This window comes from Alcanivorax sp. 24, from assembly GCF_004360225.1.
GTDB classification, from domain to species: Bacteria; Pseudomonadota; Gammaproteobacteria; order Pseudomonadales; family Alcanivoracaceae; genus Alloalcanivorax; species Alloalcanivorax xiamenensis.
This window is the reverse complement of the sequence record NZ_SNUA01000002.1, coordinates 172485-228275: the sequence shown is the minus strand read 5'-3', so window position 1 is coordinate 228275 and position 55791 is coordinate 172485. Positions and strand designations below refer to the sequence as shown.

Annotated in this window: 56 protein-coding genes and 3 pseudogenes (1 of these 59 cut by a window edge); 20 read left to right on the top strand and 39 right to left on the bottom strand. The window is 57.7% G+C overall.

Annotation, left to right across the window (positions count from 1 at the left end; all coding sequences use genetic code 11):
• From E0L37_RS03605 to E0L37_RS03575, 7 genes are all read right to left on the bottom strand, one after another.
• Positions 1-588: the 5' portion of a glutathione S-transferase family protein gene (locus E0L37_RS03605; RefSeq protein ID WP_133490428.1), read on the bottom strand. Its footprint begins 30 nt before the window's first position; only the first 588 of its 618 coding nucleotides appear in the window; the start codon lies at positions 586-588; the stop codon falls past the left edge of the window.
• Positions 589-610: 22 nt separating this feature from the next.
• Positions 611-1243, bottom strand: a complete 633-nt coding sequence (locus tag E0L37_RS03600) for a LysE family translocator (protein ID WP_133490427.1) — start codon at positions 1241-1243, stop codon at positions 611-613.
• A gap of 23 nt (positions 1244-1266) precedes the next feature.
• Complete coding sequence (locus tag E0L37_RS03595) at positions 1267-1896, bottom strand: SDR family oxidoreductase (protein ID WP_133490426.1); 630 nt, start codon at positions 1894-1896, stop codon at positions 1267-1269.
• A 103-nt stretch (positions 1897-1999) separates the two neighbouring features.
• Positions 2000-2776, bottom strand: coding sequence for a nucleotidyltransferase domain-containing protein (locus E0L37_RS03590; RefSeq protein WP_133490425.1), 777 nt, complete (start codon positions 2774-2776; stop codon positions 2000-2002).
• A gap of 195 nt (positions 2777-2971) precedes the next feature.
• A complete protein-coding gene (locus E0L37_RS03585) occupies positions 2972-3631 on the bottom strand; it encodes an alpha/beta hydrolase (RefSeq protein WP_133490424.1) in 660 nt (219 codons plus the stop codon).
• 174 nt (positions 3632-3805) lie between these two features.
• Positions 3806-4117, bottom strand: coding sequence for a DUF2695 domain-containing protein (locus E0L37_RS03580; protein ID WP_133490423.1), 312 nt, complete (start codon positions 4115-4117; stop codon positions 3806-3808).
• A gap of 245 nt (positions 4118-4362) precedes the next feature.
• On the bottom strand, positions 4363-5565 hold the full coding sequence (locus tag E0L37_RS03575) for an MFS transporter (RefSeq protein ID WP_133490422.1): 1203 nt from the start codon (positions 5563-5565) through the stop codon (positions 4363-4365).
• A gap of 85 nt (positions 5566-5650) precedes the next feature.
• Here E0L37_RS03575 and E0L37_RS03570 point away from each other — a divergent pair, with 85 nt between their 5' ends.
• Positions 5651-6655 (top strand): AraC family transcriptional regulator, encoded by a 1005-nt coding sequence (locus tag E0L37_RS03570; RefSeq protein WP_133490421.1) that lies wholly within the window; start codon positions 5651-5653, stop codon positions 6653-6655.
• A gap of 32 nt (positions 6656-6687) precedes the next feature.
• On the opposite strand, the gene E0L37_RS03565 is transcribed toward E0L37_RS03570, so the two are convergent.
• Positions 6688-7029, bottom strand: coding sequence for a hypothetical protein (locus tag E0L37_RS03565; RefSeq protein ID WP_133490420.1), 342 nt, complete (start codon positions 7027-7029; stop codon positions 6688-6690).
• Positions 7030-7139: 110 nt separating this feature from the next.
• Complete coding sequence (locus E0L37_RS03560; RefSeq protein WP_133490419.1) at positions 7140-7412, bottom strand: hypothetical protein; 273 nt, start codon at positions 7410-7412, stop codon at positions 7140-7142.
• Positions 7413-7660: 248 nt separating this feature from the next.
• Here E0L37_RS03560 and E0L37_RS03555 point away from each other — a divergent pair, with 248 nt between their 5' ends.
• Complete coding sequence (locus E0L37_RS03555) at positions 7661-8020, top strand: helix-turn-helix domain-containing protein (RefSeq protein WP_159660589.1); 360 nt, start codon at positions 7661-7663, stop codon at positions 8018-8020.
• Here E0L37_RS03555 and E0L37_RS03550 read toward each other — a convergent pair.
• The 3 genes from E0L37_RS03550 to E0L37_RS03540 all read right to left on the bottom strand — a co-directional run bounded on the left by E0L37_RS03550 (position 8017) and on the right by E0L37_RS03540 (position 10421).
• Positions 8017-8427 (bottom strand): VOC family protein, encoded by a 411-nt coding sequence (locus tag E0L37_RS03550; protein ID WP_133490417.1) that lies wholly within the window; start codon positions 8425-8427, stop codon positions 8017-8019. The two genes, E0L37_RS03555 and E0L37_RS03550, sit on opposite strands and share 4 nt — an antisense overlap.
• 52 nt (positions 8428-8479) lie before the next feature.
• On the bottom strand, positions 8480-9379 hold the full coding sequence (locus E0L37_RS03545; protein WP_236564060.1) for an acyl-CoA desaturase: 900 nt from the start codon (positions 9377-9379) through the stop codon (positions 8480-8482).
• 172 nt (positions 9380-9551) lie between these two features.
• Positions 9552-10421: an AraC family transcriptional regulator gene (locus E0L37_RS03540; protein WP_133490416.1), complete on the bottom strand. Its 870-nt coding sequence runs from the start codon at positions 10419-10421 to the stop codon at positions 9552-9554.
• Positions 10422-10547: 126 nt separating this feature from the next.
• On the opposite strand from E0L37_RS03540, the gene E0L37_RS03535 reads away from it, so the two are divergent.
• Both E0L37_RS03535 and E0L37_RS03530 read left to right on the top strand, forming a co-directional pair.
• Positions 10548-10994, top strand: a complete 447-nt coding sequence (locus tag E0L37_RS03535) for a putative quinol monooxygenase (RefSeq protein ID WP_133490415.1) — start codon at positions 10548-10550, stop codon at positions 10992-10994.
• A 224-nt stretch (positions 10995-11218) separates the two neighbouring features.
• Positions 11219-13036 (top strand): hypothetical protein, encoded by a 1818-nt coding sequence (locus E0L37_RS03530; protein ID WP_133490414.1) that lies wholly within the window; start codon positions 11219-11221, stop codon positions 13034-13036.
• 12 nt (positions 13037-13048) lie between these two features.
• Here the strand turns inward: E0L37_RS03530 and E0L37_RS03525 are convergent, their stop codons facing one another.
• Both E0L37_RS03525 and E0L37_RS21740 read right to left on the bottom strand, forming a co-directional pair.
• Positions 13049-13399 carry a VOC family protein gene (locus E0L37_RS03525; protein WP_133490413.1) on the bottom strand — a complete coding sequence of 117 codons (351 nt, stop codon included), beginning with the start codon at positions 13397-13399 and terminating at the stop codon, positions 13049-13051.
• 83 nt (positions 13400-13482) lie between these two features.
• Positions 13483-13572 (bottom strand): annotated as a pseudogene (locus E0L37_RS21740) (RidA family protein); the annotation flags it as partial.
• A gap of 59 nt (positions 13573-13631) precedes the next feature.
• Between E0L37_RS21740 and E0L37_RS21900 the strand changes: the two are divergent.
• Positions 13632-13793, top strand: a pseudogene (locus tag E0L37_RS21900) (TetR/AcrR family transcriptional regulator); the annotation flags it as partial.
• 57 nt (positions 13794-13850) lie between these two features.
• On the opposite strand, the gene E0L37_RS21500 reads toward E0L37_RS21900, so the two are convergent.
• The gene (locus E0L37_RS21500; RefSeq protein WP_166642989.1) at positions 13851-14426 is read right to left on the bottom strand and encodes a hypothetical protein; all 576 of its coding nucleotides are present in this window, start codon (positions 14424-14426) and stop codon (positions 13851-13853) included.
• 71 nt (positions 14427-14497) lie between these two features.
• The gene (locus E0L37_RS03510) at positions 14498-15547 is read right to left on the bottom strand and encodes an NAD(P)-dependent alcohol dehydrogenase (RefSeq protein WP_133490412.1); all 1050 of its coding nucleotides are present in this window, start codon (positions 15545-15547) and stop codon (positions 14498-14500) included.
• 154 nt (positions 15548-15701) lie between these two features.
• Between E0L37_RS03510 and E0L37_RS03505 the strand changes: the two genes are divergently transcribed.
• Together E0L37_RS03505 and E0L37_RS03500 are read left to right on the top strand one after the other, a co-directional pair.
• On the top strand, positions 15702-16625 hold the full coding sequence (locus tag E0L37_RS03505) for a LysR family transcriptional regulator (RefSeq protein ID WP_133490411.1): 924 nt from the start codon (positions 15702-15704) through the stop codon (positions 16623-16625).
• 256 nt (positions 16626-16881) lie between these two features.
• Positions 16882-18126, top strand: coding sequence for an FAD-binding oxidoreductase (locus E0L37_RS03500; protein WP_133490410.1), 1245 nt, complete (start codon positions 16882-16884; stop codon positions 18124-18126).
• 61 nt (positions 18127-18187) lie between these two features.
• Here E0L37_RS03500 and E0L37_RS03495 read toward each other — a convergent pair whose 3' ends face one another.
• Positions 18188-20014 (bottom strand): hypothetical protein, encoded by a 1827-nt coding sequence (locus E0L37_RS03495; protein WP_133490409.1) that lies wholly within the window; start codon positions 20012-20014, stop codon positions 18188-18190.
• A 200-nt stretch (positions 20015-20214) separates the two neighbouring features.
• Here E0L37_RS03495 and E0L37_RS03490 point away from each other — a divergent pair, with 200 nt between their 5' ends.
• The 4 genes from E0L37_RS03490 to E0L37_RS03475 all read left to right on the top strand — a co-directional run bounded on the left by E0L37_RS03490 (position 20215) and on the right by E0L37_RS03475 (position 23446).
• Entirely contained in the window at positions 20215-20646 is a 432-nt protein-coding gene (locus E0L37_RS03490; RefSeq protein WP_205655574.1) for a PadR family transcriptional regulator, read from the top strand.
• A 106-nt stretch (positions 20647-20752) separates the two neighbouring features.
• Entirely contained in the window at positions 20753-21931 is a 1179-nt protein-coding gene (locus E0L37_RS03485) for an MFS transporter (RefSeq protein ID WP_133490408.1), read from the top strand.
• Positions 21909-22658, top strand: coding sequence for an arsenical resistance protein ArsH (gene arsH / locus E0L37_RS03480; protein WP_133490407.1), 750 nt, complete (start codon positions 21909-21911; stop codon positions 22656-22658). Before E0L37_RS03485 ends, arsH begins: the two co-directional genes overlap by 23 nt.
• Before the next feature lie 11 nt (positions 22659-22669).
• Complete coding sequence (locus E0L37_RS03475; RefSeq protein WP_133490406.1) at positions 22670-23446, top strand: metallophosphoesterase; 777 nt, start codon at positions 22670-22672, stop codon at positions 23444-23446.
• 126 nt (positions 23447-23572) lie between these two features.
• Here E0L37_RS03475 and E0L37_RS03470 read toward each other — a convergent pair whose 3' ends face one another.
• The 4 genes from E0L37_RS03470 to E0L37_RS03455 form a co-directional block, all read right to left on the bottom strand.
• Entirely contained in the window at positions 23573-24124 is a 552-nt protein-coding gene (locus E0L37_RS03470; protein ID WP_097058988.1) for a YdeI/OmpD-associated family protein, read from the bottom strand.
• 73 nt (positions 24125-24197) lie between these two features.
• The gene (gene map / locus E0L37_RS03465) at positions 24198-24956 is read right to left on the bottom strand and encodes a type I methionyl aminopeptidase (RefSeq protein ID WP_133490405.1); all 759 of its coding nucleotides are present in this window, start codon (positions 24954-24956) and stop codon (positions 24198-24200) included.
• A 194-nt stretch (positions 24957-25150) separates the two neighbouring features.
• Positions 25151-25543, bottom strand: coding sequence for a VOC family protein (locus E0L37_RS03460; RefSeq protein ID WP_097058990.1), 393 nt, complete (start codon positions 25541-25543; stop codon positions 25151-25153).
• Between the two features lie 335 nt (positions 25544-25878).
• Complete coding sequence (locus tag E0L37_RS03455; protein ID WP_133490404.1) at positions 25879-26409, bottom strand: GNAT family N-acetyltransferase; 531 nt, start codon at positions 26407-26409, stop codon at positions 25879-25881.
• A 363-nt stretch (positions 26410-26772) separates the two neighbouring features.
• Here E0L37_RS03455 and E0L37_RS03450 point away from each other — a divergent pair, with 363 nt between their 5' ends.
• From E0L37_RS03450 to E0L37_RS03440, 3 genes are all read left to right on the top strand, one after another.
• The gene (locus E0L37_RS03450) at positions 26773-28404 is read left to right on the top strand and encodes an SEL1-like repeat protein (RefSeq protein ID WP_133490403.1); all 1632 of its coding nucleotides are present in this window, start codon (positions 26773-26775) and stop codon (positions 28402-28404) included.
• Positions 28405-28559: 155 nt separating this feature from the next.
• Positions 28560-28925 carry a helix-turn-helix domain-containing protein gene (locus E0L37_RS03445; protein WP_133490402.1) on the top strand — a complete coding sequence of 122 codons (366 nt, stop codon included), beginning with the start codon at positions 28560-28562 and terminating at the stop codon, positions 28923-28925.
• The gene (locus E0L37_RS03440; protein WP_133490401.1) at positions 28915-30177 is read left to right on the top strand and encodes a type II toxin-antitoxin system HipA family toxin; all 1263 of its coding nucleotides are present in this window, start codon (positions 28915-28917) and stop codon (positions 30175-30177) included. The genes E0L37_RS03445 and E0L37_RS03440 overlap by 11 nt, the downstream gene beginning before the upstream one ends.
• A gap of 18 nt (positions 30178-30195) precedes the next feature.
• On the opposite strand, the gene lldD is transcribed toward E0L37_RS03440, so the two are convergent.
• Together lldD and E0L37_RS03430 are read right to left on the bottom strand one after the other, a co-directional pair.
• On the bottom strand, positions 30196-31338 hold the full coding sequence (gene lldD / locus E0L37_RS03435) for an FMN-dependent L-lactate dehydrogenase LldD (protein WP_133490665.1): 1143 nt from the start codon (positions 31336-31338) through the stop codon (positions 30196-30198).
• Positions 31339-31402: 64 nt separating this feature from the next.
• Positions 31403-31633, bottom strand: coding sequence for a helix-turn-helix domain-containing protein (locus tag E0L37_RS03430; RefSeq protein ID WP_133490400.1), 231 nt, complete (start codon positions 31631-31633; stop codon positions 31403-31405).
• Positions 31634-32013: 380 nt separating this feature from the next.
• Here E0L37_RS03430 and E0L37_RS03425 point away from each other — a divergent pair, with 380 nt between their 5' ends.
• On the top strand, positions 32014-32997 hold the full coding sequence (locus E0L37_RS03425; RefSeq protein WP_133490399.1) for a DNA cytosine methyltransferase: 984 nt from the start codon (positions 32014-32016) through the stop codon (positions 32995-32997).
• 53 nt (positions 32998-33050) lie between these two features.
• Here E0L37_RS03425 and E0L37_RS03420 read toward each other — a convergent pair whose 3' ends face one another.
• A complete protein-coding gene (locus E0L37_RS03420; protein ID WP_133490398.1) occupies positions 33051-33485 on the bottom strand; it encodes a very short patch repair endonuclease in 435 nt (144 codons plus the stop codon).
• 144 nt (positions 33486-33629) lie between these two features.
• Here E0L37_RS03420 and E0L37_RS03415 point away from each other — a divergent pair, with 144 nt between their 5' ends.
• The 4 genes from E0L37_RS03415 to E0L37_RS03400 are packed head-to-tail and all read left to right on the top strand — an operon-like array spanning position 33630 to position 40793.
• Entirely contained in the window at positions 33630-35105 is a 1476-nt protein-coding gene (locus E0L37_RS03415; RefSeq protein WP_133490397.1) for an ATP-binding protein, read from the top strand.
• Positions 35102-37762 (top strand): Z1 domain-containing protein, encoded by a 2661-nt coding sequence (locus E0L37_RS03410; RefSeq protein ID WP_133490396.1) that lies wholly within the window; start codon positions 35102-35104, stop codon positions 37760-37762. The genes E0L37_RS03415 and E0L37_RS03410 overlap by 4 nt, the downstream gene beginning before the upstream one ends.
• Entirely contained in the window at positions 37728-38726 is a 999-nt protein-coding gene (locus tag E0L37_RS03405) for a PD-(D/E)XK motif protein (protein ID WP_240687419.1), read from the top strand. The genes E0L37_RS03410 and E0L37_RS03405 overlap by 35 nt, the downstream gene beginning before the upstream one ends.
• Entirely contained in the window at positions 38727-40793 is a 2067-nt protein-coding gene (locus tag E0L37_RS03400) for an AIPR family protein (RefSeq protein ID WP_133490395.1), read from the top strand. It abuts the gene before it with no gap.
• A 289-nt stretch (positions 40794-41082) separates the two neighbouring features.
• Here the strand turns inward: E0L37_RS03400 and E0L37_RS03395 are convergent, their stop codons facing one another.
• The 6 genes from E0L37_RS03395 to E0L37_RS03370 form a co-directional block, all read right to left on the bottom strand.
• Entirely contained in the window at positions 41083-42276 is a 1194-nt protein-coding gene (locus tag E0L37_RS03395) for a DUF6575 domain-containing protein (RefSeq protein WP_133490394.1), read from the bottom strand.
• Positions 42269-42685: a hypothetical protein gene (locus E0L37_RS03390; RefSeq protein WP_133490393.1), complete on the bottom strand. Its 417-nt coding sequence runs from the start codon at positions 42683-42685 to the stop codon at positions 42269-42271. Before E0L37_RS03390 ends, E0L37_RS03395 begins: the two co-directional genes overlap by 8 nt.
• A 297-nt stretch (positions 42686-42982) precedes the next feature.
• On the bottom strand, positions 42983-43627 hold the full coding sequence (locus E0L37_RS03385; RefSeq protein WP_133490392.1) for a TetR/AcrR family transcriptional regulator: 645 nt from the start codon (positions 43625-43627) through the stop codon (positions 42983-42985).
• An 8-nt stretch (positions 43628-43635) separates the two neighbouring features.
• Positions 43636-43932: a type II toxin-antitoxin system RelE/ParE family toxin gene (locus tag E0L37_RS03380; protein ID WP_133490391.1), complete on the bottom strand. Its 297-nt coding sequence runs from the start codon at positions 43930-43932 to the stop codon at positions 43636-43638.
• On the bottom strand, positions 43932-44186 hold the full coding sequence (locus tag E0L37_RS03375; protein ID WP_133490390.1) for a type II toxin-antitoxin system ParD family antitoxin: 255 nt from the start codon (positions 44184-44186) through the stop codon (positions 43932-43934). The genes E0L37_RS03380 and E0L37_RS03375 overlap by 1 nt, the downstream gene beginning before the upstream one ends.
• A 111-nt stretch (positions 44187-44297) precedes the next feature.
• Positions 44298-44717, bottom strand: a complete 420-nt coding sequence (locus E0L37_RS03370; RefSeq protein WP_205655573.1) for a helix-turn-helix domain-containing protein — start codon at positions 44715-44717, stop codon at positions 44298-44300.
• 432 nt (positions 44718-45149) lie between these two features.
• Here E0L37_RS03370 and E0L37_RS03365 point away from each other — a divergent pair, with 432 nt between their 5' ends.
• Positions 45150-46172, top strand: a complete 1023-nt coding sequence (locus E0L37_RS03365) for a YecA family protein (RefSeq protein WP_166642988.1) — start codon at positions 45150-45152, stop codon at positions 46170-46172.
• A gap of 73 nt (positions 46173-46245) precedes the next feature.
• On the opposite strand, the gene E0L37_RS03360 is transcribed toward E0L37_RS03365, so the two are convergent.
• The 9 genes and pseudogenes from E0L37_RS03360 to guaA form a co-directional block, all read right to left on the bottom strand.
• Positions 46246-46626, bottom strand: coding sequence for a type II toxin-antitoxin system VapC family toxin (locus E0L37_RS03360; protein WP_133490388.1), 381 nt, complete (start codon positions 46624-46626; stop codon positions 46246-46248).
• On the bottom strand, positions 46623-46829 hold the full coding sequence (locus E0L37_RS03355; RefSeq protein ID WP_133490387.1) for an AbrB/MazE/SpoVT family DNA-binding domain-containing protein: 207 nt from the start codon (positions 46827-46829) through the stop codon (positions 46623-46625). Before E0L37_RS03355 ends, E0L37_RS03360 begins: the two co-directional genes overlap by 4 nt.
• Positions 46830-46980: 151 nt before the next feature.
• Positions 46981-47973: a RhuM family protein gene (rhuM, locus tag E0L37_RS03350; protein ID WP_205655572.1), complete on the bottom strand. Its 993-nt coding sequence runs from the start codon at positions 47971-47973 to the stop codon at positions 46981-46983.
• A gap of 221 nt (positions 47974-48194) precedes the next feature.
• On the bottom strand, positions 48195-48521 hold the full coding sequence (locus E0L37_RS21495) for an HNH endonuclease (RefSeq protein ID WP_166642987.1): 327 nt from the start codon (positions 48519-48521) through the stop codon (positions 48195-48197).
• Between the two features lie 421 nt (positions 48522-48942).
• Positions 48943-50298: pseudogene (locus E0L37_RS03340) on the bottom strand (IS5 family transposase).
• Between the two features lie 123 nt (positions 50299-50421).
• Positions 50422-51969 carry a class I SAM-dependent methyltransferase gene (locus tag E0L37_RS03335; protein ID WP_133490385.1) on the bottom strand — a complete coding sequence of 516 codons (1548 nt, stop codon included), beginning with the start codon at positions 51967-51969 and terminating at the stop codon, positions 50422-50424.
• Position 51970: 1 nt separating this feature from the next.
• Positions 51971-52624 carry a restriction endonuclease gene (locus E0L37_RS03330; protein ID WP_133490384.1) on the bottom strand — a complete coding sequence of 218 codons (654 nt, stop codon included), beginning with the start codon at positions 52622-52624 and terminating at the stop codon, positions 51971-51973.
• A 166-nt stretch (positions 52625-52790) separates the two neighbouring features.
• Positions 52791-53705: a toll/interleukin-1 receptor domain-containing protein gene (locus E0L37_RS03325; RefSeq protein ID WP_133490383.1), complete on the bottom strand. Its 915-nt coding sequence runs from the start codon at positions 53703-53705 to the stop codon at positions 52791-52793.
• Between the two features lie 373 nt (positions 53706-54078).
• Positions 54079-55650, bottom strand: coding sequence for a glutamine-hydrolyzing GMP synthase (gene guaA / locus E0L37_RS03320; protein WP_133490382.1), 1572 nt, complete (start codon positions 55648-55650; stop codon positions 54079-54081).
• Positions 55651-55791: the final 141 nt, after the last annotated feature.

Genomic DNA, 55791 nt, shown 5'->3' with positions numbered 1-55791 from the left:
GTGCCCCGGTTGCCCGCTTACCCGATCCAGCCAGGCCTGTACATGCGGATACAGGAACAGATCGAAGCCACCCTCGTGGGCTTCGTGCGTGTAGGCATAGAGGGCGATGTCGGCGATCGAGTAGCGTTCGCCAACCATGAACGTGCGAGTGCTCAAATGCTGGTCCATCACCGCCAACGCCTCATTACCCGCTTTGTGTCTCTGTTCCAGCAGCTCGCGATTGAACGGCGTGTCGTCAAACCCCTTGATCGCCAGCCAGAAGCGGGCGGTGGCGATGTTCGGTTCATGGCTGTACTGCTCGAAGAACAGCCATTGCATCACTTGCGCCTGCTCCACTTTGTCCCCAGGCCAATAGGCCGTGCCCTGCGAAAGATAAAACAACACCGCGTTGGACTCCGGCAGGAAAGTACCATCATCCAACTGCAACACCGGAATGCGTCCGTTGGGGTTTTTCGCCAGGAACTCCGCGGTACGGGATTCGCCGCGCAGGATGTCCACGGGCACGTATTGGTAGGGAATCCCCAGTAACGCCAACAGCAGACGAATCTTGTAACCGTTGCCGGATATCGGGTCATCGTACAGAATCATGGCGTCCTCTTTACCCTTCCCGTTATTTACGTTCTTCCAGTGACAGCCGGATCGCCAGACCCGCCAGCACACCACCCATCAGATAGCGTTGCAGCGCCAGCCACGGCGGGTTGCGGGCAAACCAGCCGGAAATACCGGCGGCGGACAGCGCGATGGCAAGGTTAACGGAAAAACTGACCAGAATCTGCGTCAGCCCCAGCGCGATACTTTGCAGAAACACCGAGCCGTGCCCCACGGCTATGAACTGGGGGAAAATGGACAAATAAAAGACCGCTATCTTCGGGTTCAGCACATTAGTCAGAAACCCCATGAGGAACAGCCTGCCATCGGAATCCGCCGGCAGATCACGAGGCTCAAACGGCGAGCGGGCACCGGGCCTCACCGCCTGCCAGGCCAGCCACAGTAAATAAGCGGCGCCGGCCCACTTCAACAGCTCATAAGCCAACGGCACCGCCAGAAACAAGGCGGTCAGCCCCAGCGCCGCCGCCAACATATGCACCAGAAAGCCGGCGATCACCCCCAACAGGGAAATCACGCCGGCCCGCCGCCCCTGACAAATCGAGCGGGAGACCAAATAGATCATGTTGGGGCCCGGTGTCACCACCATCAGCAACGCCGCGCCAGCGAAAATAATCAGATCCTGCAGTGGTACCACGTTTCAGTCTCCGGTCGCGCCTTTTACACCAGAGCCTCCTCCGGCGTCCTGGTCCCGTCCAACAGTCCGAATTCCCGGTTCACCAGGGAAGGGGTCCGTAACAGATACAGCAAGGTAGCGGCCACGTTGGCGCGGGAAACACTGTTGTCACCCGACTCCTCCACGCTGGTCGCCACCCTGCCGGTGGCCGCGTCATCAGTGAGGCGTCCCGGCTTGAGAATAATGTAGGGTACGCCCCGGTTCTTGAGGTAATCGTCCGCCGCCTTTTTCGCCGCCATGTAAGGACGCAACTTCTCCGGTGCCCGCAACGGATCGTCGGCACGCAGGGCGCTCACCATGACATAGCGGGACAGCCCCTCGCTTTTGGCCAGATCCGCCACCCGCATGGCGCCGTGCAGATCAATCAACAGTGTCTTGTCCGGCCCGGTATGCGGACCAGAACCGGCGGTGAACAACACTTGGTCGCAGCCATCGAAAGCATGATCAAGAGCCCCTTCCAGATCCGCCAGCACCGTGTCCATGCCCCGGTCCCGGAACCAGGCTTGTTGTTCCGTGCTCCGCACCATCGCCTGGAACGGGACCGCCGCGTCTTTCGCCAATTGGCAGAACTGTCGTCCAATCTGCCCGTTGGCGCCGACCACCAGAATCGTCATTACTTTACTCCTCGCGGAAGCTTCCACCTTCCGCGCTTTCAGTTCAACGGGGGTTTCACATTAACAGAATTGCCGCAATTGACGATGCAATAATGCTGGTTCTCTACTTCAGAAACGAACGAAAGAACTGGCTCAAGGCGGTCAGATCCTCGGTGCGCTCGGCGGGGTCTTCCTGATAACTGGCCAAACGTGACAATTCTTTTTCGATAAACCGGTTCAAGGTCGGAATCGCCGGCACGAATTCCTTTTCCTGACTGCGCTTCTTGCGTTCCAGTAACTTGCTGATTTCATCGTTTACCCCCGGGGCATCCGCGAGGGTTTCACGCAGGCGCTCGAACTCGATGGGCGCGGGTTCTCCATGGGTTTCAAGCCAGCGGATCGCCAGGAGCGGCCTGAGTACGTAAAAGTACTTTTTCAACGGCACCAACTGGGCTTTCAGATACCCTTTGTAGTTGGTCTTGGCCATGCCGTGATAGTGGTGCACGCCTTTGGTCACCGAGTATATGCCCGGCATCAGCGAGCGGACGCCTTCGGAAAAGGCACGATCATCCACATAAACAATGGGGGACTGCATCCACTCAACAAAGGAGGGATTGGACTTCCAGAACAGCTTCAGTGCCTTGCGTAAATCCCAACCGTTGATATCGATGTCGTCGACGATCTCGTATTCGATGACATCACGCTTGTCTTCCAGGTCCACGCTGAGATACCAGTCGTGAGGGTGCACATAAATAAAGCGCACATCGTAATCGCTGTTGGGGGAGGCAAACCCCCAGGCCCGGCTGCCGGATTCCACCGCGTACAGCACACGGACCCCATTTTCCTGCTCCGCGTCGCGAATGCGGCGCATGATTTCTTCTCTCACTGACTCGTCGATCATAATCCGGTTTTACCTCTTCTTCCGGTTGCTCATCGCCGGTTCGACCTCACCACCACCATCACAAGAATGGCGTATGAGGCGCAACCCACCGGTCCGGGCAGGCGGGCTCGCCAGTATGCTCGTGACCGCGGCCATCCTGAGTGTACCCGTATGCGGTTTCGGCTACTTTTTACGTTCCTTGATGGATCGGCGGGATCAGCGGGCGGCAATCGCGCCAAGGTGCCCGACCACCATCGCGGCGGCGCGGGGCAGACAGCCCTTGAAGAAATGGTCAGTACCGGCGAACACCACCACCGGTCGCTGCCGTGGGCGAACCCATTGCAGCAGGTCCGTCAATGGTGCCCGTTCGTCGTTTTCGCCGTGCAGCAACAGTGCCGAGCCGGGAATGGGCTGCGGCGGATAATAGCGGCCGTCCGGGACCCGCCCCACCGGAAGCCCCATCAATACCAGAGCATCCACCGGGCGTTCCGTTTCCAGGGCACGGGCGGCACGGGCAAATACGTAAGCGCCGAAAGAAAACCCCACCAGTGCCAGGGGGAGCCGCGGATAGTCCTCGCGCAGGGTCGCGATCATCAACAGGGTGTCCTGCTCTTCGCCGTCGCCGGCACCATGCTCCCCTTCGGAGTCGTCGACACCGCGAAAACTCGGCCTCACCACCAGCCAGCCGGCATCGCGCAAGGCCCGTGCCAGGGCATGCGGCACCGGATGCCGGGGCGAGCCGCCCAGCAACGGCTGCGGATGGCCCACCAGCACCACGCCACAAGGCGGCTTCGCGGGATGATCGAGGGTCAGACGAAGACGCCCGGCGGGGCCTTGCAAATAACGGGTTTCACGTTGGGAAGCAGAGGAGTTCATCAGAACAGGAATTTCCGGCTGACATATTGAGGATAGCGAAAGTCTAACATGATCGCCTTTGATTCAGGCGAACCGCCAGCCGGGGAGATGGAGAGGTTCACTCGATCGGACAACGTCAGTGTGGTAGCGCCATCGATCCCGAGTGAAAAGCACATTTTCCAGGCATGCCCTTCCTCACCTCTCCTCGTCCACATACCAACCGATCAGGTCGCCCACCTCATCGTGGACATTGGCCAGCACCTCACAATCACAGTAGCCACCGTGTTCATTCAACCAGGGCACCACAAGCTCCGGCGCCAGGCCCTGTTGATGCAGGAACACCCGCGTCTGGGTCAGGGAATGGTCGCAAGGCGGGGCATCCAAACGATCAAGAAAGGAGAACAGCGCTTTCAATCGCGCCAATGGCATTGGCAAGGAAGCGCATAATGCCGCGCGCCGTTTTGCTTTGAACTCAGCTTTGAGCCTCTTCTTGGCCGCCTGATCCATCCGCCTTCCTCCGACGCGGCGCCTGGTGTCCACGCCTTGGTATGAAATAGGGGGAGAAACCGGCTTCACTGGTGTCTGCCTACACGATAGTGGCCGGAACCCCCTTTCCACTGGAGTGCCCCGCACGGCAAATGGTTCCGAATCGACGATGTTCCCCACCTGGTCCGTGACCAGATTCTCTGCAATTTTTATGTCTGGTGTTCCAGCAACCCGATCACCGGACGGCCCGCATAAGGGATCCAGAATCAGGCTTTCGCCGGCAACGGTTCGGTCCTCAGCCCCACGGATACCAGCAACCCGGCGAACACCAATACCAAACCGCTTATGGCGAACACACCGCTGGCGCCACTGATGCTGAACACCGCGCCGCCGGCGGCGGCCCCCAACGCGATGGCGAACTGAATCGCCACCACCATCAGCCCACCGCCGCTTTCCGCCTCATCAGGCACGGTACGAGTGATCCAGGTGGACCAGGCCACCGGGACGGCGCCAAAAGCCATGCCCCATAACGCCACCAGAATAGCGTCGCTGACGGGCGTACCGGTGAGCATGGCCAGACTCAGGCCGGCCACGCCCATCACCAGCGGCATCACCGCCAACGTCAGGCGCATGTTACGTTCCACCAGCGCGCCGCCCAGGAAAGTGCCGATGAAATTGGCCACGCCAAAACCGAGCAAGATAGCGGAAATGCCGGACACCGCCACCCCGGTAACGTTTTCCAGGAAGGGACGAACATAGGTGAACAAAGCAAAGTGGCCGGTGAACACCAACAAGGAAGCGAGCATGCCGAAGCCCATGCGTGGCCGCATCATTACCTCGAACATGGTACGCAGACGGGTGTGACCATTGGGCGCCATGCGTGGCAGCGTGGCAAGCTGCACCACCAGCGCCAGGATTCCCAGCAAGGTGGCCAGCAAAAACACATTCCGCCAGCCGATCAGATCACCGAGGTAGCTGCCCAGCGGCGCGGCGAACACGGTGGCCGCCGACACGCCACTGAACAACAGCGACAGCGCCCGTGGTACCAGCGCTTCCGGCACCAGGCGCATTACCGTGGCCGCGGACATGGCCCAGAAGCCGCCGATGCCGATACCAAGAAACACCCGCCCCAGTAGCAACACAACCAGATTGGGCGCATAGGCCACCAGCAGATTCGACACCACCAGCAGCACGGAAAAACCGATCAACACATGGCGCCGATCGATTCGCCGGGTCACCGAAGCGATAAACAGGCCAGTCACCATCGCCAGCACCGCGGTGATGGATACCGCCTGGCCGGCCAGAGCCTCGCTGACCGAGAGGTCCGCGGCCATCGGCGTCAGCAGACTGGCGGGCAGGAACTCGGCGGTGACCAGCCCGAACACGCCCAGGGTCAGGGAAATCACCGCGCCCCAGGCGGCGGTCACCGGGGCACTCGTGTTCTCCCGCGCGGTATCAGACTTGCTCATGGGTCTCCCTTCTCTGTTGGATAGCATCACGAAGGGCGCCAGAATAGAGTGGACAGATCAGACGATCCATGCCATATAGTCGCTTATGTTTGATCAATCGTCCGAATCTCAACCTGACCCGCCCCACCCTGCCCGCGCTGATCTGATCAGTGAATTGCTGGCGGGAATGCGGCTGCGAGGCCTGCGCTACCACCGTCTGAGGCTGACGCCGCCTTTCGGCGTGCGTTTGGGCGAGGGGGACACGCCACGGGCTCACTTCCACTTCGTGGCCCGGGGGCGGGCTTATTTGCGCGGCGAAGAAGGCGATTTGAGTGAACTGAACCAGGGTGCCGCCGTACTGATGCCCCGCGACGGCCCCCACGCCCTGCTTTCCGAACCGGCGCTGCCGTGCCGTCACATCACCGACTTCGAAACCGCCGCCTTGTGCGACGCGGTCGATGATGTCCGGTCCTGCGACCCGGACACCTGCCGTAGCCAGGACACTTTGATTTTCAGCGGCTGCATGGAACTGGATCTGGGCTCCCTGCATCCGCTGGTGTCGCTGATGCCGGCGGTCATGCGGGTCGATCCCCAAGAGGGCCGGCAACCGGAGCTGCTCCCCATCCTTGAAGCCATGGAGCAGGAAGTCTGCGGGCAGCGAGCGGGCTTCGCCGGCATCCTCACGCGGCTGGCGGAGGTGGTCGCCGCCGCCATCATACGAAGTTGGGTGGAATGCGGCTGCGGCGATGCCACTGGCTGGGTGGAAGCATTGCGCGACCCGCGCCTGGGCGGCGTTATCGCCGCCCTGCATCGGGAACCCGGACGGCACTGGACGGTGGAATCCATGGCACGGGAGATGGGGGTGTCCCGATCGGTATTCGCCGAACGGTTCCTGGCGGTGACCGGCATTACACCGCTGCGCTACGTTACCGAGCTGCGTATGCGCCTGGCCAGCCAATGGCTGGCTCGTGAACGTCTGCCGGTGGAGGATGTCGCGCGGCGGCTCGGATACGGTTCCCAAGCCGCTTTCAGCCGCGCCTTCAAACGCGCCACCGGCCATTCCCCCGGCGGTTATCGAGCCGCCAGCGCGTTCCAGTCCAAGGATTATTGAAAGAGGATCGCGATACCAGCGCGGCCTGGGCCTCAGTCGCCGATCCGGCTATAGGTTTCAAACGGCACACCACTGGCACTGAGAAACGCATACAGACGCATCGCCTCCTCGCCACTGAAACGCCGCTTGAGCGCCGCCAGAACCGGGCGCCGGCTTTGCAGCGCCACCCTCAGCTTGGGCACATCGGCGGCTTTTATGGTCCACAGCCATTCGTATTCCAGGCAACCGAAGGCCTCATTCACCCCGGCTCCCAGATCCTGTCCCACGAAGACCAGATCACCGTTGTCCTGAAATTCAGCGGCAAGATAGCGGTAGCCGCTCTGATCACGGCTTTCCCGGAGTACCACCTTGCCTGGACGCCACCAAAGGCCCATAACGTCACCGTTCCAATTGGGTCATGAAAATAAAACCAGCCTCTCGGTTCCACATGGAGGAAGCTGCTAGTGTCCGTTTCCACAGCCCATGAAAGACTCTCTGATTCATGTCATCCATCGGTGACCTTGCTTTCCGCTTTACCCGCGACTTCGCTCCCAGCCTTAACCACGGCGTTGTCTCCCGGCGGGACAGTTGGTGCGTCGTCCCTTCCCGCCGATGGCGTTTGAGAGCGGCTTTCCCGACGTATCAGGTAGAGGTCCTCCAGCCATTCCATGCTCCAGAGCAGAATATAGCCCGATACCACCAACACGACGCCGATCAAGAACGCCGCCAATGCCATCCCACCATTACTCACGGTCATTTCCATTTCAACATGCCCCATCCCCCGTGTCCCGGTCGCTGTGACCGGCAGGTCCACCAAGCGCCAGCCGAGGGCGGGTAACCGGCGCACCGGAACAGCCTTCAAAAATCGCCCCAAACAGGCGTCATATGCCTATATTTTTGCATTTATCTACATTCTACATGGATAAACAGGACATTCAACATCATAAAAATTACAATAAACACCATAAAACGTCGTTCTTGAAGGCTCCGCTATCTGCTGAACTGCCCGGCAGGAGAGGAGCAACCATGAAGAACCCCAAACAACTCATCGGCCAGCGCATCAGCACGCTACGCCGAGCCCGGCATCTGACCCAGAATGATCTCGCGGAAGGGGTTGGCGTGGATGGCCGCCATATCTCGCGGCTGGAAACCGGCAAATACTTTCCTTCCCTCGACACTCTGGTGACGATGGCCGAGGTGCTGGGCGTGGAGTTACAGGAGTTCTTTCTGTTTCCTTCGGTGGAAACGGAAAATCAGATGCGCGAGGCTCTGGTTGCCATCGCCAAGGAGGCCCCGGAACCGGTACTCAGGGAAGTGTTGTCCTTCGCCCGCAACCAGCTGGCCCAACGCCGGGGCGCCGACGGCGGCGAGGCCGACTCAACCTAGTCCGGAGCGGCGGTATCGCTGTATGTCTCTCCGGCGAATTCAATGAGACAGAACCCGTGTCCGAAGGGGTCCGAGAACGTAATGCACTTGGATGCCTTCCATTCAATACACTCGCTTTCACGAACGGCTCCCGCCCGAAGAGCGCGGTCAGCGGCCTTCTCAATATCATCAACCACGAAATCAAGGTGCACCGGCGTCCAGTGTCTGGCGTAACGGCGCGGCTCCAGCAGCGTGCCCGCCGCCTTTGAGTCGGAAGGCTTTTGCAAAAGATAGATCACCGAGGATGCCCCGGTCAGTTCCGCCACGTCGTTATCCAGGGTACGGCTGTGCCTGAGTCCCAGAGCCGCGCAGTAAAACTCGATCGCCCGACCGAGTTCCGGCACATCGATATTGACCACTACTTTCATTACTGCCACTCCTGCCCGGCGCGCGCCACGCCGTTTCAACGCACCCGGCCTCTCAGGCATCAGGGCGACCAACGCCCCCCCTGAATGTCCGGTGGGATGTTTCCTTGCCCTCAGCCCCCGGCAACGCCTTGAGCTCCGACCGTTGAGGCAGGTTCTCCGGCAACCGGATCGACCACACCAGCCCGAGATCATGCAGGCGCGTCAACACCCACCACCCCGGATCCGGTTGATTCTCGTGCAAACCCAGCAATGCCGAGCCGGGATAAGCATGATGATTGTTGTGCCAGCTCTCGCCCATGGTCAGATAAGCCGCGGCGGGAATGTTGAATCCCTGAACCGCCGCCCCCTCGACGTGCCAGTCCCGCTCTCCACGGTTATGAGCGAAATACCCAACCAGCCAATGCCCGGTCACCGAAACGGCGATCCGCGCGGAGATCCCCCAAACCACCCAGGGCAATCCCCCCAGCCAGAACAGCAATACCGCCCAGGGAAACTGCTGCCACATCCAGGTGCGTTCCATGAAGATGAGGACCCTGTCACCAGCAACGCGCGGCTCCGCCCGGAACTCCGGCGGCTGTTCCAGCACCAGATCGCAATGGAGTTGCCACCAGCCATCTTTCCAGAACCCTTGTCCATGCCGTAGATAAGGGTGGCAGTCCGTCTGTCGTTGCGCCCAATCACGCAGATCATGCTGATGCATCATCCCCAGCGGGCCGGCCATGCCAACCAGTATGCCTAAATGCACGAAGATGTATTCCAACCAGAGCGGACATTCATAGGCGTTATGGATCAGCCGGCGGTGCATCCCCAAGGAATGCCCAAGGCACAAGGTGATCGCCGTGGAACCGATAAAGACAAGGAAAGACGACAGCGAAAACGTCAGATAACCGGCGACAATCGCTATCGACACATGCGCCAGATACCACAGCGACTTGACGGGCGCCCAATACACCCGGCCCAAGACTGGACTCGTGCCCGGAGACGCCAGGATTCTCGGTGTATGAGTGTGAGTATCCATACTGCACTCTGAGCGTGGCCGTGGAAGGCTTGGGTTTTCATCCTAATCGGATCCCGTTGCCGCCACAAACGCCGTGCCGATGGGATGAACACCGGTGTATATCAGCCTAAGTTACCGAGGTGTTACGGTCCCGGACCGGCGGACGCCCGTACATGCGCGCGTACTCCCGGGTAAATTGAGACACACTGGCGTAGCCGACCTCGAAAGCCACCCGGCTTGAGGTCTTTCCCTTCGATAACATCAATCGCCGGGCTTCGATCAGTCGCAGCTGCTTCTGGAACTGCAACGGTGACAGCGAGGTGACCGTGCGAAAATGCTTATGGAAAGCAGACCGGCTCATGCCCGCCGCCGCCGCCAGGCGTTCAACCGGCAATGGCCGCGTATACTCCCGCCGCAGTATGGCCACGGCACGGGCAATGCGCCGCACCTGGCTGTCCGGCAGACCCAGGCGGCGGATCGCCCGCCCCTGGCCACCAAGCAGCAACCAGTAATGTATCTCTCTGATCAGTGGCTTGTGCAGAACGGCCAGCGACCGTGGCCGCTCCAATAGCCGTATCAGTCGGAACAGCGCATCCCCGAATTCTTCGTCGACGTTCATACCCACAAGCTCCTGGGACGAACTTTCCGTGCTCATGGCCACATCCAGATCGGTAATCACCGCCGGGTCCAGATCCAGGGCGATCGCCAGATACGGGGCGGTGATGGCCGCTTCGCTAATCCGGCTCACGGTTGGCACATTGGCGGTAACGATCATCGAGTCGCCAGCGGCAAAGGTGAAATCCCTGTCGCCGATGGTGACCCGTTTACGCCCTTGCAGCACCAAACACACCAGCGGGCTGGCGATAGCGTGTTCCAGTTCACCAGGCGAGGTATCACGCACCAGGAACAAGCCAGGCACCGGAGTGGCGGCGACACCATCCGTAGCGGCGTACTTTTGGGTATAACTCAGGACCGCGTCACGCAGAGCATCAAACATGATTTATTCTTGCCTACCGGCTTCGACCACGTAAAGCGAAATGGACAATCAGGCAAAAGAGCGGGAGATTCAGGCATCATCGGGGAACCGCACCGTTCTATCGTGAAGCCTCCGCAATGGAGGTGAATGATGACAGACGAAACAAGATCAGCCCCGGCGACAACCACTGCCGCACCGGGACCCACCCCCGAAACCGCGCAATCGTATCGTGAGTACCCTCATCGTGGTGTACGTGTTTCCGGGCAGGATGGCGAGGAAGGGCCGAAGGCCTTCTATATTCACATCGAGGCCCTACCCGGCAAGGAAGATCTGGTTATTCGCATGCTTGAGGATATTCTCGACTGTGTGCGGGAGGAGCCCGCCACCGGCCCCTGGTACGCGGTACGATATTCGAAAACCACTTTCGGTATCTTCGAGGTGTTTCCGAATCTGGCCGGTCGGCGGGCTCACGTGGAAGGGGGCGGCGGCGATATCTTTCGGGATGTCGAGCGGATGAATGCGATACTCGCCTACCCCGCCCATGTCCACCGGTTGGATGTACTAATGGGCAAGGAAGTGTTTGCCCGAGGTTAAGGCCTGCCACCGAAAACCCGCCGCCGACGGCCGCGCGCTTGCGGCGGCGTACTCTCCCCCGCCTGACCAGACTTCACTTCGGCTGGCCTGCGTCCGCCTCCCGTTTATGCGACAATGCCGCGCCACGCGCTTCCCGTTCCTCCACCTTCCGTGGTTCACGGGCATCGACCAGGGGGGACAGACAAGTACACAGGAGCCGGTTTGACAGGAGTCCCGATCCCATTATGAAAAAAGCCCTCATCGTCCTTTCCATTTCAACAGTAGCCGCCATTTTCACTTTCCTGCTGATCCCCAGTGACGAGCCCCCGGACGTTCAGGCGCTGACGGATGCGATGCTGGAAAAAAAGGACGCCAGGCTCACCCGATTGGAACCCGTTAAGGACAAGGCCGTCCAGAAGTCCCTCGCCAATCTGGTATACGACGCCATGTTTACCGATGGGATGGAACTGGACTTCCAGATACCGCCACGAAATACCGCCTATACGCGCGCCAAACTCGCCCGTCTGGACGACTATTCCAGCATTGATGAATTGACGGAAGTGTTCCTGGCCAACCAGATCGCCGGCACCACCTACCGGGACAGAAGCTGTATTTGGCCACGTCAACCGTTCACTTACCCTTTCCAGCACCAGTTGACCTGGAGCGCCATCCGTCTGGAAAATGGCGAGACCACGGCGTTACCGAGCCATGTTTCGGGCATTTCACGCAATGCCGAAATAGAATACAGCGGCGCCCGGAACACGTTTTGCTACCGAAAGTCCCTTGGTCCCGACGATCCGGCTCCCGTGGCATTGGTCGGAGAGTTCTCGGCTCGGCTTCCCCAAAAACTCGTCCAGTTTGATTTCAACCCGTCAAACATCGATCAGTCCCAATCCAAAGACGGATATACGGTGACCCTGGTGGAAGCCAATGACTTCTCTTACGCCGTTGAAGTGTCCTCCGCCGACGGAGCCCCCCTGACGTTGGACAGCAAGGACATGATCGGCGAGGCGCTCGACAAAACCGGGCGCCACCTCTCTCGCACCGGTACTCGCGCCGGACGCCCTGAACTCTATGAAGTTTCCGACCTTATCGTCGATGATCTGATAGATCAGGCCCTTGACGGCACGTTGACGGAGGCTCAGATAGATCAGCGTTTCGATGACATGCAGAGCGAATTGAATGACAAGCATGGGGGCAGATTCCACAAGCATTTCTTCTTCAGCGGTTCCGTGAAAACCGCCCGAATCATCCTGCCTGGCAGGGACGCGAAGCAAGCCCCTTTTAAGCGGAAGCTCGACTTGCCCATCCGCAACCTGGCCAGGCGTCAGCCGGCGCGGAGCGTGGATCCGGATCAGCTGGAGCGCATCCCCACTTTCCACCCGGTCTATAATTACTCGATTAAGGAAAAGGTCGATCTCACCGCTAAGGAGATGAACAAAGAGATCGGTATCCGGCAAAATGAAGTGTCGGCGGACCGGAAGTACAGCGCCAAGGTAAAGCTCTACTACCCGCGAGTACAAAGCGATCGCTTCCTCGATATGTTCGATCGTTACGAGAACCCGGCACCCGGGCAAATTGTCTTTTTCAATGCCGACGGTGCTCCCATCGACGTACCCGCCGACAACCCGGATTATTACCGGTTCATGGTTAGCCGCATCGAGTACAACCCGGATCGCTTTCCGGAAAAACCGGTGCGCCTCTCCGCCACCGTGCCCGTGGTGACCACGCCAAATCTGACCAAGAAAGGCTACAAGAAGAACAGCCTGCCCGACGGCGTTCGCATTGTGGATAATATGATCATTATCGACCATGCCGACTTTAAGCCCGAAAGCACCAACGACCGCTTCGAGAAGACCTATCTTTTTTTCGCCAAGAGCGCCGACCAGCGCTATCTGAGCAAGGTCACGGACCTTCACTATCCAAGAACCGAAGGCCCTGGTGTTGACGTCACCTACTACAACGGCCTGCCAGAAGTGTTCGAGATCTGGTATCGGGGCGACAAGAAAGTCGTGGCGTATCAGGTGGATCTGGATTTGGAGGAGCCGGCCCCACTGGAATAGCCGGCCCCGCCGTCACTCATGTTGGAGAACGTTGATCAGCTTGCCAAAAGGGTCACGGACATAGAACCGCCGCACACCCCAGGGTTCGCTGACAGGACCGTACTCCACCGGGATATCCGCTGCCTTGAAGCGCGCCAGCGCCGCCTCGACATCATCAACCTCAATGGAGAGATCAGGCACCGGAGTCCCCGAACCGCCCTCCGAGGCAAAGCTCATCTGAACCCTCATCGTCTGATCCGAACCATAGGTCTGAAACCAGCCGTGGTCCATCAGCCGTTCAAGGCCAAGTATGTCGCCATAGAAGGCCTCGGCCTTCTCAACATCCGATGTGGCGATGTTGGCCATGATGCGTTTGACTTGCATAGTTCACCTCGACTTTGGCGCAGCCGCGTGCCAGTTCCCGTGCGTTTACCCATGGGATGATAACTCAGCCCCCCACTAGTTGTTCAATCACTCCGGGGAAGGCGTGCGATGACCTTGATCTCAAAATCAAAGCCCGCCAGCCAGTGCACGCCTACCGTGGTCCAGTTCGGATAAGACACAAAAAACCCGGGCCAAGTTGGTTCGAGCGGTGATCGACCAGATCGACAACGAAATGCTTGAACGGATGCACGTCGCTCAGAAACACGCCACCAATCCATGGGAAGGGTTGTCGCAGGAAAGCGTCGCCGGTATCGAGATGGCACTGGAGCCGGAAATCCAGCGCATCATGCTGTTGGAGGGGCCGGCGGTACCGGGCGATCCTTCGCAATGCCCCAACCAGACCGCCCGCCTGAAGTGGCCGGGCGAACAACGCAGCGGGCTTTCCACAAACCTAGATGCGCACCTCCACAACCAGAATGTCGGTTCCGTAAAACGCCCTCATTTCATCCAGGAAGCAGGGAGCGAATGCCTCCCCGAAGGCGTTCCAGAGGGTGATCGCCACATTGCTGAACGCCCACGGCGGTTCCGTGCCGCCACGGTCTGTCCGATATTCGGTAATATGGAATGTCTTCGCGCAATTCCGGCATTGCGGAGAATCGTCTTTTCTCTCATACCAGGCCGCGATGCCATCCGCCGCGTCCCATCCCATGTCATGCCCGCATTCCGGGCAAACAAAGTAGAGGTCGGCGCCCTCCATGGGATGGAAGACCCGGCGGCGGCCATGATGCAGTTCCAGACCATGGGTCAGCAGGGTGTGCTCCAAACTGTCCGGCCGTGGCTCTTCATCGAAGATCCGTGATATCTCCGGCAGAAACCGGTAGCCCGGTTCACCCAGGGTGCAGTCGGACAGCGTATTTTCCACCATGCCTCTTTTCTGGAACCAGTAAAGGATCTCCTTCACCTTGGCATGATCGTCGGGATAGTCCCCCTTATGGACCGGCACGATGTGAGTGCAGTTGTCACTCACCGCTTCCTCCCTGCTTCAAGGCGACGTTGTCGCGGCCAGTGTAGCAGAAACAAACGGCCGGCCCGGGTCGATCAGAGGGCCAGTGAGGCGTTGTCGATGACGAAGCGATACTTCACATCACCAGCGAGCATTCGCTCGTAGGCCCCGTTGATGTCTTCGGCACGGATCATTTCAATATCCGCGACGATGCCGTGCTCGGCACAGAAATCCAGCATCTCCTGGGTCTCGGGAATACCACCGATCATCGAGCCGGCAATACCTCGGCGCTTGGCGATCAGATTCATCACCTGAGGCGAAGGGTGCGCGGAAGCCGGCGCCCCGACCAGTGCCATGGTGCCATCCCGTTTGAGCAGCGCCATGAAGGCATCCAGATCGTGTGGGGCGGCCACGGTGTTCAGGATGAAGTCCAGGCGTTTGCTCTGGGCCGCCATCTCTTCCGCGTCACGTGACACCACCACTTCATCGGCACCCAGCGCCAAAGCCGCGTCCCGTTTGGATTCTGAGGTGGTGAACGCCACCACATGGGCGCCCATGGCGTGCGCCAGCTTGATGCCCATATGGCCCAAGCCACCGATACCGACCACACCCACTTTATCTCCCCGGCCCACCTGCCAATGGCGCAGCGGTGAGTAAGTGGTGATCCCCGCGCACAGCAGCGGCGCCACCGCCGCCAGCTGCGGTTCAGGGTGGCGAATACGCAAGACATAGCGTTGATGAACCACGATATGCTGGGAATAACCGCCCAGGGTGTGGCCCGGTGCATCCGGCGTCGGGAAATTGTAGGTTCCAATCATATGGTCGCAGTAATTTTCCAGACCGTCATCGCACTCCCCGCAGTGCTGGCAGCTGTCAACGATACAGCCGACGCCCACCAGATCACCCTCCTGGAAACCGGTAACACCGCTACCCACCGCGGCGACCCGGCCGACGATCTCATGCCCCGGCACACAGGGATAAAGCGTGCCGGCCCATTCGGAGCGCGCCTGATGAATATCGGAATGGCACACGCCGCAATAAGCGATGTCGATCTGGACATCGTGCTTTCCCGGAGTACGGCGAGTAATCTCCATCGGCTCCAGAGGACGGTCCCCGGCATGGGCCCCATACGCTTTGGTCATCATCGCATCACTCCTGACTATTCGGATAGATATGGCATCGTGAGAGTTCGACGAGCTTTCAACGGCCCGGATTGTCCGCAAAGACCGCGGCCTTGACTATCTAATGAATTCTTAATGAGTATATAAGTTTTACTAATCAATGATTAAGGAGCGGACCATGCCCCGGCGCAATCTGAATGACCTGTATGCGTTCGTCATGGTAGCGCGGGAAGGCAGCTTTACCCGTGCCGCGGCACGCCTGGGGGTGACTCAGTCCGCCCTCAGCCAGACCATCCGCAATCTCGAGACACAGTTGGATATTCGCCTGCTGACACGAACCACACGCAGTGTGTCGGCCACGGCAGCCGGCGAGCGCTTGCTGCGAACCCTCGGGTTCCGCTTCGATGAAATCGAGGCGGAACTGGACGCCCTTACCGAGCTGCGCGACAAACCGGCGGGAACGGTACGCATTACTTGTGTGGACGATGTGCTGCGCACCGTCCTGTTGCCCAAGCTAACCCCTCTGCTGCGCGAGTATCCGGACATTGCCGTGGAATTTGATGTGAACTATGGATTCCGGGACATCGTCGCGGATCGCTTCGATGCCGGCGTGCGGCTGGGCGAATCCATTGACAAGGATATGATCGCGGTTCCCATAGGCCCCGAGATGAGGATGGCGGCGGCGGCATCAGCGGATTACTTTGATCGTCATCCACCACCGCGAACGCCGCATGACCTTACCGATCACCATTGCATCAACCTGCGGTTTCCGACACACGGCGGCTTTTATGTCTGGGAGTTCGAACGCGAGGGGCGCGCACTGAACGTTCGTGTGGACGGCCAAGTGGCCTTCAACAGCTCGCCCCCTATCGTGGATGCCGCACTCCGGGGACTCGGCATTGCCTTTCTGCCCGAACAGGAATTCTATCCGCACCTGGAGAGCCGCCGTCTGCTCAAAGTCCTGGAGGACTGGTGTCCTCCCTTCGCCGGCTACCACCTTTACTACCCCAGCCGCCGGCAGCCGTCACCGGCATTCTCGCTCGTCGTCGACGCGCTGCGTGTGCGCGGCCCGGTTGACCGGCATCGCCCTACCCGACAATGACCGCTGCAATGATCTCTTTGCTGTCGAAGACACCGGTAACGACAGCGATACCGTGTGAACAGGCAACAGGAAAGAAAGTCATGACCGCTACAATAGCCCGGCCGGACGAATATCGCGGATGAGATAGTCAAACCATCTTGCCTTTTGCGCCGATCAAACGCACGCTCCCGATATCCCCTTCCACACCGATGCGGTGGGGAAAGGCGGGACGGAACAACCCAGGGGGTCGGACGCCAGAGGAGAGGGAGAAGTAACCATGTCGCGCGATATTCTGGTCCTGGGAGCCGGCATGGTCGGCGTATCCGTCGCCTGGCACCTGCTTGAACGCGGCCACCAGGTGACGCTGGTCGACCGCAATCAGCCGGGCCGGGAAACGTCGTTCGGCAACGCCGGCATCATCCAGCGCGAAGCCGTGCGTCCCTATCGTTTCCCAAGAGACCTGACCACCTTGATCCGGGTGCTGCCCAATCGTCAGATCGATATCCGGTACCGGCCCTCCGGCATGGTTCAGGCCGCCGGGCCGCTGTTTCAGTATTGGCGCAACTCAGAGCCGGAGCGCTATGCTCGCATCGTGCCCGAGTACGCCGCTCTGATCCGCCATGCTCTGGAGGCACATGCGCCGATGATCGAGGCGGCTGGCGCCGAAGCACTGATTCGCCGGGACGGCTATCTGGAAGTGTTTCGCAGCACCGAAGCCCTGGAGCGGGAGTGCCAACAGGCACGGAGCGACGCGGAACACCATGGCGTCACCCATCGTGTCCTCGATGGCGCCACCCTCGCCACGCTGGAACCGGATCTTGCTCCCGGCCTCGCCGGCGCCATCCACTGGACCCAGCCTTGGACCGTCATGGACCCCGGTGCTCTGGTCGCCGCCTATGCCGCTGACTTTCGACAACGAGGCGGCCACTTCGTCCAGGCCCCATTGCGTGCCTTGTCGCGTCACCGTGGCGGCTGGCAGGCGATCGCCGGTGAAGAGACATTGACCGCCGAGCAAGTGGTGCTGGCACTCGGCCCCTGGTCCTCACAATGGTTGTCGCGACAAGGACTATCGGTCCCGCTGTTCGTTAAACGAGGCTACCACATGCACTATGGCGCGAAGGAGCAGACCCGCCTTCGCCACTGGATCATGGACGCCGAGATTGGTTACCTGCTGGCGCCGATGCGCGCTGGCATCCGGCTCACCACCGGCGCCGAGCTGGCCCGCCACGATGCCGGGCCTCGTTACCAACAACTGGCCGCCGCCGAAGCCGTGGCCCGTCAGCTTTTTCCTCTCGGTGAGCGCCTTGATCCGCGTCCCTGGATGGGCGCCCGCCCCTGCACCCCGGACATGAAGCCGGTGATCGGACCAGCCCCGGATTTACCCGGGCTCTGGCTGGCTTTCGGCCATGGCCATCAGGGCTTTACGCTCGGGCCGATCACCGGAAAACTGATCGCGCGGATGCTGGACGGCGAGACTCCGGACGTGGATATGACGCCTTATCGGGCGGACCGGTTCCGATGACCGGGCACCGGCGTCCCATACTTCGCTGGCACACTTACACGCCCATGCCTTCCCGCGGGTTTCAATCCTCAAGCGAGATGTCGAACGAATAGCTGGCGTGGGAACTGGGGCCTTTGTCGATAAACAGAAAGCCCGCCGGCTCATCGTAGAAATGATAGGCACGCCGAGGCCACCCTTGATCGAACGAATGACGGATCTCGGTGATTTTTTTCAGATAACCTCCCTCCGAGTCCCGGCCAAGCACCAACGCGGGGATATGATTATCCGCCGCCGCCGGACCGAACAGCACTTGTTTCCCATGCATTTCATAGCCTTCGGGCAAGTCATCGACGGCAACCCAGCGTACGTCGATGTCTGGCAGCAGCAATACATCCAGTTTTCCACGGACGCGCACCGGGGGCCGTTCGAAACGGTCCGGGTGATACTCAATCCGATTGACGGTGAACCTCACTGGCCCCTCCCTGTCCTCAGGGTCGAACCGGTAAACAGGCTCATCGTTCTTATCCAGAAAAACCAGCTCCTCGACATGATCGAAGCGGTCAAAGTTGGACACCAGACGGTTGCTCATCTGTTCCGGGAAATGGAAATACAGCTTATCCGCTATTGGATCCGGCAAGTCCTGATCCGCCCCCTCTTTGAACTCGACCTGAATGAGCTCGTCCAGCGACGCGGGGTCCGCCTCCAGCGGCTGGTCCAGTTCCCAGTCGCTGGCGGTGTGATCGTACACCCGGGCCCGCACACCAAGGGAACGTGGCTCGGCCTGGTTGTCCGGCACATCAAACTGTACCGATGTCAGATCCAGCGGCACGGTCAGCGTTGTCTCACCGGAAAGCCCTGGCAGCAGCACTTTCACCTGCTTCACCGTGCCACTGAACGCCACCTCCACAAACAACTGCCTATCCACACCCTCAAACATGGCCTTCCGCTGCGCCTGCATGCGCTGCTCCATGGCCTCCTTGTCCTTCAGTTCGCCGGATTCCGCCGCGTCGATCAGCTGGTCCAGCATCTCGATGATCAGGGTATCGTCACCGGCCGGCCCTTTCCCTGTGCTGCTGCTCGACAACAGGCGACCGGTGCTGTCACTGGCCTCCACCTCAATCTGATTGAACCTGTCTTCCGCCTCGGCAAGCGCCATATCTTCCGGCACCTTGAACAGCAACCGAACCCGATGCCCTTCGACTTCTTCCAAGGTGATGCGCCACCCGGACAACTCCTGATGGTCGCCCACATCGGAGGCTGAGAAATCAACTTCCGGCAGTGTTTCCGGCACGGTCAGGATCATCTCGCCACGTGCCCGTGCTATCGGTGACGGTGGTGGCGGCACCTGACCAATGGGCAGGTTTTCGTGTTTTTTCACCTGGGTGGTGAAACGCTTATATGAGGTATTCCACAACGCCACCGGAATCAGATTGCTTTGATCGGTGAACGGGTCCCGCTCCACCACCGGCAGTTCGGTGCCATCCGCCAACACCACCTGCTCCCAGTTGACCCTGAGATCAAAGGGATACGCGAACGGGAGCTCGAGTTGCGCTTCCTCGGGACGGTAGCGCGGATCATGGGTCAGCAGCACGCCGGCGGCCAACTGATCGGCCATGTCCTTCGTGTCTTTATAATCATCCAGGATCGCGTAGGGCGAGGTGCTATATTGCACCTCCTCTGGCGGCTCCCGGCGCTCCAGGTCCCCTTCCCGTATCCAGAACATGACATCGGCCATCGACGCCAATGCTTGTTTGACGTCCTGATCGGCCAGGGCTTCGATCCGTGCCTGATACTCCGCCTTCTGTTCTTCCAGTTCCCGCCTTTGCTCTTCGAGGGTTTTCTCTGAACACCCTGCCGATAACACCGCAAGAAACGGCAACACAAAAAACAACAACGTCACTCTGCGCATAAACAACCCCGGCAATGGCAAACATCCCTATCGCGGCCAATATCACCTGCGAACTCTCCGATTGGTCATTATCCTACCCTACAAGGACGTTACCCTCGTGCGGATACCCGCTCGGACGCCGAGGAGACAGCCCACCCGAACGCTGATGAGGGCTGCCCTCCTCTTTACACATCGATCATCGAGGTATAAAGTCCGTAGTCATGAATTCAGCAACCAGATCGTCCCGGGTTCGGCAAGCACCGGACTACGGCGACCCCAGCTACTGGCACGGCACGATCAAGATGTCGTTGTCCAAGTTCTTCGTGCTCAGCGTGCTGCACCGCAAACCCATGCATGGTTACGAAGTAGTGCAGGCGGTAGAGAAAAGCACCAATGGTTGCTGCAGCCCCTCCGAGGGCACCGTATACCCAATGCTCAATGAGTTCGAAGCGGGTGGCTTCTTGTCCTCTTCGGCACAGGTGGTGCAAGGCCGCTCCCGCAAAGTGTACGAGTTGACGGACAAGGGCCGGGAAGCCTTTCAGGTGGCGGTTGATGCTTGGCTGGATGCCACCGACTGCATCGTCGCCAGCAAGCTGGCGGCGGAAAGCACCGCAAAGGAAAACACAGAAAAAAAAGGACGGCAAAAGGCATGACCTTTTTTTTGCTCATATACATCGATGATCGATGCATTGACCATGGAGGCCTCCATGATCAATGCATCGTTGCATCAACGGTTCCAATGCCTCGGAGAGTCCAGCCATGAACGGGCAGCGACGAGTCGTTCTGGTGTTGGGGATAACGCAAACCCTGGCTTGGGGTTCCACCTACTATCTGCCCGCCATCCTGGCGGAGCCCATGGCAACAGAACTGGGGATTTCCACAGGAACGGTTTTTGGTGCCTTCTCGATGGCTCTAATCCTGACTGCGTTTCTTGGCCCCACGGCGGGCCATCGTATTGATCGCCACGGTGGGCGAAGCCTGCTTGCCACATCCAATGTACTGTTCGCCGCGGGGCTATTCGCCCTGGGTCTGGCCCAGGGCCCCGCCACGCTCTGGCTCGCCTGGGCGATCATTGGCATTGGCATGGCGATCGGGCTGTACGAAGCCGCCTTCGCCACCCTGACCAGTCTTTACGGGCAAAAGGCGCGCGGCCCTATCACTGGCATCACTTTGATGGCGGGTTTCGCCAGCACGGTATGTTGGCCGGTCACTGGTTGGCTGGATGTCGAGTTCGGCTGGCGGGTGGCTTGCTTTACCTGGGCTGCCGCGCACTTGTTTGTCGGTTTACCTCTGAATTGCCTGTTGCTGCCCGCGCGCTTTCAAGGCCACAGCCATTACAGCGACCCTGCACTCCCCAGGCCAACAACGAACCGTTTTGCCATGCCATTGCTGGCGCTGGTCTTCGCCATCACCTGGGTTTTGAGCACCGCCATGGCGGCGCACCTGCCACGACTGCTCCAGGAAACGGGGCTTACCGCCGCTGCCGCCATCGCTCTTGCGATACTGGTGGGGCCAGCCCAGGTAGCGGCCCGCTTCCTGGAGTTTGCTCTGCTGCGACCTTTTCACCCCATGGTTTCCGCAACCTTGGCCAGTGCCGCCCACCCGCTGGGCGCAATGGCGTTGCTGATTTTCGGTGCACCGGCGGCGGCACTGTTCACACTGCTGCACGGCGCCGGCAACGGCATCCTGACTATCGCCAAAGGTACTTTACCTCTGGCTATCTTCGGTCCCCAAGGCTATGGCCGGCGTCAGGGATGGCTGATGGCGCCGGCTCGTTTCAGCCAGGCGTTCGCACCGTTCCTCTTCGCTCTACTGCTTGAGCGGTTCGGCAGCGGCGCGCTGGTTGTATCCATCGCACTTGGAGGGATGGCCCTGGGTGCGCTTACCCTGCTCCAACATTTGACGAGGCATGACCATGAGACAACGCACACTCCCTGATCCCGACACTCTTCCCGCTCTTGACCAACGTTTCGCCCAGCCGCACCCGGCGGCGGCGCTGGGCAGTACCGCCGGGCACCCACCTCGTATTCTGCTGCTTTATGGCTCACTGCGGGAGCATTCCTACTCCCGTCTGGTAGTGGAAGAAGCGGCCCGTCTGTTGCGCTTCATGGGCGCCGAGCCACGCATCTTCGACCCCACTGACCTGCCGTTGCCGGATCAGGTCGCCGGCGACAACCACCCCGCCGTTCAAGAGTTGAGGGAACTGGCCCTATGGTCCGAAGGACAGGTCTGGTGCAGCCCCGAGCGACACGGCCAGATCACCGGAGTCATGAAGGCACAAATCGATCATTTACCGTTGGAGATGGCCGGTATTCGTCCCACACAAGGTCGGACTCTGGCTGTGATGCAAGTCAGCGGTGGATCGCAATCCTTCAACGCGGTCAATACGCTCAGGCAGTTGGGTCGCTGGATGCGTATGTTCACCATCCCCAATCAATCCAGTGTGCCCAAGGCGTTTCAGGAATTTGACGCCGGCGGGCGTATGCTGGCCTCCCCACTGTATGAACGCATTGTTGACGTCATGGAAGAACTGGTCCGCTTCACACGCCTGCTGCGCCCCCATGTTGACGCGCTCACCGATCGTTATTCCGAGCGCAAGGCTCTTGCCGGACCCACCCTGGACAGCGGCACCGACCTTTCCTCCATCGCCATCCGGCCGCAATAGAGGACTCGGCGATGAGTAGACAAAAACTCCTCTGGATCACCGATCTGCACCTGGCGGGTCCCGGTTCCCCATCACCGCAAGACGTCGATCCATTGCTACGGCTCAAAGCCGTTTTGCGAGACTTGCGGGATCATCACACCGACGCGGACCGTCTTATTCTCACCGGAGATCTGGCGCAGTCCGGCGGCGTCGAAGACTATAAATTGCTACGGGACGTCCTGGATGATTTCCCCGTCCCCTATCGATTACTAGTGGGTAATCACGACCACCGCGACAACCTTCGCAAGGTCTTCCCCGACACCATTGCTATCGAGGGCTTCCTGCAATCCAGTGAGCCACTGGGGGACTCCCGGTTGATCTATCTGGACACGCAAGCGCAAGACGGGCACCACGGAGAAGTCTGCCCCGCCCGGCTGGCCTGGCTGGAAACGGAGCTGCATGACGCAGGCAGCAAACCCGCGTTGATTTTCATGCACCATCCACCCATGACCATTGGTGTGCCACCTCTGGATCGGCTGCGGCTAAGGGATCCTGATCACGGGCTCTATCACCTGTTACTCGGCCGATCCGCACCGACCCAGCTGTTATTCGGTCACCTGCACCGCAACGTCAGTGGTCTGTGGGCGGGGCATCCCTTCACCGGCCTGGAAAGCACGCACCTGCCGCTGGCATTCGACATGGCCGGCGACCGCTTGTCGCGTTTTCCAGGGCCACCGGCTTATGGTGTGATCCTGGTGGAGAACGGAAACATAGTGGTCAACGCGGTGCAAAGACACGGCAAACTGTAGGGCATGACGAACGGCTTTCCCCTAAGCAAGCGATCGCTGTCAAGGTAGCGGCCGAGGCACATTGCCCCCACTTCCACTCATCGGCTGGCGCCAATACCACGGGCTCTGGAGCAATATCCGCTAGAGCTAGTCCGCCGCCTCCGGGGCCCGGATCGCCTTGCTGTAAAAGCCCGAAGGATCAAAACAGCAGACCCGCTTTTTACCCGAGGCCAGCATGTCGCAGGCGTCATTAATCCGCTTGGCACGGGTCTTGACCTGCTTGGCGGTGGTAATCCAATGAATCCAGTCCACGCGGGCCAGCGTGGTGGTGGCTTCCCATATCTCCCGGGCCTCCGGCGCGGCTTGGAGAGCCTCCCGCAAATCCATCGGGACCTCCGGTTCCGGCTCCCGCGCCACCGGACTGATTTCGAACCGGACGACATCACCAAAGGTGGTACCGGACGTTTCCATCAGGGGCTGACCGATACGAAGCCAATGGCTCTTGCGGCCGTCGGGCTCCAGCAAGACCTGGAACGCGTGGCCGTTCAGCGTGCCATCCACCGAGGTACGGCCCCGTCTGGGCAGCTTTGTGCTGACCTCCCGGGGCAACACCACGAAAGCCCAAGGTTCGCTGTCACCTTGCTTTTTGGGGCAAAGCAATCGTGCTTCGAATTGAGACTTCGTATTTTCCACAAGCATTATCCGTCTCCAACGCTCCGGTCTCTGATGACCTACAGTTCGGGCCGGGGGCATCCCGCCGGATGCCGTATCGTCAATGCCGTTTTTCGGACAGCGTGGCGATAATGGGAGCCCCTTTGGTGACGATAACGGTATGTTCGAACTGCGCGGAAAGATTGTCCGGATGCCCCACCAGAGTCCACCCGTCCTCCGCCTCTGTCACCAGTGTGCTGCGGGTGGACAGAAACGGCTCGATGGCGATGACCTGACCGAGCTGTAATCGGCGGGTATCGCGGCGATCATAGTAGCCCACGATGTCCTCCGGCTCCTCGTGCAGCGTTCGCCCGACACCATGACCGGCCAGATTCTTGATCACCTTGAAACGATGCGACTTCGCGGTATGTTGAATCGCTTTGCCGATGCGATTGATGGGAGCACCGGCTCGTGCTTCGCCCAAGGCGCGTTTCAAAGCCAGCCGGGTGGCATGACACAAGCGTGTCTTGAGCATCGACCCCGGCGGAACAACCATGGTGCCACCGGTATCCGCGAAATAGCCACCCAGTTCAGCGGATACATCGACGTTCACAATATCCCCGGCCTGAATCACCCTCTGCCCGGGAATACCATGCGCCGCTTCCTCATTGACGCTGATGCAGGTGGCGCCGGGAAAATCATACGTCACCCTCGGTGCCGACCTGGCGCCATACTGCTCCAGCAGCTGCTCTCCCAGCTTATCCAGTTCCGCGGTCGTCATGCCCGGTTCAACCGCATCGAGCATGGCATCACGCACTCTGGCGACAACGCGCCCGGTGTTCAGCACCCCATCGATATCGTTCTGGCCTTCCACGGTCATAGGTTCACCTTTGATCGGTTACAGCTCGCAGTTATTGCCGTTCGCCACATTGAGGACACACCATCCATGCCGGCCCATCAAAGCCGCCCCTCCTGACCCAAAGCAAGGCCTGGATAACCACACGGTCACACATCACAGGCACCCAGGCCCCGCCCAAGGGATCCATGCGTGTCCTCAGACGGGGGACTGGAGATTTACTGGACCCGATGAATCGCGCAGAGCTTGTTGCCGTCGGGATCGCGGACATAAGCCAGATGCATGGCGCCCATGCTGCCTTCACGCAGGCCCGGCGGATCCTCGATCGGCTTGCCGCCCTGAGCCACCGCCACATCATAGAATTCCTTTACCTGCTCGGGCGAATCGCACTTGAAGCCGATGGTGCCGCCGTTGGCGCAGGTCGCCTCTTCGTCGTTGATCGGTTCACTGATGGCAAAGGTGCTGCCATCGTGGATATAGAACAGCCGGACGTGGCCGGAAGGCGCCACGTTGCGAAACGGCTCGCGCGCGCCGAGTACACCGAGCACCGCGTCATAGAAGCTCTTGGAACGCTCGATGTCGTTGGAACCGATCATGATGTGGTTGAACATGGTTGCTCTCCTTCTACGGTTTGTCGTTATGTCTTATTCACCCAGCCCTTCAGCAAACAGGGCCCGTATCGCTCCAGGCCTCTTTTATCGCCGCCCGCCCACCTGCCAAACCTTCCCGGCATCACGCCGGATCACGCCAGTGGCGGCCCTCCCGTATTGGCTTGGGACTGAAGGCCGGATAGGCCAGGAAGGCACGGCGAAGCGTTATATTCACCCGCCCATGATCCGGCGGCAACCCGCCTTTTCGCATCGCCGCGCCGCCAACCACAGGCCAGTGCCGAACGATAGGCTTTGCTCGTGACGTTGATTGCCTCTCTCCATTCCACCCCAAGCGTTCACGTGAGGGCATGGAGCAGATGAATATCGTCCGGCTCCCGCTGATACAAGGCTTCATCCGGCTGCTCGCATAACCGGCAGCCCAGTCTCATGTAAAAGTCCACGGTATTACGTGACGGCGTCGCTGAAACGTAGAGCGCACCAGCCTCCACCCGCCGGGCCCGGGCGACGGCAAGACGGAACAGATGGGCGCCGAGACCACGGCGGCGATAAGCGTGGCTGAGGTGGAGGAACGTCAGTTGCAGCCATTCGCCCGCCGGGCCAAAGCGGCACGAATCGAGCACCACCGCGCCGATCAGGCGGCCCTGGTCGAACAGTCCAAGGAACCAACCACCACGGTCAAAACAATCGAGCAGGATCGGCGTGAAGTGCTCGGCCTCGCCCTCTGGCCAACCGCTCATGTCGTAGAACTCGGGACGAAGCACCAGTTCGCCGCCCTTGAGGGCATAGATCTCTTCGATCACCTCTCTGCGGTCGATCCCCCAGACCAGGCCGACCTCATCCCGACACAACAATCGCTCGTCAATCATCGTGGTTTCCCTACGCTCAGGCTGCACACAGGAACGAAACCGCGCCCCTGTGTCCATGACCTCTGATGGTCAAGGATAGCCAGGCGGTCGGATCAGTCCTCTCCCAATACGGACGGCGAGCGTCCTTGCAAGTGGGCATCCGAATCGTACAGAAACAGAATCGATAACACGATGCCACAACCCAACCATGTGCCCGAACCCGGTTTTGCTTTTTGCCTGCTCCCAAACCAGCGATATCCGGCGCGCCCGGTCCAGCGTGAGACGCAGCTCCCATTCAAAGCGCGTCCGGATGCCGTGTAGGGTTGCGTTATGGCGTCCACGCCTCAAGATTCAGGGCTCGCACCGGCCAAGAGTTTCATTTTCATGTCCGACCATCCGATTCTGTCCATCACCGACGTCGCCACCCCCGAGGCCTACCCCGCCATCACCGCCGCCGCCCTGAGTGGCGAATGGCCGGCGCTCACCGAGCGCCTGAAGCGCACCGCCGCGGACTACCGCCGCGCGCCCTCCCTGCACACGCTGCTGCAACTGGAAGGCACGCTGCATGCCATCCTCCGCGCGCCGCGCGACACCCTCGATACCTGGGCGGAGACGGAACCCGACAACCCCTGGCCCAGGCTCGCCCAAGGCATGGCGGACACCTACGCCGGCATCGACGCCCGGGGCGAAGAGACCGCCGACCAGCTCACCGACGCCCAATGGGAGCAGGTGGTGACATCGCTGAACCGCGCCCGTGCACCGCTGACCCGCGCCCTGGAGCTGGGCGCGCAGCCCGGCCCGGCGCTGGCCGCCCTCGGCCAGGCCGCCACGATCCTGGGCGTATCCGAAGAGGAACACCAACAACTACTGGCGCAGCTGGCCGAGGCCGACCCGAACTGGCTACCCGCCTGGTCCACCGCCCTGGCCCGCAGCGAAGCCCGCTGGGGCGGCAGCCTGGCGCACATGGGCGAAGTGGTCAGGCTGGCCGAACACGCCATCACCGCCCCCGAGCTACACCAGATCCTCACCGCCGAGTACTGGTGGTGGCGCGCCAACCGCGCCGCCACCATTGACGGCGACCTGGTCACCGCCCGCGGGCACTTGCGCGCCGGCCTGGAAGACTGCCCGCCTGGGCGCATGCGCGCCGCCCTGCTGGTGTTGGAAGCACAAATCCTGGCCTCCCTGGACGCCCCCGCCCTGGAAATCGCCGAAGGCTGGCAGGCCGCCGTGGACGCCGCCCCGGACGACTCCACACATCAGTTCGACCTCGGCCTGGCCTGGGTCAACGCCGGCGACATCGAGCGGGCCACCGCCGTGCTGAGCCGCCTGGCGGAACGGCCCGGCCCGGAGGGCCTGGAAGCGGCCAACTGGCTGGGGCGGTGCCTGGCCCGAGGCCGGCGTGGCTTTCCACAAGACCGCGCGGCGGCGGAGCGCTGGTTCCGCTTTGCCGCCGAAAAGGGGCCGGACGGCAAACTCAACCTGGCCGAACTCCAACTGGAAGACGACCCGCACTCCGAGCAGGCCCTGGCCCTGTGCCGCACCGCCATCGCCGAAGGCAACGGCTTCGGCGCCCTGCCCCTGGCCCGGGCTCTCCTGACCCAAGGCGAGCAGGCCGAAGCCAAAGCCCTGCTCAGCGACGTCCCCGTCGACTTCACTGCCTGTAAATACGCCCTGGCCCGCGGCCTGGACGAAGGCTGGTTCGGCACGCCCGATCCGCGCGCCGCGCTCGAGGTCAGCAACACCGTGCTGCCCCAAGTGTTCGACCCGTACCTCTCCGTACTGCACATGACCCTGCTCAGCGCCCAAGGCAATTGGGACGCCGCCCGCGACCACGGCCACTGGCTGCTGGAGGTAACCGCCGAGGGCCAACTCGACCTGCCCGACCCGCTGCCCGACGAAGTCCGGCGGCTGCTGAGCGAAATTCCCAAGCCCGGCCTGGGTGGGTTGCTGAAGCGGACGTTCAGTAAGGATCGGCTGCGGATGGAAGTGGAATCACCGGACTTGTGGGCCATCTGAGTCCGGGGTCAACTCAAGCACCTTGATCGGTAAAACGCACAAAACATCTCTTTATGTACATTTATGAGCACATAAGGCATAGAGATGTTCTTGACGAATCACAAGGAACGCCATAACGTACATTTAACGCCACTTTGTACGTTTTAGTGATCAAAATGCCCCGGACAGTCGATTCTCCCGTTTATCAAAAGGCCCAGATTCTCGATGCCCTGCGCGACACCGGCGCCCTGATCGCCGAGGCCCGCAAGGCGCGCGGCTGGTCCCAGACCGACCTGGGCGCGCGCCTGGGCAAGGTGGACCGGCGGCACGTGAGCGCCCTGGAAAAAGGCGACCCGAAGGTCGACGTCGGCCTGGTGGTGGCGGCCCTGTGGCTGCTTGACCTGCCCCTGCTGGCGACCCTGCCCGAACCGGGCCAGCCCACCCCAAAAGGGTATTACCGGGTCGCCGAGAACCGCGCCGGCGCGCGCCGCCCCACCAGCCGGCGCCGATTCCGACCCCAGGACGTCGACAATGATTTCTGATCGCGCCTACCTCTGGCGCTTTCCACCGGGGCAGGCGGAACCGGTGGTGTGCGGCGTGGTCGCCTGGGACGGCGCCGAATACGTGTTCCGCTACGGCAAAAGCTACCTGGCCCGGCCGGATGCCATCCCGCTCTCGATCCCCGGCCGCCCCCTGGGCGAGCTCACCGGCGAGCCCTACGTCCTCGACCACGAGCTTAGCGGCGCCGTGCGCGACGCGGCGCCGGACGCCTGGGGCCGGCGCATCATCCAGCGGGAAATCGCGAAAACCCTAGACCCCACCGGCGAGGCCCCTTACCGCCTCGAAGGCGAACTCGGGGAGATTGATTACCTGCTCGGCGCCGGCGCCGATCGCATTGGCGCCCTGGACGCCACCGACCGACCGGACGCCTACGCGCCCCGCGCCAAGCCGATCCGCCCGCTGGCGGACGCCCTGGAAGCGGCGGAACTAATGGAACGCGGCCAGGAACTGGATGACGACCTGGACGCCGCCCTGAACCACGGCACCAGCATCGGCGGCGCCCGGCCCAAGGTGCTGTTCCGGCGCGGCAAGTCCTGGCTGGTCGCCAAATTCAGCTCCAGCCGGGACACCCTCAACATGATCGCCGCGGAAAGCGGCGCCATGCGGCTCGCCGCCAAAGCCGGCCTGAACGTGGCGGACACCCGGGTGCCGGAAGTCTCCGGCAAGGACGTGCTGCTGGTCCGCCGCTTCGACCGCGACACCAACGCGGCCGGCCACCCGACCCGCCGCCACATGCTCAGCGCCATGACCCTGCTGGACCTGGACGAATACGCCGTCCGCAGCGGCGAAGCCAGCTACCTGGAACTAGCCGACGTGCTGCGCCAATACGCCCGGGACTTCGAACGGGACGGCCGGGAGCTGTTCCGGCGCATGGTCTTCAACATACTGATCGGCAACACCGACGACCACGCCCGCAACCACGCCTGCTTCTGGGACGGCACCGCCCTCGACCTCACCCCCGGCTACGACATCTGCCCCCAGCCCCGGCTGGGCTACTCGGCGGACCTGGCCATGACCGTCGGCCACCAGGGCCGCGCCGCCACGCTCCACAACGCCCTCAGCCAGGCGGAGCGGTTTGGTCTGAACGAACGGGAAGCCACCGAATGCGTCGACGCTATGAAGCAGGTGGTGGAGACCCACTGGAAGGCGCTGTTTTCAGCGGTGGGGATGGAAGCCGGGGATATCGAGTACCTGGCGAAGGCGACGATCCTGTCGCCTTCGATTTTGGATTAGGCGCCACGGCACCAGAATTCAATCGCCAGCTCGCACCAGACTCTCCCTCGAAATCTCCCCAACCGCCCGCGCCCCGGTGAGCGTCATCGCCACCTTCATCTCGCTGGCGATCAGGTCCAGCACATGGGCCACGCCCTGCTCGCCGGCGGCGGCGAGGGCGTAGACGAAGGCGCGGCCCAGCAGCACGCCGTCCGCGCCCTGGGCGAGCAGGCGGACCACGTCCAGGCCGGAGCGGACGCCGGAATCCGCCAGGATCGTCAGGTCGCCCTGCACCGCGTCGGCGATGGCCGGCAGCGCCCGGGCAGAGGAGAGCACGCCATCGAGCTGGCGCCCGCCGTGGTTGGAGACGACGATGCCGTCCGCGCCGAACCGCACCGCCTCGCGGGCGTCCTCCGGGTCGAGAATGCCCTTGAGCACCATCGAGCCCTTCCAGAACTCACGAATCCATTCCAGATCCCGCCAGCCGATGGACGGATCGAAGTTCTCGCCCAGCCAGCCGATGCAATCCTCCAGGTTAATGCGATAGCCCAGATAGGCCGACACATTGCCCAGATCGTGCGGCCGCCCGCGCAGGCCCACGTCCCACGCCCAGCGCGGGTGCGTCACCGCCTGCAGCATGCGCCACCAGGCCGCGAACGGCCCGGACATCCCCGAATGCCGATCGCGATAACGCGCCCCCGGCACCGGCATATCCACCGTGAACACCAGAGTCCGCACCCCCGCCGCCCAGGCCCGCTCCAACGCGTTCTTCATGAACCCGCGGTCGCGCAGCACATACAGCTGAAACCACATCGGCCGCGTCATCGCCGGCCGCACCTCCTCGATGGGACACACCGACACCGACGACAACGTAAACGGCACGCCCCGCGACGCCGCCGCCCGCGCCGCCTGCACCTCGCCCCGCCGCGCATACATACCGGTGAGCCCCACCGGCGCCAACGCCACCGGCAGGCTCACCGCCTCCCCGAACAGCCGCGCCGACAGATCCACCTCCCCCACTTCCTTCAACACCCGCTGCCGCAACGCCAGATCGCGCAGATCCGCCACATTGCGCGCCAGGGTGTGCTCGTCGTACGCGCCCCCGTCGATGTAGTGGAACAGGAACGGCGGCAGGCGGCGTTTGGCGGCGAGGCGGTAATCGTGGGTGGAGGAGATGATCATGGTTGTCTCCTGGTGGGTTGGCGGCCGGAAAGCTTGGAGAGAAAGTCTTTGAATTGCATACGAACTAAAGGCCCGCCTCATTGAACAACTGGGCGGCGGAGACATTCAACGCCCTGGCGATACGCAGGATGTTCGCCAGGGAGACGTTGCGCTCTCCCCGCTCCACCGCGCCGATGTAGGTGCGATGAATCCCGACCTCGGTGGCGAAGGCCTCCTGGGAAATACCGGCAACCCGTCTCCGCTCCCGGATCACGGAACCCAGCTTTTTCTGTGCGTCATCAATGTGAGTAGTCATATTTCAAATTGTTCTTATAGATGACTATAAATCTACACACTATAAGTAGCATATCCGGCCACTCTGATCTATGATGACTTTACGTATCATTCAAACTCATGGAGGAAATCATGAAAAAGCGCAAGCCGAACATTGAGATCGGGCACTATCGTGGGAGCCGGTACTGGGGCGTTTGGGTTGATTCTGAGCTGCTTGCGGTGGTTTGTTATCGGAAGGGAGCCCAAGCGATCAAAGCAGCTCTGTTAAAAGCGGCATAGACCGACTGGGTAGACACTACCGTGCACAATGTAAGTGCTCACTTCCGACGCCTATTTAACTGCGAAGAAGACGAGTCGCCCACAAACCTGGTACTATCGGCGCTGACTTTAATGGAAGGAAATATGATTACGTTTGTAGATCTGTTCTGTGGCGGGGGCTTAGGTGGCCGGGGGGCGGTAGCGGCTGGTGCCAAACCCATTCTGGCGGTCGATGCTTGGAATATCGCAACAGATACTTATAAAAGCAACTTCCCCGAAGCGGAGGTGATTTGCTCCCCGATCGAGGCATTAGACCCGTGGGCAATGGCCAAAAAACACCACCCTGATGTCTTGCTAACGTCCCCTGAATGCACTTCTCACTCGATCGCGCGCGGAGCAAAACCTGGGTGCGAGCGAAGCAAGGAAACCGCCATTGGCATCATCCCCTGGATCGAGGCGATGGAGCCACGCTGGCTCATCGTGGAAAACGTCAACCGTATGAAAAAGTGGGGGCGTCATAACGAATTAGTAAGCTCCATCGAATCATATGGCTATACCGTTAATGACCTGTTTCTAAATGCGGCTGACTTCGGTGCACCCCAATCCAGGAGACGCATGTTCTTGGTCTGCGACCGAAAAGGCTCTGTTATTACCCAGGAAGGCCTAATTTCTCTACACAAAAGGGCCTCCAAAACCGCCCGATCTATTATCGACTGGTCCGGCAAATATCAAAGCCGGCCGCTCTACACTTCAAATAGAGCCAAAGCCACCATCGAACGAGCCGAAAGGGCCATAAGCGAGATCGGAAGAAAAAAGGACTTTATCATAGTCTATTATGGTTCTGATTATGCGGGTGGATGGCAATCACTTGATTCTCCCCTTCGCACAGTGACTACTTTGGATCGCTTTGGCCTTGTGACTTGGAGGGGGGACACGCCCTATCTACGAATGCTGCAACCGCCCGAACTACTTAAGGCCATGGGAGCAGGCTCCAATCATAAGCTACCGCACGGAAGCAGACGAGATAAAGTCAAGCTATGCGGAAATGGGGTTTGCTCCCCTGTTATGGAAATGATTTTCAAAAAAATAACGTTAGTTGAAAGCCAAGAAATGGGATTGGCCTGCTAAAAGGCATGTTTAAAAAACTCAAGAAGAGAGTCTTAATTTTTACTAAAATATAATCAACCAACAACGAGCTTAGCATCATCGCCATGCAGCCACTCTTCAACAATACCGGCAGATTTTTCAATGGACTTCTTCAACGAGCACTCCCAGACGATAGCGACACGCCAGCCAAGCTCGACTAGCATTTGCGTATGGCGCGCGTCTCGGTTTATATTTCCCTGAAACTTCTTTTTCCAAAAATTGCTATTGGTTTTGGGTGTCGTTGTGTATCGGCATCCCTTATGCCTGTGCCAAAAACAGCCATGAACGAATACCACAGCCCGGTATTTCGGCAACACAATGTCAGGACTGCCTGGCAGGGATTTCACATGAATTCGATACCGGAAGCCCCTCGCAAAAAGGCAGGAACGGAGGGAGCGCTCAGGCCATGTGTCCTTTGCACGAATACCCGACATCATGCGACTGCGTTGAGGAGTCGTTGGAACTCGCATAATTACAAATCATCTAAGGCGATGGCGTACGAAGATTAGTGGCTGAGTGAGCTGAAGAAAAGCAAAAAGCTCGGCACGGCGCTCAGGACTCAATGGTTACTCAGCGCCGCGCTGGGATGCAAGTAGGGAAGGGGAGAAATAATAATGGCACGCAACCTTACGCACCCACCAAGCGCTGCCTCTCTGGTAGCGTCGATGCGCGACCTTGGATATTCGCTTGAAACCGCGATTGCTGACCTTATCGACAACAGCATATCCGCCGGCGCAGATACCATCGATATAGTCTGCAATGCTGCCGAAGCACAGCCGCTGGTGCTCATCCTTGACAATGGCAGTGGCATGACGGGTGAAGAGTTGTTAAGCGCGATGCGCCACGGGACAGTGAGCCCAAGGAAAGTACGTCCGCCTAGGGATTTGGGGCGATTTGGCCTTGGCCTCAAGACCGCTTCATTCTCTCAGTGCCGGTCACTCACAGTGGTTAGCAAGAGAAATGGGGTTCTCTGCGGGGCTGAATGGAATCTTGACCATATCGATGCTGCTGACGAATGGGTCCTTTCCATTCTGGACGAAGCAGATATCCAGACGTTGCCATACGTTGAGCGACTTGAGGGTAATGGTACCGCCGTCATCTGGCGGGAACTTGACCGGCTTGGGGAGGACGAGACAGGCAACCGTCGAGATGAGGTTATCAGTGAGAAGTTGGATGTTCTGGACCAGCATCTTGCACTCGTCTTTCATCGGTTCCTGGCAGGCGAGATCAAGGAACACCCGCAAATCACCATTACCGTCAACGGCCATGCTATCACTGCTTTCGACCCTTTCTGCAGAAGAAATCCAGCCACACAAGTTTTGCCGGAAGAAGTTGTGTATATCGGTGACATTCCTGTTCGTCTGCAGCCATATGTGTTGCCACATCACTCAAGGCTAACAGCGGGAGAGTATGACTTTTACCAGAATCGGAGTGAGTTTATATCAAACCAGGGCGCATATATTTATCGAAATGGCCGCCTTATGGCCTGGGGCGACTGGTTCCGGCTCATTCCCAAAGGAGAGGCTACTAAACTCGCACGGGTACAGATCGACTTTCCCAATAGTTTGGATGAATCCTGGACCATAGATATCAAAAAATCGCGCGCAAGGCCTCCCCGTGCAGTGCGCGAACGGCTTCGCCAGATCATTTCACAGGTTACGGGACGCAGCACAACCGTACATCGCGGCCGTGGGCAGCGCCTCTTCCAGGATGTTGCGGCTCCAGTATGGGAAAGGTATGCCGACCATGGCGGAATCCGGTATTCCATAAACGGTACCCATCCACTGATTCAACAACTGTTGGAGCGGCTTGATCGGGACGGGAAGCAAAGTCTGAATGTCTTGCTGGATTCGGTCTCCGCATCATTGCCTGTTGAAATGATCTACTCTGATTATTCAACTCATCCTCAAGAAGTGAACCAATTGCCTGCGGACGGCAATGTCATTGAGAGACTTCGTGCACTACGTGCGGCGCTGTGGGGGGAAACAACAGGGGATGCGGAGCTCTTCCGTGAAGTTATAAGATCGACAAGGCTGTTTGAGCGACACATGGATATCGTTAACCAATATATCGACCAGGATTTTGCATGACTACCACCCAAAACGACAAGGAAAAGGGAATCATTGCGGCGCTAATCACGGCTTTCGGAGATCGTGAGGATCCGCCATCACGAACGGAAATACAGGACAAGGCGAAGGAGATCGCTCCTATCCTCGGATACCATGGGGACCTAAATGACGTTATCGTAACGGCGGAGACCATCATTCCGTCCCGCATGAACGCGGGAGTGTCACTCGTAGATATTGAAGCGGCACATGATGAGGACTGGATACGTAAGCGCGAGATCAGTAGCACCTATGCAGATGCTTATGCAGATTATTTACGGAGTGAAAACTGGCATCCGACAATTATTAACACGCTGCTGAACGACGACGGTGCAAAAATTCTTGGACTTCTCCAAGACCCGACAAGTGAGGGCACATGGAACCGTCGCGGATTGGTCATTGGGCATGTCCAGTCGGGCAAGACGGCCAACTATATGGGTGTCATCGCGAAAGCGGCTGATGCGGGATATAGATTCATCATTGTTATCGCGGGTATTCACAACAATCTGAGAAAACAAACCCAGGAGCGCATCGATGAAGGTTTCATTGGCCGGTCAAGCGATCCATCCAACAGGGTCAATATAGGTGTCGGCCTGAATACGGGGTACCCCCACCCCGCGACGCTCACAAATATCAATGATGACTTTAACGAAAACACTGCTGCCAGAATGGGGTGGCAGCTTAACGACTTTAGCAAGCCTATAATTCTTGTCATTAAGAAAAACGTTCGTACTCTCGATGCGCTCCACAAATGGCTGAAAGCTATGAATGCCCAGGGCGATGGACGCATCTCGGATGTGCCGATGCTCATGATCGACGACGAGGCGGACAACGCTTCGATTAATACCAACAAAGACGACATTAATCCCACGAGAACCAACGCTGCGATTCGCACCATCCTCGGCCTGTTTACGAAGTCCTGCTATGTTGGCTACACGGCCACACCTTTCGCAAACATCTTTATCAATCCGGATGCATACGATCCAGAGGCGCGTGAAGAATTGTTTCCCAAAGATTTCATCTTTTCACTCGACGCGCCATCAACTTATTTCGGCCCTGACAAGGTCTTTCTAGACGTAGCAACTAGCGGCGTCGTTCTCGGTCGCATCGACGACTGCGAAGAATACCTCCCTTTTTCACATAAGAATGGTACCCCGGTAACGGAACTGCCTCCCAGCCTCTACAGGGCACTGAATCAATTCATTGTGGCGCGCGCCATCCGTAATCTGCGCGGGCAGGCGCGAAAGCATTGCTCCATGCTGATAAACGTGTCGCGTTTCGTATCCGTCCAGAAGGAAGTGAAAGGCTTCATCAGCCTGCGTGTGGAGAAGTTACACGAGGCGGTGAAAGCAAACTACATGATGACGGAAGAGGTTTCAGCGAAGAATTACTATATGGCGGGATTGAGGGCGGCATTCGATGGCGAGTATGCTGGAAGCGGCTATTCTTGGGAAGAAGTAAAGAAAGCCCTTCTGGAAGTGTTCGAGCATCTACGAACTTATGTGGTGAACAGCAAGAGCGAAGAGGTGCTAAATTACCGGAAATACGAACGGGATGGCATCGGCCTTACGGCCATCGCAATTGGGGGTCTAAGTTTGTCGCGCGGCCTTACGATAGAGGGACTGACGATCAGCTATATGTACCGCAACACGCGAATGTACGACACTCTAATGCAGATGGGCCGTTGGTTTGGGTATCGGCCTGGCTTCGAAGATATCTGCCGTGTTTACCTGCCGGAAGGATCCATCAACTGGTACTCGCATATCGCTCGCGCGTCCGAAGAACTCCGACAACAGATCAGGCGGATGCGCAAAGTCGGGTTGAGCCCCAAAGACTTTGGTCTTTATGTTCAGTCGCACCCTGATAGCCTTCTGGTCACAGCTGCCAACAAGATGCGCGGCGGTGAAAGGGTGACGCTTAACCAGAACTTCACTGGAAAACTGGTCGAGAGTACGCTGCTCCCTCTTGACACGAGGATCAATGCCGAGAACGAATTTCTAATTGAGGAATATTGGCGCAAACAGTTTGGTGGCGTGATTCAAGATACCAGCCAGAAGAGTTGGTTTATTCCTGACGTTGATGTCGAGATAATTGAAGAATTCTTGACACGTTTCAAGTCGCACAAGGATGCGATTCTCCCAAAATCGTGGGCCGTTGAATATCTGCAGGCAATTGCGGGGCAGTTTCCCAAAGGAGACGTTCTCTTGATCTCAAAAGGTCGCGACGAGGAGAGCAACTTTCGCCTCGGCGTGCAATACCGAACAGCGAAAGATGCGACTTCTGACGGTTGGCGCCTGTCGGGATACCGTCTAGCCAGTCGAGGTGACGAGAAGCTCGGTCTCAATGAGGAGCAATTGAGCCAAGCTGAAGCACTGGCTGCCGAAGATGAGAAAAGCAAGAGCAAAAAGCCATCTGATTTCCACTATCGGGTCGTTCGAAATAAGCCTCTTTTGATGCTGCATGTCCTTGAGCCAACTGAAAATTCTGATTTCGCGGGATGCCGGGTTCCCGCATGGGGCATAAGCTATCCGGATGGTCTCTACCGCACACAGATCGAGGTGGTCGCAAACCGGGTCTGGGTCGAAAAGATGTATGGCGCATTGGACGATGATCCTGACGCTGAGGATGACTATGATGAATAGGAGCACGCCATGGGAGCAAATCGCCGAACCTAGTACAGACTATAATGTTAAGCGCGTGGCGGACACGACGGGAATACCGTTCTACTGGGGCAAAGATACAACGGGCCGGTGTCTTCTTATCATTGAGCTGGAGGGAGACCACACCTATCAATATCGTCGTGACGTCACTCATCTGAATGGAATTAGTGTCGATCTTCGCAAGGGGGAGAACGAAAGCCAGCAACGCTTGATTCTCACACTTGAGCGACATATCGATAGCGACCTTTTTCTCGGACTTTGTGAAACGTTAATCTCCAGTCTGGCGTCTGTAACGGATTCCGCCGTCGCGCTGTCCGTTACCTTTCAACACCTGAAGCGGTGGAAGGCTTTTCTCGCGGGGAAGAAGGCGAGACTACTGACAAACGAGGAAATTCGAGGCCTTTTTGCCGAACTCCATGTTCTTCGCCAGCTTTACCTGCGGCGGCTAACGCAGGATGAGGCTATAGATGCGTGGTGCGGAGCCGACGGCGCACATCAGGATTTCATCTTCGGCAATATTGCCATAGAAGTTAAGTCTCTTTCCGGTCGCGAAAGGAACAGTGTTCGAATATCTTCCGAGGATCAACTCGAAGCACTGGTGGACAGCCTGTTTCTTATGACCGTGCGCCTGATAGAAACGCCGGATTCGGAAACCGCGCGTTCGCTGAACGACATGGTTGCATTGATTGAGCAGGAACTTGTCACCGCCGAAGCTATTGAAAAGTTCTCCGGAAAGATTGCGGCTTGTGGGTATGCTGAGCTCGCGGACTATGACAGACCCCGCTTTACTGTGGGTAGCACTGACGGATACACAGTTACAGACCAGTTCCCAAGAATTATCCGGTCCCGGCTATTGCAAGGACTTTTTCATGTGACCTATGAAATTCAGTTGGAAGCCATTGCTCCATTCGTCTGCGAAGAGAATGAAATATTCGGGAGGGTTTGATTGGACGCAACAATTACTGAATTCTATCACGACTTCCGCCAGGAACTTCTAGCCGGCGCGGAGGCAAGTCGCAGTTTTCAGCTTTCCGAGTTCATGGAGACCGTCGCGAATGAACTCGTTGAAACCGGAGTCACGGAAGGCTTCGAGTTCTGCCATTTCCGTGCTCAACGCGGGATGAGGGTGGATGGATTTTGGTTTGACGATGAAGGTGTTTTGGATCTTTTTGTTGCCGACTTTGAGTCCCGAACTGAGCTGACATCTCTGACCAAAACAGATGTTGATGCTGCATTCAAGCGAGTTACCAATTTCTTTGAGGCGAGCGTTAGTAAGGGATTGGCAGGCGAGCTCGAACTCACTTCGCCCGAATATGGGCTTGCGAGGCAAATTGCCGATCGAAAGGGAGCAATTCGTCGACTCAGGCTCTTTATCTTTTCCGAGCGCTCCTTGAGTGAAAGGATCAGAGAACTTCCTGACACGGAGGTGGCGGGCATTCCTGTTAGCCATCAGATCTGGGATATCTCGCGCCTTCATCGTCAGAGGAGCTCACGCAGCCACAAGGAGCCCCTCGATCTCGATTTCGAGCAGATGTTTGGGGCCGCCATCTCCTGTCTGCCGGCTCACTTGGGAGCTGAAGCTTACCAGTCCTACCTGATTGTCATGCCAGCCGAAGTTCTCGCATCTCTCTATGAAAAGTTCGGAGCGAGACTGCTCGAACAGAATGTAAGGACCTTCCTCCAGGCTCGTGGCAATGTCAACAAGGGTATAAGGGCCACTATACTGAATGAACCGGCAATGTTCTTTGCCTACAATAACGGCATCACGGCAACCGCGCAGGGTGTTGATACAAAGATAACGGATTCCGGCCTTGCAATAACTAGAGTCATCGATCTCCAGATAGTCAATGGTGGCCAAACAACGGCCTCGCTGTTCCATACGCGGAGACGAGATAAAGCTGATCTGTCCAGGATATTTGTTCAGATGAAGTTATCCGTCATCGATAGTCGGGACAGCGAATCTGTTGTCCCGAGAATCTCCGAGTATGCAAATACCCAAAACCGAGTGAATGCAGCCGACTTCTTTTCTAATCACCCGTTCCATGTGCGGATGGAAGGGTTTTCGAGACGTATTTGGGCACCGGCTCAGGAAGGAGCGCAGCGTGAAACAAAGTGGTTCTACGAGCGAGCACGCGGCCAATATGCAGATGAGCAATCAAAGCTTACGCCTGGCGAGAGGCGTCGTTTCAAAGCGGAACATCCCAAGCAGCAGATGTTCACTAAAACAGACCTAGCCAAGTTCGAAAATGTTTGGGATGATCACCCGAGACATGTCAATCTAGGTGCGCAAAAGAACTTCGCTCAATATGCCCGCCGCATCGGAAAAGAGTGGGATAAAGCGCCAGAAATCTTTAATGAATTTTATTTTAAGCGCGCCGTCGCCCGCGCTTTAATATACCGAACGACTGAACGGCTCGTTTCATCTCAGCCTTGGTACAATGGCGGATATCGCGCCAATATTGTGGTCTACACATTGGCTGTTCTTGGCGAAATTGCAAAGCGCAGGAAATTATATTTTGACTTTCTTAGTATATGGAAAAAACAGGATATCAGCCCCATCCTAAAAGAAGCAATTTCGATTATAGCTTATGCGATCAAAGAAGACATCACTAACCCCCCAAGTGGCATTTCAAACGTTTCCGAGTGGTGCAAGAAGGAGGGTTGCTGGGACCGAATAAAACTTCGGATAGATGAAATTGAGGCAGGCCTTCACGCCGATTTTTATTCCCACCTAATTGCTTCCGACGACCATTCCTCAGAGGCCCGAGAGGCCAAACAGATTCAAAGGATTGACGATGGAATCGAGGCCCAACGGCAGGTAATTAGCATCACCCCAAAAAGATGGTCTTACCTTCGCCAAGCTCTTATCGAAAAAGACGTTCTCACAAAGAAGGAGGCCGATATTCTAAACGTCGCAGCGCAGATTCCCAAAAAAATCCCAACCGAAAAACAATGCATGATTTTACTTGAAATCGTCGAAAAGGCAAGACTAGAAGGCATTGTCATAAATTAGCGCAGCAATCGACACGAGCACTATAATCCCCCTCCCAACACCAGCGCTTAAATGCTTGCCATCTCCAGAAATCTTCTAAAATTAAAACTTCACGCATCCCCACATTTACAACATTTAAAGCCACAGCTCAGTAAGCTGAGCATTTTTCGCTCAATCATCGCCAGCTTTTGAACCGGCCCCAGTTTCGCTAACGCCCATCTTACTGGCCCGGACGAGTTGAGCTAGCTTAGTTGGTAAAGCGTGTAAAACAAACTCCAATCTAGTGGAGCGTAACTGGGTCCGCGTACAGCTACTTGTCAGCTGGTTCCAACGCAACAAGCGCCCACTTTGTATATTCGGCGCCAGATGAAAAATTTGTTTCGACAATCTTTTTTAGAGTTACGCTATATATTCCATTGATTTCTGAATGTCTTGCCGCTTCTAACGACTCATCCAGAATCTTTCCGCTATAATCCTCGTTATCGCTTAAATGACGCACTCGATATCGTTTAGTCTTGACGTCCAAGCCTAACAACTCAGCCCTAAAGGTTATTGATTCAGACATATCAATATCTATCTTGCTAACCAGATCAAACGCCTTTTTTATCTCCTTTTTCGATAGCAACAGAACACGACCACGTTCGCTATTAGGTGAACCCCAATGCAGCTTCATAGGAGAATCAAGTTTCGAAACTTCCCTTAGGAAAGAACGATATTTAGATGCAACCCTGCCCTTTAAATTATGAAGTTTGTTGCTTATATTATCTTCATTGTCCCTAGACTCAATCAGGTTTGTTAATTCCAGAAGAACATCAGATGCCAATGAGCTATGAAACAAATCAGACGTCGATTTTGATTTTAGCTGTAGCCCAAACGAACCCTCGAAAATTTGAGTGGCTCTAAACTTTGTTGCTTCTAGGACATCAGCAGGAATCGCGCCCTTTAGAGTGATGTCGCCCTTGCAATATTGACCAAGCGCATTGGCTAGCTCTTGAAACGAAGTAAGTATGCCGCCCAAATTTCTTGCGTCAATCTCAGGAAGCTTGGTATCCCAAGGATAAAAGTGTAGGTTATATGTTTCTCTTCTTGATCCGCTTGCCGCAAGATCAGCATCAACAAAACCCAATCCGAGATGGACGCTTTCATTTGATTCCAGATAGACACCTTCATCTGGCAAGTCTTCTAAATGAATTTGCTCTGGGAATATATGGTGCACAGTGGACTCACCAGCAAAATTCGATTCCACTTCAAAAAGGTACCCATCTTCCGGAGAAAGGAGAGCTTCTCTAAGCACAACCCCTTTATTTACGATGGTGGAGAATCTATCTTCTGATACAGGCAGGTACAACCACTTAAAACTCTCGTAATCATCGAACACAGATAATACTAGAAATCTTGCGCCAGACTTATTTATACATGAGAAAATTCGCGGAATATCATAAAACTGGAAGACAGTCTCGACACGCAGATTTCCTAGTATTGTTTTCTTAGGAAGATTAAGCATGAGCCACCCTCAAGTTATCCATTGGCATAAATATTTCAGCCAAGTCCTGGGCGCTAATAAGTGGCCACAATGTCTTGTGGTTATAATTGTTTTTCGATGGAGTGGGCGCAATCACACCAGACTCCGAACCCAATTCGGCGATGCAAAGCTTCTTTTTCTTCAGCGCAGGAACCAATGATATAGCCGTTTTACAATCTTCCTCCGACGTATAGACTGACAACCCCCTAGCCTGACAGGCCTTCTTACCCCAATTCTCTCCTGGCTTTAGGTCATAGTAAGACAGAAAGTCCTTTTGCTTAGGGTTTGTTCTATTGGTGAATCTATATACCACACCGGATGTTTTTTTCGCATCATCCGGCGGACACTTTTCAGGATAATGATCTGGCCACATTGAGACTTTTTCTTCCATATCAAATTAGTTCCTATACGACATAGCGGAGCCGCCAAACCAGCTAACAGGTATTAGGGCGCCGACACGAATACCCAACGAACGCTCCGGTGCCGTATCCTTTTTCTTGATTTCCCCTAGTACAGAATAAGACCAGAAAACATCCCCACTGACAAACACTTCAAACCACCCTTATCCTGGCATCTTAGCCAAACAAATCCGCAACACCCAAGCGCCAACGGCTTTTTAAGTAAGCCCTTACTAATTAGCCAAACCAGATAATTCGCAGGTCAGCCACCCTTGCTCCGGCAAAGCTGGCTAACCACCCTCCCCCGGCAATGACAGCTTGGCAATCCGCCCAGCCTCCCCCGCCGGCACCCCCAACGCCTGCAACACCATCTCCGCGGCAATCCGGTCGGCGTGTTCCACCTCCCCGTCTTCCACGAGAAGGTTCATGGCGCCCAGGGTGGCGGAGATGACCATGCTCATGGCCATTTCTTCGTGGGCGTAGTGGAAGTCGCCTTGGCGGCGGCCGGCTTGGAGGTCGGCGCGGAGGTAGCTGGCGAGGGCGGAGCGCATGCCTTCGGCGTAGCGGACCACGGTGATCAGGGCGCGGGTCCAGTCCGGGTCGGTGCGGGCTTTGTTCATGAAGGTGCGCACGGCGATGCTGAGGCGTTCGGCGCCGCTGTCGACGGCTTCGCTGACGGTGAGGATCTGTTCGGAGAGTTGGACGGCGAGTTCCAGGCCCACGGCTTCGAGGACTTGTTCGCGGGAGCGGAAGTAGTTGTAGACGGTGCCGTTGGAGACGCCGGCTTCGTCGGCGAGGGTGTTGAGGGCCAGGTCGCCGAGGCCGGCGCGGGCGTGGATGCGCAGGGCGATGTCCAGCCGTTGTGTCGGCTGTACGGCCCGCAGAGACGTCCACGCGTGGGACCGAGAGCCACTCGGAGCGGCACCGGGGAGCACGTACTCGCTTAATCCAAAAGCCTTTCCGGTGCATCCATGTACTCATGCAGCACACGAACCACTAGCACCTTCTCTTCCAGCACTCGATAGAACACAGCGTGATGCTCAACCTGCAATCGGCGATACCCGGGAAGAACATGGGCGCAGTCGGTCCCGAGCAAGGGGGGCTGAATCAGCGGCATCATGCCCGCCTCCAGCTGATCAAGGTCGTCATCGGCCTGATCCGCGCCCCACTCTCCGCAGGTATACACCCAGATGTCGATAAGGCCGGATTCCGCCTTTGGCGTAAGGCTCGGCGTGCGCACTACTCCGGCGCCTTCACCCGCTTACGGCCAGCCGCCTTGATCGCCGCCCTACCGACGGGCTTGGGCTCGCCGCTTGCTTCGCCGTCAACCAGGGCCTGCCTGAGCGTGGCAAGCCGTTCCTGGGCTTGCTGGTCCTGCCGCATGAGATGGCGAATGTACTCACTGTCATTGCCGAACTGGCCGCTTTCGATCCGGCTCTTTACCCAGCCGTTCTGTTGTTCGGTGAGGGTGATGGTTTTCCGGTGCAGGCTCATAGTGGGTACTCCTGGGCCCAAACAGTATGACAATGTCATACCAAGCCTTTGCGTCGGATCAATGCCGTCTTCCAACCGGTGGCGGCAGGCAGGGTGTTTGTTCCGACACCTTCAAAAGCCTTTGAGCTCGTCCTCATCAGTGGTGGTCTGACCGTCTTCCGCCGGTGCTCCGGATGGTCTCGCCTTTGTTTTCTTGCCGCCGGGTGACCGCACCCGTTGAGGCAACTGCTGCTGCGTCAATTCCAGGCCCAGGGTGTCCTGGTCCAGCGCCATGATCCTGACCATGTCCTCAAGGCGGCCAAGCACGTGCAGGGCGCGCAGGAAGGTGTGCAGGGCCGTGCCGGGATTGCCGTCTTCCATGCGCCGGACCGTGCTCACCGAGGTGTCCATCCGCTGGGCCAGGTTCTGCTGCGTCCAGCGGCGCGTACGGCGGGCCACCGACAGGTCATGGCCGAGCTGGCGCAGTGCCCGCGTCACGGGGTGAGGCATCGCGGTCGAGTTGTTGGAGCCTTTGGGGGCTGAGGGCGTCATCACTAAGCCTTCATGTAAGAGCGCTAAATGCTATCAAGAAATCCTATTTGAGCACTCTAGCGGTAAAAAGCCACTTCCCCAAAAGCATACAACACGCCAAATATAACTACTTAATCTTTGTTATTAATCATATATGATCGCTAATTCCCAGGAATTTGGCGTTTTCGCCCCTCGGCGAACAACCGAGAGCTTCTCCGTCTTTGCTGCCTCGCCGTTATGTGCGCCAAGCCTTCCGCCAATACGCCAGTCCGGCGTCCGGCGTCCGGCGTCCGGCGTCCGGCGGCGATCCAAGTCTATGCGCAACCTTAATTGCGCATAGACTTGATGGCTGCGCATAGGCGTGAAAGCCTTCGGAATCTTCCATCTGGCAGGCTGTTTAGTCGGCCAGCCCCCAAGTATCATCGACACCCGCATTTCGCGCGCGGAGGCGCCATGAGCAATTCATCCACTGGCCGCAACACCCCCTGCCCTTGCGGCAGCGGCAAAAAATTCAAACACTGCTGCCTGGGCCGCGAGGATGCCACGACTTCCAGCCCCGGTGCGCCAGGCCCGGCCCAGGCATTGCGTGAGGCGCTCCAAGGGCAAGAGTTCCATTCACTGGAAGAAGCCCAGTCCTTCGCCAACGAACATATGCGCCGCCATAACCAGCACCCGCTGGATGACTTCGACGGCCTGTCTCCGGAGCAAATGGCCGGGATGCTGGACCGGCCGTTCAGCTCTCCGCGTCTGGTTGTCTTTCCAGAGGTCCTCGACTCACCGCCGAGCGCGCCGATCACGCGGCTTTTCAGTCTGTTGGTGGAGGCCATCGGCGAGCAGGGCCTGAAGCCCACTGCCAAGGGCAACCTGCCCCGCCATTTCTGCCGCGACGCCGCCCTGGCCTACTGGGGCGAGCAAAAGTACCAGGAGGAGACCCGCTTTGGCGGCATCAACCGGGAAGTGGACTTTTCCGATCTGCATGTCACCCGGGTCGTGGCGGAGCTAGCGGGGCTGGTCCGCACCTACAAGGGCAAGTTTATCCTCAGCCGCGACTGTCGCCGCCTGCTGGCCGAGGGCGGCCTGGCGGCGGTGTATCCCAAGCTGTTCAGGGCCTATGCAGAGCAGTTCAATTGGGCCTACCGGGATGGGCATGTGGAGGTGCCTTTTATCCAGCAGGCTTTTTTGTTCACCCTGTATTTGCTCTGGCGCCACGGCGATACCTCACGGCCGCAAACCTTTTATGAAGACGCGTTTTTGCGGGCCTTTCCCATGGTGCTGAATGATGTGCCGCCAAACTCGTTCTCTACCCCCGAGGAAACGCTACGCCGCGCCTATACCTGGCGCACGCTGTTGGATTTCGCGGGCTTTTTCGGGCTGGTCGAGGTGAAGAAGGCCTCCGATGATATTTTGTGTAACGAGTATCGGGTCAAAGCCCTGCCTCTGCTGGGCGACGCCTTGCGGTTCCAGGTTTCGGGGTAGCTCTTCATGGGGAAAAGTCATGGAGGGAAAGCCACGGCGAGGGGGCGACTTGATCGCTGCTATGCGGCCGGTTCTATGTTTTTTTCCTGGCGAGATACCTGACATTCGGCAGGCCCTTGAAGTCACTATCCTGGGTCCATAGTACGGCGGAATGCTTTTGAGACGTGGCGAAGATAATGCTATCCGCCAAGGGCAGCTTATGAAGGACGCCAAATTTAGCGGCATCCATCGCCAGCTCTGAATCCAGCGGGATCACCTTGCCCTGTTTCATGTGGGCCGTAACGATCAGCGCCGCCTCTTCGCCACGCTGGCGGAGCACGTTCTTGAACACTTCCGTGATCGTGATGCTCGGTACCAGCAGCGCGGGAAGATCTTCGATGGGCTCGGCGAACACCATTGAGTTCTTATCGCTGGCGAAATACGACAACCAGGCGGACGAATCAACGACGTTCATACCCGATCTTCTTCCCTGTCGACACTGGTATCAATGCCTTTCAGAAACCCTCTCATTTCCTTCATGGGCTTTAGGGGAATCAACTCAATCCGCCCCTGATAAGACATGATCTGAACTTTCTGCCCGGACACGATGCCCATGGATTCGCGAATTTCCTTGGGGATGACGATCTGGTACTTGGGGGAAACGGTCACGGCGGTCATGGTAGCACCCATCGATAAAGGTTTTGTATTACGATACCCCTATCGATAAGCGCAATCAAGGTGCAGGCGGTAGGCCGTGCTGCGAGCCTGGGCCGTGGGTATCGGCAAACCGGAGCTGCCTGTCTGGTTTCTGGCCGAGGAGGGGCGACGTCTATTCGGTACTCACCTCACCCTCATTGGCCACACTGATCTCATCCGCAATCAGATTCATAACGAGCCGGGCCATCAGATCCTTGGCCTTCGGGTCGCTTTCGGCGATCAGCAGCGTAAGCGCGGTCAAGCCCTGCTCGTTGAGCGTCAGGCGCATGCCTTCCTGGCGCAGGTAGAGCAGGAACAGGAAGGCGCCGGAGCGCTTGTTGCCGTCCGAGAAGGGGTGGTTCTTGATCACGAAATACAACAGGTGCGCGGCGCGTTCCTCGCGGGTGCCGTAGAGGGGCTCGCCGAACATGCTTTGTTCCAGGTTTCCGAGGATAGAGGCCAGGCCATCATCCCGATCCCGGGCAAAAAGGTCGCTCGCTTCTCCCCTATCGTGCAATTCGCCGACCAGGGCATCCAGGGCACGGCGGGCTTCATCCACGCCCAGCACACCGCGGGCCGGGCGGGCCCCGGGAGGCACGCCCAGCGCGCCTTCATCGTAGTCCTGGAGCAAACGCCAGGTGCGCGCATAGCCGAGGATCAGCCCGACCACTTCCTGACCGATGTCGGAGACCAGCTCTTGTCGGGTCAGGGTCTGGCCGAGCAGTTCCACGGCCTGCTCCAGCTCGGCGAGCCCCTGCCGGGCCAAGCGGTGCTTGTTGAGGCTGTAGCCCTGGGTCAGATGTTCGCGGAGGACGCGGGTGGCCCATTGGCGGAAGCGCACGCCCCGCTGGGATTTAACGCGGTAGCCCACGGAAATGATGACATCGAGGTGGTAGTGAGCCGTGTTGTAGGATTTCCCATCGGCGGCAGTTATCCGGAATTTCCGGATAACTGAATCCTCGACCAGCTCACCCTCTTTGAAAACGTTCTTCACATGCTCGTTAATAGTCCGAACGTTCTTATCAAACAGCTCCGCCATCTGCTTCTGGCTGAGCCAGACCGTCTCACCCTCCAGGCGAACCTCCACCGGCCCGGCGCCCTCCTCAAAAATAACGATGTCGCTCACACAACCTCCTTCCCGTAATCATCGGCACTGACCATATTGACAGTGCGCTACACGAAGGTACAACAGGCCGGGTTCGCCATTGATGCCCCGGTGTCCGTAACGGTGGAGGACGGGTGGCTATCGATTGTTCCGGAGCGCCTTCAGTGAGCGTCTGGCCCGGCTTTGCGCCGAGTCTTCTCGCGCCAGCGGGGTATGAAAAGGCAAGACTCGACCCTCATTGCTTACACGTTGGGGTCAACAGGCGCCTTACCCTTCATCACCATTAATCGCGTCAGTCCGTCCCATTCATCAATGACAGCTGGATACTTCCAGGGGTCTTCTATCTCCACTTCTTCAAGCGTCCATTGATTTCGGCCAAACTGACAAGGCCCACATGCCGTTACCAAGTTGCGATCGTCATTCGTGCCGCCCCGACTATAAGGCAATAGATGGTCGATTGAGGCCGCCAATGTTGTAAGTCCGAAATGCTTGTCCTCGTTCGTGGTGCCATCGCGGGCCTCTTGCGGACAAAACTTGGCGAATATTCGGTGTGCGCCCTTTACAATCACACGCGATCCACAAAACCTGCAGCGGTAACCATCTCTTGAGAAAATGGCTCTACTCTGAGCCGCATTTGGCATGCGCGGCCGATCTTTCTTGGGTACGGGAGTAAATGACGGGTTACTCTTTTGGCGGTGTATTACCGGGTTAATGGGGCCGGCAAGGAGGTATGCAAACTCCCTTAGTGGTCGCAGATCAGCCTGGATCAGACATTTCTGGCACGATTCCAGATCCCCGGAGAGCAAGTGGTCCGCCGCTAGCGACAGGAGGTCCGCAGCGATGGAGAACTCGGGGATAGGAGGCAAAAAGCATCGTCGTTTCATGGGCTGAGGTCCACGTCATGTCTTTACATTACGGCCTATCTAGTCGATCCTGAACAAAACGGTCCCACCATTCGTTTCGTCGATGCGAGGCGACGGCGGTGCCTGTTTAGGCTGGCAGTAGCGGGGTTTCGCCGTCCTGCCCATCGTTCCAGCTCATGACAGACGCCAGTATCCAGGCGCAAAAAAGCATCAACCACCGCATCAGCCAACGCAGGTTGTAGCCGGCAGCCGCGAGCACCGCGTTCAACGCGTCTCCGAGCTGGCCTTTCAGATGGCAACGCTGCATCCGGTGTTCCGCTTTCAGATGGCCGATGGTCGGTTCCACCGCTTGTCGTCATTTCAGCCAGCGCCAGTCGCTCGGCGTCAGTGTTTTTCGTTTGCCCTTGTGCAGCACACGGGCACCGTCCAGTTCCCGGCCCCGGTAACCCAGGTCCACGATCAGCGTCTCCGCTTCCACGCCGGTGAGAATGCCGGTTTGTTCCCAGTGTTCCGCCAGGGTATCGCCATCGTACGGATTCCCCGGGAAGCTGAGTGCGCCCACAATCAGCCCACTCTTCGCGGTGATCGCAATGCCGACCTTCACGCCGAACTCGTAGGGCTGCCGGGCTTTGCCTTTGCCGATGCACTCCACTTCCGGGGCGTGCCAGGCGTAGAGCTTGTTCTTGTCTTTCGGCGTCTGACAGTGCAGGCGCTCGGCTTTCTCCAGGGTCGGGGCCAGCCTTTCCAAGGCTTCCGGACTCGCTTTGCGGCCGATGTAACGCCGCAACCGGCCCAGGATTGTGCGTTGCTTGCGCAGCACCCCGCGCATTCGTTTGAACTGCTTCGCGTGCGCGTAACGCCCGGCCTGGATCGCCAGTTTCGGGCCCACCCGGGCGTAGCTTTGCCGCAGAGGAATGGCTTCGTGCTTCGCCGCTTCCACCACCTTCTGGCGAGCCACTTCCAACACCAGACTGTCGGTGGGATACGCCAAGTCCTTTTCTTGAACGGTGCTGTCTACCACCACTCGTTTTAAATCCGAACGGCGTACCGCCTTGAGCCGCTTCGCCGCTTCAATGGTCTGCGCCAGCAGCTCTTCCACACCGGCCTCGCCCAATCGTTGGCGGTAACGGGTCAACGACGACGGGTCGCACGGCAACCGAGTCTGGAAGAACACCTCCCCGCAGAAGTACTGGTAATAGGGGTTCTCCAGCCAGCGGGCGCACACCGCCTCGTCGGACAGATCGTAGGCATGCTTCAAATACAGCAGCCCCAGCACCAACCGCGCGGGGAGCGGACGACGACCCGGGCCCGCCGGCACCAACGGCAACGACTCGCCCACCGAGTCAATCAACGTCTCCCAGGGCATCGCCTGACTGACGCGTACCAGCGGGTGGCTCATATCGATCATTTCATCCAGGCGGGCACGGAACAGATCTCGCTCCTGATTCTCGGTGCCCTCGGCGGGCGAGCGTCGATGTGCCATCGAAAACTCTCTTCGGTATTGCAAGAAAACGAACCATTAAAATACGGTTTCTGGCGATTCCGGATAGCCTATCAGGGCTGGTTCACCCATCAAATCAGCATCTTGGGAATTGTTCAGGGGCGACTATGTACTGCTTGCACGCTTGTATTTCGTAGCCTTCTCGGCAATTCCGAGACTAAGTTGACCATTAGAGTTTCCCGCCTCCCTAGCTTCTACATACTTTATATATTCATCCAGCAACCCTAAACATCTGGCCACTTCTTTTAAGGAAAGGCGCCTTAATATTTCAGCAGTAATTGGTCTTTTCTCTTCCCAAAAAATGCTCGCATCGTAAAAATTTCTGGCTGGCTCAGACATAAGGAGGGAGTGTACAAATTTCGCTTCACTCTCTGTCTTAAATGAGAGAAAATTGACGGTGTCATCGAAGATGACGGGCTTTCCATCAATTGGACCAACCAGACAGAAATTCAGTTTTTTGTATAGCCCTGATATTGCCACTTTCCAAGGAAGGAAAGTGTATTCCCCAACACCAAAGATGGAAAACTTCGGTTTTCCACGGTATATCGAGCTTTTTCTAGAATCTAATCGATCAGCATGGCTCTCGAGATATTTGTATGTTTTAGGCGCCTCAGATTTTATTCTATCTGTATTTTCACCTACAGATCTTTGGGTAACCACTACCCAGCGTCTGCAAATATCTGTTCTTGAGTTACCAATATCAGAACTCTTCAGAAGCGGATAAACGAACGTCGGCTCAATATCTACTTTAGTTTTGAAGCCATTCTCATAAGCGTCATTCTGCTTGGCCAGCTCCATAACTTTCGAGCAATCATGTTTTAGTCCTGAGCGCCAAATATAGACTGAATCTTGCCCCCGGAGAATTCTGTATTTTTCATAGGTCTCAATATCTCTAACAACAAAACCATCCCTTTCCCCAATGATATAGGCTGGGTCAGTTGCCTCGAGACTGTCAAAAACCTCGCAATCCGCATTGCCTATATCGGTTGTAAGGACAAACAAACATGCGTCAACGGCAGCCGAGAAGTATTTCATCGCATCAATTGAATAGATATGCCCAAAGAGACGATGCTCCTTGTTCTGGCGTAACTTGCGCATAATCTTACGCGCGACAGAATACTTACATAGCATTGCCAACGCGCCATCATGCTTTTCCAGCCAGTCAACATGACGAAGCAGCATCCACTCAGATATATCAAAATTACCTGAACCTGTTATAGCCTCAATCCCACGCCGCCCCTGAAAGTTAGCCTTTTCGGGCAGATTTTTGCTATTGATAACGCCTAATTCACTGCTAGTTACCCATGGCGGATTACCGAGAATCAACAGACTCCCTGTATTTTGATTTAGCACTTCTTCCCAATCCAGTAGAAAGAAGTCACCTTGCTGAATAGAAACCCGTTCGGCGTGATTTGGCTCAATTGAAGCTCTAGCATCCGAAACGTACTCTGGATTTACTTCATACGCTACGACTTTCGATTCAGTGAAACTACTTAAAGCAGCTCTCACAAATGCGCCTTTTCCGCAAGTTGGCTCAATTATCAAATCAGGCGAAATGTGATGATTCCTTTTTAGAACGTCAACGACACGCGTAGCTAGGTCGCTTGGAGTTTGAAAATCACCAAACTGCCATTTGTCTAATGTCTTTGCCATATCATCTAATCCTTAGAACGCCATCGACATCACCAGCCTTGTCGATAACCCTTCGATATTGAAGCCTCCACTGCAAAGCATTAGATATAGTTAAATACCCAATCCTGGGCGGATGTTTAAGGATTCTCTCTGCCAGTTCATTTGCACTAATTTCGTCGAGCGGAAGATTTCTTTCGACTAAAAATGCGCTGACATCATCAATATTTCCGTCTCTATTGAGAATCTCTACAAGTCCTTTTGTGGTCTGGTAATCAGCGGTTGCTTCTTTCTCAACAAAAATCGTGTGCTTCATATCCAACCTGCCAGTGCGATTCTCGTGATCGTCATACTTCTCGTAGACAAATACAAGCAGACTGTATCCAAGCCCATAAACCTTTTGAGTGGCCGACTTGAAAGGGCACGACGATTGAGGCTGTTTAATGCTTGTAACCTTTATATCCACGCCCAGACCTGGCAAGTCAATGCCCGATGCAGAGTTGCCTTCTTGATAAGAGTAGTTCTCAGCAAGGTAGGCTGTAAATTTGTGCTCCAGGTATGTTCCGACCGCCTTTCCGTCAGTAACGCCATATAGCGTAGGCTCGTCATACTTAGTCTCAATTTCCGCGAATTTCGCAGCCTCTTTGCCAAGCTGATCAATAGATAATTCTTTCTTCATGTTACCTCTGGTGTGGGTTGTACATAACGCCATGGCTTTGCGGCGCATCGGAGGGCCAGCGAAGGTGCGTCCGCCAACAGCCACTTGTTGGGCGGCAACATGCGCGACGCAGAGCGGCAACCAAGACACTCGAGGATTGCCGTCGCATTCGGTATGGAAAAGAGCATTAGTGGTTCACCAATACTTCGTAGGTGAATGTCACATGCTCTGGAACGTACTCTGCAGCGTTGACCTCGCGCTGTACCTCATCAATGGTAATGACACATAGTGATCCTTGAGGATTTAGGAGGACTACTTTCTGCGCCACACTTGGTGCAACAGCTCGCCCAGGAGTTAGAAAAGACTCGACACTGAGTGGGTCAAAATTTGGACTGGTGATTAGCCCGACAGCCTTGAGGCCGCTATCTTTATAGACGTAAACGCTGTCGTACGAACATCCACTGAAATTTATTTTGAATTCGTACTCCCCGTACCCAACCGTATAGTGAGCATGGTCTTTATATCGAAATGTTACACGATCTTTGAGGGCAGGATTAGCGTAAAGAGCAGGGTCGCGACGAGCATCAATACGTTCAAGACGTGCGGCACGTTTACGAACCAACGACAATGGCACCGCATGAGCCTTATCAGCCGGCAGTCCCTCAATCCATCGCCAGATTTCGTCGATCTGGACCGCCCCGGGAAACTCGTTACTTTCAGGGCTAGAGTTAAAGTCAAAACCCTTTGGATTGTGATCATTAAGCCAGTTAGGCAACTTGCGATCAGGGTTTCGAATGAAGACAACTGACAACCATGTACCCGGCTTTTCCATAAAAGCCCTGCTTATCCATTTTGTCTCAATACCAACCCCCGACTCTGGTTTTTTATTAGCTCGGTCTACATAATTCTCGTCGACAATCAAAAGAACATGAGCAGCTTCGGTAACCTCTCGCATAAACCCGTGCAGACTTGATCCATAGTCAACCGCCTCATCAATTTTTACGGCGTAGCCGATTAGATGGAGTTGGCTAGCAAGCAAGCGAACCCAATCCCGATGGGCCGTTGATGTCCACGCGTAAGAGATAAATAGATCGGCACTCATACATTCATTCCCAGTTTAGGCAGTGAGCCAGAGGCTCACCAGCCTATATTCAAAAGACACTCGACGCCCACGTTAATGTCGTTCATTCTTCTTTGTTTCGATTTCGGCGTCATTCTGCAACCTGAGCTTCCTTTGACGCCCAACAGGAATTAGGACGCCATCTCGAATACCCAATGACCGCGCCAGCGCCATATCCCTTTTCTTGATTTCATACGATTTGAAATAAAAGCAGAAAAATCAGCCGCTTACAAATCCCACCGCAGGCTGCCTCCTGATATCTTCACCAACACTCCCGCCCAAAACACAAAAAGGCCGCCGACGCTCCCGCGCCGGCGGCCTTCCAAGTAAGCCCTTACTACCAGACTAGATCAGATCATTCCCACTCAATCGTGGCCGGCGGCTTGGACGAGATGTCATAGGTCACCCGACTGATCCCCGGGATCTCGTTAATGATCCGGTTGGAGACCTTCTCCAGGAACTCGTAGGGCAAATGCGCCCAGCGGGCGGTCATGAAGTCGATGGTTTCGACGGCGCGCAGCGCCACCACGTATTCGTAGCGGCGGGCGTCGCCGACCACGCCGACGGATTTGACCGGCAGGAAGACGGCGAAGGCCTGGCTGGTTTTGTGGTAGAGGCCGTCGGCTTTGAGTTCTTCGATGAAGATGTGGTCGGCGAGGCGGAGGGTGTCGGCGTAGTCCTTTTTCACTTCGCCGAGGATGCGCACGCCCAGGCCGGGGCCGGGGAAGGGGTGGCGGTAGACCATGTCGTAGGGGAGGCCGAGTTCGAGGCCGATTTTGCGGACTTCGTCTTTGAACAGCTCGCGCAGGGGTTCGACGAGTTTGAGCTTCATGTGCTCGGGGAGGCCGCCCACGTTGTGGTGGGATTTGATCACGTGGGCGCCGCCGGTTTTGGAGGCGGCGGATTCGATCACGTCGGGGTAGATGGTGCCTTGGGCGAGCCAGTTGGCGTTTTTCAGTTTGGCGGCTTCGGCGTCGAAGATGTCGATGAAGGTATTGCCGATGATTTTACGCTTCTTCTCCGGATCGGCTTCGCCGGCCAGGCGGGAGAGGAAGTAGTCTTCGGCGTCGACGCGGATGACGCGGACGCCCATGTGGTCGGCGAACATTTCCATCACCTGGTCGCCTTCCTGGTGGCGCAGCAGGCCGTTGTCGACGAAGACGCAGGTGAGCTGGTCGCCGATGGCTTTGTGCAGCAGCGCGGCGACCACGGAGGAGTCGACGCCCCCGGAGAGGGCAAGGATGACGTCGTCGGTGCCGACCTGTTCCTGGATGGTGGCGATGGCATCGTCGATGATCTTGGCCGGGGTCCAGAGGGCGTCGCAGGCGCAGATTTCGCGGATAAAGCGTTCCAACAGGCGGCCGCCCTGGAGGGTGTGGGTGACTTCCGGGTGGAACTGGATGCCGTAGAAGCGTCTGTCGTCGTTGGCCATGCCGGCGATGGGGCAGCTGTCGGTGGTGGCGGTGACGACGAAGCCGTCAGGGATGGTGCCAACGCGGTCGCCGTGACTCATCCAGACGTCCAGGTATTCATGGCCGGCTTCTTCGTGGTCGACAATGCCGTCGAGCAGGTCGTTGCCGTCGGCTTTGGTGACGCGGGCGTAGCCGAATTCGTGTTTTTCACCGGCGATGACGGCGCCGCCCAGTTGCTCGGCCATGGTTTGCATGCCGTAGCAGATGCCCAGCACCGGCACGCCCTGTTCGAACACCGCTTGCGGGGCGCGGGGGGTCTCGGCGGCGGTGACGGATTCCGGGCCGCCGGAGAGGATGATGCCTTTGGGGTCGAATTCGGCGATCTCTTCGGCGCTGATGTCGAAGGCACGGATTTCACAGTAGACGCCGATTTCGCGCACGCGGCGGGCGATCAGCTGGGTGTACTGGGAGCCGAAGTCGAGGATCAGGATGCGCTGGGCGTGGATGTCTTGCATGGTTTAAATTCCGCTGGACGCCGGACGCTGGACGCCGGACGCCGGTTGAGTAAACACTGGACGCCAGACGCTGGAGGCTGGACGCTTTAAAAACAAAAATCGGGCGAGCCTTGGCTCGTCCGATTTTTAGCGTCCGGCGTC

Bases quoted from the DNA above. Each gene is read 5' to 3' on its own strand.
- map (WP_133490405.1), bottom strand. From the start codon at position 24,956: ATGACCGTGGAAGGCCAGAACGATATCGATGGGGTGCTGAACACCGGG.
- E0L37_RS03420 (WP_133490398.1), bottom strand. From the start codon at position 33,485: ATGCGAGTTCCAACGACTCCTCAACGCAGTCGCATGATGTCGGGTATT.
- E0L37_RS03370 (WP_205655573.1), bottom strand. From the start codon at position 44,717: ATGACGCCCTCAGCCCCCAAAGGCTCCAACAACTCGACCGCGATGCCT.
- E0L37_RS03440 (WP_133490401.1), top strand. From the start codon at position 28,915: ATGATTTCTGATCGCGCCTACCTCTGGCGCTTTCCACCGGGGCAGGCG.
- E0L37_RS03530 (WP_133490414.1), top strand. From the start codon at position 11,219: ATGAAAAAAGCCCTCATCGTCCTTTCCATTTCAACAGTAGCCGCCATT.
- E0L37_RS03360 (WP_133490388.1), bottom strand. From the start codon at position 46,626: ATGAACGTCGTTGATTCGTCCGCCTGGTTGTCGTATTTCGCCAGCGAT.
- E0L37_RS03550 (WP_133490417.1), bottom strand. From the start codon at position 8,427: ATGAAAGTAGTGGTCAATATCGATGTGCCGGAACTCGGTCGGGCGATC.
- guaA (WP_133490382.1), bottom strand. From the start codon at position 55,650: ATGCAAGACATCCACGCCCAGCGCATCCTGATCCTCGACTTCGGCTCC.
- E0L37_RS03455 (WP_133490404.1), bottom strand. From the start codon at position 26,409: ATGATTGACGAGCGATTGTTGTGTCGGGATGAGGTCGGCCTGGTCTGG.
- E0L37_RS03510 (WP_133490412.1), bottom strand. From the start codon at position 15,547: ATGATGACCAAAGCGTATGGGGCCCATGCCGGGGACCGTCCTCTGGAG.
- arsH (WP_133490407.1), top strand. From the start codon at position 21,909: ATGAGACAACGCACACTCCCTGATCCCGACACTCTTCCCGCTCTTGAC.
- E0L37_RS03395 (WP_133490394.1), bottom strand. From the start codon at position 42,276: ATGCTTAATCTTCCTAAGAAAACAATACTAGGAAATCTGCGTGTCGAG.
- E0L37_RS03595 (WP_133490426.1), bottom strand. From the start codon at position 1,896: ATGACGATTCTGGTGGTCGGCGCCAACGGGCAGATTGGACGACAGTTC.
- E0L37_RS03375 (WP_133490390.1), bottom strand. From the start codon at position 44,186: ATGAGCCTGCACCGGAAAACCATCACCCTCACCGAACAACAGAACGGC.
- E0L37_RS03470 (WP_097058988.1), bottom strand. From the start codon at position 24,124: ATGCTTGTGGAAAATACGAAGTCTCAATTCGAAGCACGATTGCTTTGC.
- E0L37_RS03475 (WP_133490406.1), top strand. From the start codon at position 22,670: ATGAGTAGACAAAAACTCCTCTGGATCACCGATCTGCACCTGGCGGGT.
- E0L37_RS03535 (WP_133490415.1), top strand. From the start codon at position 10,548: ATGATGACAGACGAAACAAGATCAGCCCCGGCGACAACCACTGCCGCA.
- E0L37_RS03555 (WP_159660589.1), top strand. From the start codon at position 7,661: ATGAAGAACCCCAAACAACTCATCGGCCAGCGCATCAGCACGCTACGC.
- E0L37_RS03540 (WP_133490416.1), bottom strand. From the start codon at position 10,421: ATGTTTGATGCTCTGCGTGACGCGGTCCTGAGTTATACCCAAAAGTAC.
- E0L37_RS03355 (WP_133490387.1), bottom strand. From the start codon at position 46,829: ATGACCGCCGTGACCGTTTCCCCCAAGTACCAGATCGTCATCCCCAAG.
- E0L37_RS03500 (WP_133490410.1), top strand. From the start codon at position 16,882: ATGTCGCGCGATATTCTGGTCCTGGGAGCCGGCATGGTCGGCGTATCC.
- E0L37_RS03430 (WP_133490400.1), bottom strand. From the start codon at position 31,633: ATGACTACTCACATTGATGACGCACAGAAAAAGCTGGGTTCCGTGATC.
- E0L37_RS03525 (WP_133490413.1), bottom strand. From the start codon at position 13,399: ATGCAAGTCAAACGCATCATGGCCAACATCGCCACATCGGATGTTGAG.
- E0L37_RS03560 (WP_133490419.1), bottom strand. From the start codon at position 7,412: ATGGGGCATGTTGAAATGGAAATGACCGTGAGTAATGGTGGGATGGCA.
- E0L37_RS03505 (WP_133490411.1), top strand. From the start codon at position 15,702: ATGCCCCGGCGCAATCTGAATGACCTGTATGCGTTCGTCATGGTAGCG.
- E0L37_RS03585 (WP_133490424.1), bottom strand. From the start codon at position 3,631: ATGAACTCCTCTGCTTCCCAACGTGAAACCCGTTATTTGCAAGGCCCC.
- E0L37_RS03330 (WP_133490384.1), bottom strand. From the start codon at position 52,624: ATGAAGAAAGAATTATCTATTGATCAGCTTGGCAAAGAGGCTGCGAAA.
- E0L37_RS03445 (WP_133490402.1), top strand. From the start codon at position 28,560: ATGCCCCGGACAGTCGATTCTCCCGTTTATCAAAAGGCCCAGATTCTC.
- E0L37_RS03485 (WP_133490408.1), top strand. From the start codon at position 20,753: ATGAACGGGCAGCGACGAGTCGTTCTGGTGTTGGGGATAACGCAAACC.
- E0L37_RS03490 (WP_205655574.1), top strand. From the start codon at position 20,215: ATGAATTCAGCAACCAGATCGTCCCGGGTTCGGCAAGCACCGGACTAC.
- lldD (WP_133490665.1), bottom strand. From the start codon at position 31,338: ATGATCATCTCCTCCACCCACGATTACCGCCTCGCCGCCAAACGCCGC.
- E0L37_RS03405 (WP_240687419.1), top strand. From the start codon at position 37,728: ATGATCCTGACGCTGAGGATGACTATGATGAATAGGAGCACGCCATGG.
- E0L37_RS03580 (WP_133490423.1), bottom strand. From the start codon at position 4,117: ATGGATCAGGCGGCCAAGAAGAGGCTCAAAGCTGAGTTCAAAGCAAAA.
- E0L37_RS03590 (WP_133490425.1), bottom strand. From the start codon at position 2,776: ATGATCGACGAGTCAGTGAGAGAAGAAATCATGCGCCGCATTCGCGAC.
- E0L37_RS03565 (WP_133490420.1), bottom strand. From the start codon at position 7,029: ATGGGCCTTTGGTGGCGTCCAGGCAAGGTGGTACTCCGGGAAAGCCGT.
- E0L37_RS03335 (WP_133490385.1), bottom strand. From the start codon at position 51,969: ATGGCAAAGACATTAGACAAATGGCAGTTTGGTGATTTTCAAACTCCA.
- E0L37_RS03460 (WP_097058990.1), bottom strand. From the start codon at position 25,543: ATGTTCAACCACATCATGATCGGTTCCAACGACATCGAGCGTTCCAAG.
- E0L37_RS03415 (WP_133490397.1), top strand. From the start codon at position 33,630: ATGGCACGCAACCTTACGCACCCACCAAGCGCTGCCTCTCTGGTAGCG.
- E0L37_RS03390 (WP_133490393.1), bottom strand. From the start codon at position 42,685: ATGGAAGAAAAAGTCTCAATGTGGCCAGATCATTATCCTGAAAAGTGT.
- E0L37_RS03365 (WP_166642988.1), top strand. From the start codon at position 45,150: ATGAGCAATTCATCCACTGGCCGCAACACCCCCTGCCCTTGCGGCAGC.
- E0L37_RS03410 (WP_133490396.1), top strand. From the start codon at position 35,102: ATGACTACCACCCAAAACGACAAGGAAAAGGGAATCATTGCGGCGCTA.
- E0L37_RS03575 (WP_133490422.1), bottom strand. From the start codon at position 5,565: ATGAGCAAGTCTGATACCGCGCGGGAGAACACGAGTGCCCCGGTGACC.
- E0L37_RS03450 (WP_133490403.1), top strand. From the start codon at position 26,773: ATGTCCGACCATCCGATTCTGTCCATCACCGACGTCGCCACCCCCGAG.
- E0L37_RS03425 (WP_133490399.1), top strand. From the start codon at position 32,014: ATGATTACGTTTGTAGATCTGTTCTGTGGCGGGGGCTTAGGTGGCCGG.
- E0L37_RS03495 (WP_133490409.1), bottom strand. From the start codon at position 20,014: ATGCGCAGAGTGACGTTGTTGTTTTTTGTGTTGCCGTTTCTTGCGGTG.
- E0L37_RS03570 (WP_133490421.1), top strand. From the start codon at position 5,651: ATGTTTGATCAATCGTCCGAATCTCAACCTGACCCGCCCCACCCTGCC.
- E0L37_RS03325 (WP_133490383.1), bottom strand. From the start codon at position 53,705: ATGAGTGCCGATCTATTTATCTCTTACGCGTGGACATCAACGGCCCAT.